This is a genomic window from Escherichia sp. WS3063, assembly GCF_046486595.1.
Taxonomy (GTDB): Bacteria; Pseudomonadota; Gammaproteobacteria; order Enterobacterales; family Enterobacteriaceae; genus Escherichia; species Escherichia coli.
The window spans coordinates 1-57,671 of record NZ_JBJQKY010000017.1; the positions used below are offsets into that span (position 1 = coordinate 1).

At 52.4% G+C, this 57,671-nt stretch carries 51 protein-coding genes and 6 tRNA genes (1 of these 57 running past the window's edge); 40 read left to right on the forward strand and 17 right to left on the reverse strand.

The window, feature by feature from the left end:
• The first annotated feature begins 33 nt into the window (after window positions 1-33).
• Together ACJHYW_RS16260 and ACJHYW_RS16265 are read left to right on the forward strand one after the other, a co-directional pair.
• A tRNA-Asp gene (locus tag ACJHYW_RS16260) sits at window positions 34-110 on the forward strand.
• A gap of 8 nt (window positions 111-118) precedes the next feature.
• Window positions 119-194: transfer RNA gene (locus ACJHYW_RS16265), tRNA-Trp, on the forward strand.
• A gap of 94 nt (window positions 195-288) precedes the next feature.
• Here the strand turns inward: ACJHYW_RS16265 and hdfR are convergent.
• On the reverse strand, window positions 289-1,128 hold the full coding sequence (gene hdfR / locus ACJHYW_RS16270; protein ID WP_000379237.1) for an HTH-type transcriptional regulator HdfR: 840 nt from the start codon (window positions 1,126-1,128) through the stop codon (window positions 289-291).
• A gap of 118 nt (window positions 1,129-1,246) precedes the next feature.
• Between hdfR and maoP the strand changes: the two genes are divergently transcribed.
• Window positions 1,247-1,585: a macrodomain Ori organization protein MaoP gene (gene maoP, locus ACJHYW_RS16275; protein WP_000841001.1), complete on the forward strand. Its 339-nt coding sequence runs from the start codon at window positions 1,247-1,249 to the stop codon at window positions 1,583-1,585.
• A 24-nt stretch (window positions 1,586-1,609) separates the two neighbouring features.
• On the opposite strand, the gene ACJHYW_RS16280 is transcribed toward maoP, so the two are convergent.
• Window positions 1,610-3,130, reverse strand: coding sequence for a YifB family Mg chelatase-like AAA ATPase (locus ACJHYW_RS16280; RefSeq protein WP_000058979.1), 1,521 nt, complete (start codon window positions 3,128-3,130; stop codon window positions 1,610-1,612).
• Between the two features lie 352 nt (window positions 3,131-3,482).
• On the opposite strand from ACJHYW_RS16280, the gene ilvL reads away from it, so the two are divergent.
• The 7 genes from ilvL to ilvA all read left to right on the forward strand — a co-directional run bounded on the left by ilvL (window position 3,483) and on the right by ilvA (window position 10,038).
• Window positions 3,483-3,581, forward strand: coding sequence for an ilv operon leader peptide (ilvL, locus tag ACJHYW_RS16285; RefSeq protein ID WP_001311244.1), 99 nt, complete (start codon window positions 3,483-3,485; stop codon window positions 3,579-3,581).
• A gap of 86 nt (window positions 3,582-3,667) precedes the next feature.
• Window positions 3,668-3,718: a peptide IlvX gene (ilvX, locus tag ACJHYW_RS16290; RefSeq protein ID WP_001387183.1), complete on the forward strand. Its 51-nt coding sequence runs from the start codon at window positions 3,668-3,670 to the stop codon at window positions 3,716-3,718.
• Window positions 3,719-3,720: 2 nt separating this feature from the next.
• Window positions 3,721-5,367: an acetolactate synthase 2 catalytic subunit gene (ilvG, locus tag ACJHYW_RS16295; RefSeq protein ID WP_001012577.1), complete on the forward strand. Its 1,647-nt coding sequence runs from the start codon at window positions 3,721-3,723 to the stop codon at window positions 5,365-5,367.
• The gene (ilvM, locus tag ACJHYW_RS16300; protein ID WP_000983255.1) at window positions 5,364-5,627 is read left to right on the forward strand and encodes an acetolactate synthase 2 small subunit; all 264 of its coding nucleotides are present in this window, start codon (window positions 5,364-5,366) and stop codon (window positions 5,625-5,627) included. Before ilvG ends, ilvM begins: the two co-directional genes overlap by 4 nt.
• Before the next feature lie 19 nt (window positions 5,628-5,646).
• Window positions 5,647-6,576: a branched-chain-amino-acid transaminase gene (ilvE, locus tag ACJHYW_RS16305; RefSeq protein WP_000208520.1), complete on the forward strand. Its 930-nt coding sequence runs from the start codon at window positions 5,647-5,649 to the stop codon at window positions 6,574-6,576.
• A gap of 64 nt (window positions 6,577-6,640) precedes the next feature.
• Window positions 6,641-8,491, forward strand: coding sequence for a dihydroxy-acid dehydratase (ilvD, locus tag ACJHYW_RS16310; RefSeq protein ID WP_001127406.1), 1,851 nt, complete (start codon window positions 6,641-6,643; stop codon window positions 8,489-8,491).
• Between the two features lie 2 nt (window positions 8,492-8,493).
• Window positions 8,494-10,038 carry a threonine ammonia-lyase, biosynthetic gene (gene ilvA, locus ACJHYW_RS16315; protein WP_001442067.1) on the forward strand — a complete coding sequence of 515 codons (1,545 nt, stop codon included), beginning with the start codon at window positions 8,494-8,496 and terminating at the stop codon, window positions 10,036-10,038.
• On the opposite strand, the gene ilvY is transcribed toward ilvA, so the two are convergent.
• Window positions 10,035-10,925, reverse strand: a complete 891-nt coding sequence (gene ilvY / locus ACJHYW_RS16320) for an HTH-type transcriptional activator IlvY (protein WP_000365784.1) — start codon at window positions 10,923-10,925, stop codon at window positions 10,035-10,037. The genes ilvA and ilvY overlap by 4 nt on opposite strands.
• 149 nt (window positions 10,926-11,074) lie before the next feature.
• Between ilvY and ilvC the strand changes: the two genes are divergently transcribed.
• Window positions 11,075-12,550 carry a ketol-acid reductoisomerase gene (gene ilvC, locus ACJHYW_RS16325; RefSeq protein ID WP_001361910.1) on the forward strand — a complete coding sequence of 492 codons (1,476 nt, stop codon included), beginning with the start codon at window positions 11,075-11,077 and terminating at the stop codon, window positions 12,548-12,550.
• A gap of 45 nt (window positions 12,551-12,595) precedes the next feature.
• Here ilvC and ppiC read toward each other — a convergent pair whose 3' ends face one another.
• Window positions 12,596-12,877 carry a peptidylprolyl isomerase PpiC gene (gene ppiC / locus ACJHYW_RS16330; protein ID WP_001140258.1) on the reverse strand — a complete coding sequence of 94 codons (282 nt, stop codon included), beginning with the start codon at window positions 12,875-12,877 and terminating at the stop codon, window positions 12,596-12,598.
• A gap of 152 nt (window positions 12,878-13,029) precedes the next feature.
• Window positions 13,030-13,479, reverse strand: a complete 450-nt coding sequence (locus ACJHYW_RS16335) for a type II toxin-antitoxin system PemK/MazF family toxin (RefSeq protein WP_000996698.1) — start codon at window positions 13,477-13,479, stop codon at window positions 13,030-13,032.
• A gap of 217 nt (window positions 13,480-13,696) precedes the next feature.
• Here ACJHYW_RS16335 and rep point away from each other — a divergent pair, with 217 nt between their 5' ends.
• Complete coding sequence (rep, locus tag ACJHYW_RS16340; protein WP_001238888.1) at window positions 13,697-15,718, forward strand: DNA helicase Rep; 2,022 nt, start codon at window positions 13,697-13,699, stop codon at window positions 15,716-15,718.
• Between the two features lie 46 nt (window positions 15,719-15,764).
• On the opposite strand, the gene gppA is transcribed toward rep, so the two are convergent.
• Together gppA and rhlB are read right to left on the reverse strand one after the other, a co-directional pair.
• The gene (gene gppA, locus ACJHYW_RS16345; RefSeq protein ID WP_001361911.1) at window positions 15,765-17,249 is read right to left on the reverse strand and encodes a guanosine-5'-triphosphate,3'-diphosphate diphosphatase; all 1,485 of its coding nucleotides are present in this window, start codon (window positions 17,247-17,249) and stop codon (window positions 15,765-15,767) included.
• A 135-nt stretch (window positions 17,250-17,384) separates the two neighbouring features.
• The gene (rhlB, locus tag ACJHYW_RS16350) at window positions 17,385-18,650 is read right to left on the reverse strand and encodes an ATP-dependent RNA helicase RhlB (RefSeq protein ID WP_000047509.1); all 1,266 of its coding nucleotides are present in this window, start codon (window positions 18,648-18,650) and stop codon (window positions 17,385-17,387) included.
• Between the two features lie 130 nt (window positions 18,651-18,780).
• Between rhlB and trxA the strand changes: the two genes are divergently transcribed.
• The 21 genes from trxA to ACJHYW_RS16455 all read left to right on the forward strand — a co-directional run bounded on the left by trxA (window position 18,781) and on the right by ACJHYW_RS16455 (window position 37,213).
• A complete protein-coding gene (gene trxA / locus ACJHYW_RS16355; RefSeq protein ID WP_001280776.1) occupies window positions 18,781-19,110 on the forward strand; it encodes a thioredoxin TrxA in 330 nt (109 codons plus the stop codon).
• 140 nt (window positions 19,111-19,250) lie between these two features.
• On the forward strand, window positions 19,251-19,352 hold the full coding sequence (rhoL, locus tag ACJHYW_RS16360) for a rho operon leader peptide RhoL (protein WP_001295255.1): 102 nt from the start codon (window positions 19,251-19,253) through the stop codon (window positions 19,350-19,352).
• A gap of 84 nt (window positions 19,353-19,436) precedes the next feature.
• The gene (gene rho, locus ACJHYW_RS16365) at window positions 19,437-20,696 is read left to right on the forward strand and encodes a transcription termination factor Rho (protein WP_001054527.1); all 1,260 of its coding nucleotides are present in this window, start codon (window positions 19,437-19,439) and stop codon (window positions 20,694-20,696) included.
• A 239-nt stretch (window positions 20,697-20,935) separates the two neighbouring features.
• Window positions 20,936-22,039 (forward strand): UDP-N-acetylglucosamine--undecaprenyl-phosphate N-acetylglucosaminephosphotransferase, encoded by a 1,104-nt coding sequence (gene wecA / locus ACJHYW_RS16370; RefSeq protein WP_001050971.1) that lies wholly within the window; start codon window positions 20,936-20,938, stop codon window positions 22,037-22,039.
• Between the two features lie 11 nt (window positions 22,040-22,050).
• Window positions 22,051-23,097 carry an ECA polysaccharide chain length modulation protein gene (gene wzzE, locus ACJHYW_RS16375; protein ID WP_001361913.1) on the forward strand — a complete coding sequence of 349 codons (1,047 nt, stop codon included), beginning with the start codon at window positions 22,051-22,053 and terminating at the stop codon, window positions 23,095-23,097.
• A gap of 55 nt (window positions 23,098-23,152) precedes the next feature.
• Window positions 23,153-24,283, forward strand: coding sequence for a non-hydrolyzing UDP-N-acetylglucosamine 2-epimerase (gene wecB, locus ACJHYW_RS16380; RefSeq protein ID WP_000866674.1), 1,131 nt, complete (start codon window positions 23,153-23,155; stop codon window positions 24,281-24,283).
• A complete protein-coding gene (gene wecC / locus ACJHYW_RS16385) occupies window positions 24,280-25,542 on the forward strand; it encodes a UDP-N-acetyl-D-mannosamine dehydrogenase (protein ID WP_000006629.1) in 1,263 nt (420 codons plus the stop codon). The genes wecB and wecC overlap by 4 nt, the downstream gene beginning before the upstream one ends.
• Window positions 25,542-26,609, forward strand: a complete 1,068-nt coding sequence (gene rffG / locus ACJHYW_RS16390; RefSeq protein WP_001226627.1) for a dTDP-glucose 4,6-dehydratase — start codon at window positions 25,542-25,544, stop codon at window positions 26,607-26,609. Before wecC ends, rffG begins: the two co-directional genes overlap by 1 nt.
• An 18-nt stretch (window positions 26,610-26,627) precedes the next feature.
• Window positions 26,628-27,509: a glucose-1-phosphate thymidylyltransferase RfbA gene (gene rfbA / locus ACJHYW_RS16395; RefSeq protein ID WP_000676056.1), complete on the forward strand. Its 882-nt coding sequence runs from the start codon at window positions 26,628-26,630 to the stop codon at window positions 27,507-27,509.
• Window positions 27,487-28,161, forward strand: a complete 675-nt coding sequence (gene rffC, locus ACJHYW_RS16400) for a dTDP-4-amino-4,6-dideoxy-D-galactose acyltransferase (protein WP_001145189.1) — start codon at window positions 27,487-27,489, stop codon at window positions 28,159-28,161. Before rfbA ends, rffC begins: the two co-directional genes overlap by 23 nt.
• Before the next feature lie 4 nt (window positions 28,162-28,165).
• Window positions 28,166-29,296 carry a dTDP-4-amino-4,6-dideoxygalactose transaminase gene (rffA, locus tag ACJHYW_RS16405; RefSeq protein ID WP_000612044.1) on the forward strand — a complete coding sequence of 377 codons (1,131 nt, stop codon included), beginning with the start codon at window positions 28,166-28,168 and terminating at the stop codon, window positions 29,294-29,296.
• A 1-nt stretch (window position 29,297) separates the two neighbouring features.
• Window positions 29,298-30,548: a lipid III flippase WzxE gene (wzxE, locus tag ACJHYW_RS16410; RefSeq protein WP_000050240.1), complete on the forward strand. Its 1,251-nt coding sequence runs from the start codon at window positions 29,298-29,300 to the stop codon at window positions 30,546-30,548.
• Complete coding sequence (rffT, locus tag ACJHYW_RS16415; RefSeq protein WP_000217271.1) at window positions 30,545-31,624, forward strand: TDP-N-acetylfucosamine:lipid II N-acetylfucosaminyltransferase; 1,080 nt, start codon at window positions 30,545-30,547, stop codon at window positions 31,622-31,624. The genes wzxE and rffT overlap by 4 nt, the downstream gene beginning before the upstream one ends.
• Window positions 31,621-32,973: an ECA oligosaccharide polymerase gene (gene wzyE / locus ACJHYW_RS16420; protein WP_000055119.1), complete on the forward strand. Its 1,353-nt coding sequence runs from the start codon at window positions 31,621-31,623 to the stop codon at window positions 32,971-32,973. The genes rffT and wzyE overlap by 4 nt, the downstream gene beginning before the upstream one ends.
• A 2-nt stretch (window positions 32,974-32,975) precedes the next feature.
• A complete protein-coding gene (gene wecG / locus ACJHYW_RS16425) occupies window positions 32,976-33,716 on the forward strand; it encodes a lipopolysaccharide N-acetylmannosaminouronosyltransferase (RefSeq protein ID WP_001064038.1) in 741 nt (246 codons plus the stop codon).
• 190 nt (window positions 33,717-33,906) lie between these two features.
• Complete coding sequence (gene thrP, locus ACJHYW_RS16430) at window positions 33,907-35,292, forward strand: bifunctional threonine/serine APC transporter ThrP (protein ID WP_000774729.1); 1,386 nt, start codon at window positions 33,907-33,909, stop codon at window positions 35,290-35,292.
• A gap of 102 nt (window positions 35,293-35,394) precedes the next feature.
• Window positions 35,395-35,471, forward strand: a tRNA-Arg gene (locus ACJHYW_RS16435).
• A 58-nt stretch (window positions 35,472-35,529) separates the two neighbouring features.
• Window positions 35,530-35,605, forward strand: a tRNA-His gene (locus tag ACJHYW_RS16440).
• Window positions 35,606-35,625: 20 nt separating this feature from the next.
• Window positions 35,626-35,712: transfer RNA gene (locus ACJHYW_RS16445), tRNA-Leu, on the forward strand.
• A gap of 42 nt (window positions 35,713-35,754) precedes the next feature.
• Window positions 35,755-35,831 (forward strand) — tRNA-Pro (locus ACJHYW_RS16450).
• A gap of 146 nt (window positions 35,832-35,977) precedes the next feature.
• Complete coding sequence (locus ACJHYW_RS16455; RefSeq protein WP_061093012.1) at window positions 35,978-37,213, forward strand: anaerobic sulfatase maturase; 1,236 nt, start codon at window positions 35,978-35,980, stop codon at window positions 37,211-37,213.
• A gap of 101 nt (window positions 37,214-37,314) precedes the next feature.
• On the opposite strand, the gene aslA is transcribed toward ACJHYW_RS16455, so the two are convergent.
• The 5 genes from aslA to hemC all read right to left on the reverse strand — a co-directional run bounded on the left by aslA (window position 37,315) and on the right by hemC (window position 43,750).
• Window positions 37,315-38,970, reverse strand: coding sequence for an arylsulfatase AslA (gene aslA / locus ACJHYW_RS16460; RefSeq protein ID WP_000395844.1), 1,656 nt, complete (start codon window positions 38,968-38,970; stop codon window positions 37,315-37,317).
• A gap of 663 nt (window positions 38,971-39,633) precedes the next feature.
• Window positions 39,634-40,830 (reverse strand): protoheme IX biogenesis protein HemY, encoded by a 1,197-nt coding sequence (gene hemY, locus ACJHYW_RS16465; protein ID WP_000921791.1) that lies wholly within the window; start codon window positions 40,828-40,830, stop codon window positions 39,634-39,636.
• 2 nt (window positions 40,831-40,832) lie between these two features.
• Window positions 40,833-42,050 carry a uroporphyrinogen-III C-methyltransferase gene (gene hemX / locus ACJHYW_RS16470; protein WP_001600756.1) on the reverse strand — a complete coding sequence of 406 codons (1,218 nt, stop codon included), beginning with the start codon at window positions 42,048-42,050 and terminating at the stop codon, window positions 40,833-40,835.
• 21 nt (window positions 42,051-42,071) lie between these two features.
• Window positions 42,072-42,812 carry a uroporphyrinogen-III synthase gene (gene hemD, locus ACJHYW_RS16475; protein ID WP_061093013.1) on the reverse strand — a complete coding sequence of 247 codons (741 nt, stop codon included), beginning with the start codon at window positions 42,810-42,812 and terminating at the stop codon, window positions 42,072-42,074.
• Window positions 42,809-43,750 (reverse strand): hydroxymethylbilane synthase, encoded by a 942-nt coding sequence (gene hemC, locus ACJHYW_RS16480; protein WP_012602475.1) that lies wholly within the window; start codon window positions 43,748-43,750, stop codon window positions 42,809-42,811. The genes hemD and hemC overlap by 4 nt, the downstream gene beginning before the upstream one ends.
• 386 nt (window positions 43,751-44,136) lie before the next feature.
• On the opposite strand from hemC, the gene cyaA reads away from it, so the two are divergent.
• Window positions 44,137-46,683 (forward strand): class I adenylate cyclase, encoded by a 2,547-nt coding sequence (cyaA, locus tag ACJHYW_RS16485; protein ID WP_000281697.1) that lies wholly within the window; start codon window positions 44,137-44,139, stop codon window positions 46,681-46,683.
• Between the two features lie 39 nt (window positions 46,684-46,722).
• Here the strand turns inward: cyaA and cyaY are convergent, their stop codons facing one another.
• The 3 genes from cyaY to ACJHYW_RS16500 form a co-directional block, all read right to left on the reverse strand.
• A complete protein-coding gene (gene cyaY, locus ACJHYW_RS16490; protein WP_000999950.1) occupies window positions 46,723-47,043 on the reverse strand; it encodes an iron donor protein CyaY in 321 nt (106 codons plus the stop codon).
• A 47-nt stretch (window positions 47,044-47,090) separates the two neighbouring features.
• The gene (locus ACJHYW_RS16495; RefSeq protein ID WP_280740081.1) at window positions 47,091-49,148 is read right to left on the reverse strand and encodes a hypothetical protein; all 2,058 of its coding nucleotides are present in this window, start codon (window positions 49,146-49,148) and stop codon (window positions 47,091-47,093) included.
• Between the two features lie 341 nt (window positions 49,149-49,489).
• Window positions 49,490-50,044 (reverse strand): DUF3304 domain-containing protein, encoded by a 555-nt coding sequence (locus ACJHYW_RS16500; protein WP_000522563.1) that lies wholly within the window; start codon window positions 50,042-50,044, stop codon window positions 49,490-49,492.
• Between the two features lie 342 nt (window positions 50,045-50,386).
• On the opposite strand from ACJHYW_RS16500, the gene lptM reads away from it, so the two are divergent.
• From lptM to uvrD, 6 genes are all read left to right on the forward strand, one after another.
• Window positions 50,387-50,590: an LPS translocon maturation chaperone LptM gene (gene lptM / locus ACJHYW_RS16505; RefSeq protein WP_000799889.1), complete on the forward strand. Its 204-nt coding sequence runs from the start codon at window positions 50,387-50,389 to the stop codon at window positions 50,588-50,590.
• A 36-nt stretch (window positions 50,591-50,626) separates the two neighbouring features.
• Entirely contained in the window at window positions 50,627-51,451 is an 825-nt protein-coding gene (gene dapF, locus ACJHYW_RS16510) for a diaminopimelate epimerase (RefSeq protein ID WP_001160654.1), read from the forward strand.
• A complete protein-coding gene (locus tag ACJHYW_RS16515; RefSeq protein WP_000812796.1) occupies window positions 51,448-52,155 on the forward strand; it encodes a DUF484 domain-containing protein in 708 nt (235 codons plus the stop codon). Before dapF ends, ACJHYW_RS16515 begins: the two co-directional genes overlap by 4 nt.
• The gene (gene xerC, locus ACJHYW_RS16520) at window positions 52,152-53,048 is read left to right on the forward strand and encodes a tyrosine recombinase XerC (RefSeq protein ID WP_000130691.1); all 897 of its coding nucleotides are present in this window, start codon (window positions 52,152-52,154) and stop codon (window positions 53,046-53,048) included. Before ACJHYW_RS16515 ends, xerC begins: the two co-directional genes overlap by 4 nt.
• Complete coding sequence (gene yigB, locus ACJHYW_RS16525; RefSeq protein WP_001213567.1) at window positions 53,048-53,764, forward strand: 5-amino-6-(5-phospho-D-ribitylamino)uracil phosphatase YigB; 717 nt, start codon at window positions 53,048-53,050, stop codon at window positions 53,762-53,764. The genes xerC and yigB overlap by 1 nt, the downstream gene beginning before the upstream one ends.
• 83 nt (window positions 53,765-53,847) lie before the next feature.
• Complete coding sequence (gene uvrD / locus ACJHYW_RS16530) at window positions 53,848-56,010, forward strand: DNA helicase II (protein WP_000383407.1); 2,163 nt, start codon at window positions 53,848-53,850, stop codon at window positions 56,008-56,010.
• Window positions 56,011-56,064: 54 nt separating this feature from the next.
• Here the strand turns inward: uvrD and ACJHYW_RS16535 are convergent, their stop codons facing one another.
• Together ACJHYW_RS16535 and ACJHYW_RS16540 are read right to left on the reverse strand one after the other, a co-directional pair.
• Window positions 56,065-56,967: an S-adenosyl-l-methionine hydroxide adenosyltransferase family protein gene (locus tag ACJHYW_RS16535; protein WP_000751627.1), complete on the reverse strand. Its 903-nt coding sequence runs from the start codon at window positions 56,965-56,967 to the stop codon at window positions 56,065-56,067.
• Between the two features lie 82 nt (window positions 56,968-57,049).
• On the reverse strand, window positions 57,050-57,671 hold the 3' portion of the coding sequence (locus tag ACJHYW_RS16540; protein ID WP_000951190.1) for a phosphodiester glycosidase family protein. 143 nt of this gene lie beyond the right edge of the window; only the last 622 of its 765 coding nucleotides appear in the window; its start codon lies off the right edge, out of view — the gene reads right to left on this strand; the stop codon is at window positions 57,050-57,052.

The window sequence follows — 57,671 nt, forward strand, 5'->3', positions numbered from 1 at the left end:
GTCATAAAACCGGTGGTTGTAAAAGAATTCGGTGGAGCGGTAGTTCAGTCGGTTAGAATACCTGCCTGTCACGCAGGGGGTCGCGGGTTCGAGTCCCGTCCGTTCCGCCACCCTAATTAGGGGCGTAGTTCAATTGGTAGAGCACCGGTCTCCAAAACCGGGTGTTGGGAGTTCGAGTCTCTCCGCCCCTGCCAGAAATCATCCTTAGCGAAAGCTAAGGATTTTTTTTATCTGAAATAACCTCTCCGAAGTAAATCCTTCTACCGGCATCCTTGCCAGCCATTCAGATTAATACACTTCATCCAGCACGTTAATTTTCAATAGATCGCGAATCAACGCATTTTTATCGCTATTTTGCAGCCATATGGCATAAAGCGGCCGTGAAAGTGTTGTGCTATCGACAACGGTATGCAGGCCGCCCTTTTTACACGCCCAACTGACGGGTAGCCAGGTGCAACCATTAAGCATCGCAATCTGTTGCTGTGCCAGTTCAGCAGAACTGGTTGTCAGAATGGGAACTTCGTCAGCACCGATCAAACCTGCCTCATGCTGTTGAAAATCTGGCCCCCACTCCAGTCGCAGATAGTTAAGATCTCCCTTTAGTTTAGAAGGGGCACTGGTATAAAGCGCTAAAGTGAAATACCCCAGCAACTGACTACTAAATTCGTCCATTTTGGGCGCTTCAGTGGTAATAAGAAGATCAAGCTGGCGTTCATGCAGCTGTTTTACCAGAGACTGTCGTTGGGCAATTCGCGCTTCGAACTGTAAGCCTGTATGGGCATCTTGATTTTGATACAAGCGTCCCAGCCACTGATTAAGCATACATTCCCACAATGAGGCGCTGGCACCGATAGAAAACTCGTTATGTCGTGAGGTATGCGCCACCTCCTTACGGGCGGCCTGCCAGGTGCTCATGAGCGTTTCTGCATAAGGCAGTAGTTTTTCACCGGCAGCGGTTAAACGGATATTGTTTCTGTGGCGGGTGAAAAGATTCACACCCAGTTGATTTTCCAGTTGTCTGATTCGAAAGCTCACGGCTGATTGGGTCAGATAGAGCGATTCAGCCGCTCGACCAAAGTGACGCGTTCGGCTAACTTCCAGGAAAGTTTTTAACAATTCCGTATCCACAGTGCTCTCCGCAAAATTATTTGTCGTTATGATTTAAATGTTTTGTTTTACACTCTGTCAAGCGTAACTAATACTCCGCGCCATAACTAGCTCGGTCAAAGAATTAGGAGCGTGCAGGATGGCGGAAAGCTTTACGACGACTAATCGATATTTCGACAATAAACATTATCCACGTGGATTCTCTCGTCATGGTGACTTCACCATCAAAGAGGCACAACTGCTTGAGCGTCATGGTTATGCCTTCAATGAGTTGGATCTTGGCAAACGCGAGCCGGTTACCGAGGAAGAGAAACTCTTCGTAGCAGTATGCCGTGGCGAACGTGAGCCAGTGACAGAAGCAGAACGCGTGTGGTCCAAGTATATGACGCGTATCAAGCGTCCAAAACGTTTTCACACCCTTTCCGGCGGTAAACCGCAGGTTGAAGGTGCTGAAGACTACACCGATTCTGACGATTAATAAAAAGGGCGAAATGCCCTTTTTTTATGTCAGTAGTTTTTGCAGATGGATGAGCAAACGGTCAATCGCACGATAGCTAACTGCCTCCTGCAAATGCTGACGTGTGATAATGTCAGACTGATCAATATCAGCAATGGTTCGTGCAACTTTCAATAACCGCTGCCAGGCACGAATCGATAACCCCAGATGGATCAGCGTTTCTTCCAGCCACTGCGCATCTTCGCTCTCAAGCTTGCAGAATTGGCGTATTTCCGGATTATCCAGCCAGGCGTTCAGTTTATTCTGCCGCTTAAATTGGCGCTCTCTGGCGGCCATTACACGTTGTTTAACGGTGGTGCTGTTTTCTCCCTGCACTACCGTTTTACTCAAAATGCCGGGGGGCGGTAATGGGATCTCTAGTGAGAGATCGAAGCGGTCGAGAAAGGGCCCCGAGAGCCGGTTGAGATAACGTAATGTCTGTTCTGGTGTGCAGCGGTTATGGTTTCCCTGATAATGTCCGGTAGGGCTGGGATTCATCGCCGCGACAAGCTGGAAACGGGCTGGATAGGTTATTTTTGCTCGTGTGCGTGAAAGATGGATCTGCCCGGATTCAATCGGCTCTCGCAAGGCATCCAGTGTACGCCGTTCAAATTCAGGTAGCTCATCAAGAAAAAGCACGCCGTTATGCGCCAGCGAAATTTCACCTGGCCCTGGAATTGCACCACCGCCCACCATCGCAGTTAACGACGCACTGTGATGAGGTGAGCGGAACGGGCGCTGCCGCCATTGTTTTTGTACTGATTCAGCATTTACCAGACTTAATATCGCAGCGCTCTCCAGTGCCTCTTCATTGCTTAAATCTGGCAAAAGGCCATTAATACGGCTGGCGAGCATTGTTTTACCTGTTCCCGGCGGTCCAATCAGTAAAAGGTTGTGCCCGCCAGCGGCGGTAATTTCCAGTCCTCGCTTTCCTTGCTCCTGACCGACAACATCACTGAGATCATGTTGTAGCGCCCGGGATACTGCATCAGTTGGTTTCGGGCGTTCGAGAGCGTGCTTACCCTCCAGAAACGCACAGACAGCCTGCAGATGATCGGCTATCAGGCATCCTTCACCGTTAATTAGCCCCACTTCATCCTCGTTATCTTTCGCGACGATAATTTTTCTGCCCGACTTAATGGCTTCAGTTGCACTGGAGATTGCGCCGGGAACGCCACGCAGAGCGCCTGTAAGCGCCAGTTCTCCGACTAATTCATATTCATCTAACTTATTGGCTGTAAGCTGTTCTGAGGCTGCCAGCAACGCAATGGCGATAGGTAAATCATATCGTCCCCCTTCTTTTGGCAGATCGGCTGGAGCAAGGTTGATGGTGATTTTTTTCGCCGGATATTCATATCCGCTATTGATAATGGCGCTGCGCACGCGATCGCGGGCTTCTTTTACCGTTGTTTCTGGTAAGCCCACCATCGTTAAGCCGGGTAGACCTTTACTGATATGTACCTCAACAGTGATTGGGGGCGCATTTACTCCCAGGGCTGCGCGGGTATGAACAATTGACAGTGACATAAGCCCTCCTTGAGTCACCATTATGTGCATAAGATATCGCTGCTGTAGCCCGCTAATTCGTGAATTTTAGTGGCTGATTCCTGTTTATTTGTGCAAGTGAAGTTGAGTTGTTCTGGCGGTGGAATGATGCTCGCAAAAATGCAGCGGGCAAAGGATGAACTACGAGGAAGGGAACAACATTCATACTGAAATTGAATTTTTTTCACTCACTATTTTCTTTTTAAAAAACAACAATTTCTCTTGAAATTATTAAAGACATCATAAAAATCGGCCAAAAAATATCTTGTGCTATTCGCAAAATCTATGGTAACTCTTTAGGCATTCCTTCGAACAAGATGCAAGAAAAGACAAAATGACAGCCCTTCTACGAGTGATTAGCCTGGTCGTGATTAGCGTGGTGGTGATTATTATCCCACCGTGCGGGGCTGCACTTGGACGAGGAAAGGCTTAGAGATCAAGCCTTAACGAACTAAGACCCCCGCACCGAAAGGTCCGGGGGTTTTTTTTGACCTTAAAAACATAACCGAGGAGCAGACAATGAATAACAGCACAAAATTCTGTTTCTCAAGATTCAGGACGGGGAACTAACTATGAATGGCGCACAGTGGGTGGTACATGCGTTGCGGGCACAGGGTGTGAATACCGTTTTCGGTTATCCGGGTGGCGCAATTATGCCGGTTTACGATGCATTGTATGACGGCGGCATGGAGCACTTGCTGTGCCGACATGAACAGGGTGCGGCAATGGCGGCTATCGGTTATGCCCGTGCTACTGGCAAAACTGGCGTATGTATCGCCACGTCTGGTCCGGGCGCAACCAACCTGATAACCGGGCTTGCGGACGCACTGTTAGATTCCATCCCCGTTGTTGCTATCACCGGTCAGGTATCCGCACCGTTTATCGGCACTGACGCATTTCAGGAGGTGGATATTCTGGGGTTGTCGTTAGCCTGCACCAAGCACAGTTTCCTGGTGCAATCACTGGAAGAGTTACCGCGTATCATGGCCGAAGCGTTTGACGTCGCCAGCTCTGGTCGTCCTGGTCCGGTTTTGGTCGATATTCCAAAAGATATCCAGTTAGCCAGCGGCGATCTGGAACCGTGGTTCACCACCGTTGAAAACGAAGTGACTTTCCCCCATGCCGAAGTCGAGCAAGCGCGCCAGATGCTGGCAAAAGCGCAAAAACCGATGCTGTACGTTGGCGGTGGCGTTGGCATGGCGCAGGCAGTTCCGGCTTTGCGTGAATTTCTCGCTACCACAAAAATGCCTGCCACCTGCACGCTGAAAGGGCTGGGCGCAGTTGAAGCAGATTATCCGTACTATCTGGGCATGCTGGGAATGCACGGCACCAAAGCGGCGAACTTCGCGGTTCAGGAGTGCGATCTACTGATAGCCGTGGGCGCACGTTTTGATGACCGGGTGACCGGCAAACTGAACACCTTCGCACCACACGCCAGCGTTATCCATATGGATATCGATCCGGCAGAAATGAACAAGCTGCGTCAGGCACATGCGGCATTACAGGGTGATTTAAATGCTCTGTTACCAGCATTACAGCAGCCGTTAAATATCGATGACTGGCAGCAACACTGCGCACAACTGCGTGATGAACATGCCTGGCGTTACGACCATCCTGGTGACGCTATCTACGCGCCGTTGTTATTAAAACAACTGTCGGATCGTAAACCTGCGGATTGCATCGTGACCACAGATGTGGGGCAGCACCAGATGTGGTCTGCCCAGCACATCGTCCACACTCGCCCGGAAAATTTCATCACCTCCAGCGGCTTAGGCACCATGGGTTTTGGTTTACCGGCGGCGGTTGGCGCACAAGTCGCGCGACCGAACGATACCGTCGTCTGTATCTCCGGTGACGGCTCTTTCATGATGAATGTGCAAGAGCTGGGCACCGTAAAACGCAAGCAGTTACCGTTGAAAATCGTCTTACTCGATAACCAACGGTTAGGGATGGTTCGACAATGGCAGCAACTGTTTTTCCAGGAACGATATAGCGAAACCACCCTTACCGATAATCCCGATTTCCTCATGTTAGCCAGCGCCTTCGGCATCCCTGGCCAACACATCACCCGTAAAGACCAGGTTGAAGCGGCACTCGACACCATGCTGAACAGTGATGGGCCATACCTGCTTCATGTCTCAATCGACGAACTTGAGAACGTCTGGCCGCTGGTGCCGCCAGGTGCCAGTAATTCAGAAATGTTGGAGAAATTATCATGATGCAACATCAGGTCAATGTATCGGCTCGCTTCAATCCGGAAACCTTAGAACGTGTTTTACGCGTGGTGCGTCATCGTGGTTTCCACGTCTGCTCAATGAATATGGCCGCCGCCAGCGATGCACAAAATATAAATATCGAATTGACCGTTGCCAGCCCACGGTCGGTCGACTTACTGTTTAGTCAGTTAAATAAACTGGTGGACGTCGCACACGTTGCCATCTGCCAGAGCACAACCACATCACAACAAATCCGCGCCTGAGCGCAAAAGGAATATAAAAATGACCACGAAGAAAGCTGATTACATTTGGTTCAATGGGGAGATGGTTCGCTGGGAAGACGCGAAGGTGCATGTGATGTCGCACGCGCTGCACTATGGCACCTCGGTTTTTGAAGGCATCCGTTGCTACGACTCGCACAAAGGACCGGTTGTATTCCGCCATCGTGAGCATATGCAGCGTCTGCATGACTCCGCCAAAATCTATCGCTTCCCGGTTTCACAGAGCATTGATGAGCTGATGGAAGCTTGTCGCGACGTGATCCGCAAAAACAATCTCACCAGCGCCTATATCCGTCCGCTGATTTTCGTCGGTGATGTTGGCATGGGCGTAAACCCGCCAGCGGGATACTCAACCGATGTGATTATCGCCGCTTTCCCGTGGGGGGCGTATCTGGGCGCAGAAGCACTGGAGCAGGGGATCGATGCGATGGTTTCCTCCTGGAACCGCGCAGCACCAAACACCATCCCGACGGCGGCAAAAGCCGGTGGTAACTACCTCTCTTCCCTGCTGGTGGGTAGCGAAGCGCGCCGCCACGGTTATCAGGAAGGTATCGCGTTGGATGTGAATGGTTACATCTCTGAAGGCGCAGGCGAAAACCTGTTTGAAGTGAAAGACGGCGTGCTGTTCACCCCACCGTTCACCTCATCCGCGCTGCCGGGTATTACCCGTGATGCCATCATCAAACTGGCAAAAGAGCTGGGAATTGAAGTGCGTGAGCAGGTGCTGTCGCGCGAATCCCTGTACCTGGCGGATGAAGTGTTTATGTCCGGTACGGCGGCAGAAATCACGCCAGTGCGCAGCGTAGACGGTATTCAGGTTGGCGAAGGCCGTTGTGGCCCGGTTACCAAACGCATTCAGCAAGCCTTCTTCGGCCTCTTCACTGGCGAAACCGAAGATAAATGGGGCTGGTTAGATCAAGTTAATCAATAAATACAAAAAATGGGACGGCACGCACCGTCCCATTTACGAGACAGACACTGGGAGTAAATAAAGTATGCCTAAGTACCGTTCCGCCACCACCACTCATGGTCGTAATATGGCGGGTGCTCGTGCGCTGTGGCGCGCCACCGGAATGACCGACGCCGATTTCGGTAAGCCGATTATCGCGGTTGTGAACTCGTTCACCCAATTTGTACCGGGTCACGTCCATCTGCGCGATCTCGGTAAACTGGTCGCCGAACAAATTGAAGCGGCTGGCGGCGTTGCCAAAGAGTTCAACACCATTGCGGTGGATGATGGGATTGCCATGGGCCACGGGGGGATGCTTTATTCGCTGCCATCTCGCGAACTGATCGCTGATTCCGTTGAGTATATGGTCAATGCTCACTGCGCCGACGCCATGGTCTGCATCTCTAACTGCGACAAAATCACCCCGGGGATGCTGATGGCTTCCCTGCGCCTGAATATTCCGGTGATCTTTGTTTCCGGCGGCCCGATGGAGGCCGGGAAAACCAAACTGTCCGATCAGATCATCAAGCTCGATCTGGTTGATGCGATGATCCAGGGGGCAGACCCGAAAGTTTCTGACTCCCAAAGCGATCAGGTTGAACGTTCCGCATGCCCAACCTGCGGTTCCTGCTCCGGGATGTTTACCGCTAACTCAATGAACTGCCTGACCGAAGCGCTGGGCCTGTCGCAGCCGGGCAACGGCTCGCTGCTGGCAACTCACGCCGACCGTAAGCAGCTGTTCCTCAATGCCGGTAAACGCATTGTTGAATTGACCAAACGTTACTACGAGCAAAATGACGAAAGTGCACTGCCGCGTAATATCGCCAGTAAGGCGGCGTTTGAAAACGCCATGACGCTGGATATCGCGATGGGTGGATCGACTAACACTGTACTTCACCTGCTGGCGGCGGCGCAGGAAGCGGAAATCGACTTCACCATGAGTGATATCGACAAACTTTCGCGTAAAGTCCCGCAGTTATGCAAAGTTGCGCCGAGCACCCAGAAATACCATATGGAAGATGTTCATCGTGCTGGTGGTGTTATCGGTATTCTCGGCGAACTGGATCGCGCGGGGTTACTGAACCGTGATGTGAAAAACGTGCTTGGCCTGACGTTGCCACAAACGCTGGAACAATACGACGTTATGCTGACCCAGGATGACTCGGTAAAAAATATGTTCCGCGCTGGCCCTGCGGGCATTCGTACTACACAGGCATTCTCGCAGGATTGCCGTTGGGATTCTCTCGATGACGATCGCGCCAATGGCTGTATCCGCTCGCTGGAACACGCCTACAGCAAAGAAGGTGGTCTGGCGGTGCTGTACGGTAATTTCGCAGAAAACGGCTGCATCGTTAAAACCGCGGGCGTCGATGACAGCATCCTCAAATTCACCGGCCCGGCGAAAGTGTACGAAAGCCAGGATGACGCGGTAGAAGCGATTCTCGGCGGCAAAGTTGTCGCTGGCGATGTAGTGGTGATCCGCTATGAAGGCCCGAAAGGCGGTCCGGGGATGCAGGAAATGCTCTACCCAACCAGCTTCCTGAAATCAATGGGTCTCGGTAAAGCCTGCGCGCTGATCACCGACGGACGCTTCTCCGGCGGCACCTCTGGCCTTTCTATCGGCCACGTCTCACCGGAAGCGGCAAGCGGCGGCAGCATTGGCCTGATTGAAGACGGCGACCTGATCGCCATCGACATTCCGAACCGTGGTATTCAGTTACAGGTAAGCGATGCCGAACTGGCGGCGCGTCGTGAAGCGCAGGAAGCTCGTGGCGACAAAGCCTGGACGCCGAAAAACCGTGAACGCCAGGTTTCCTTTGCGCTGCGTGCCTACGCCAGCCTGGCAACCAGCGCCGACAAAGGTGCGGTGCGCGATAAATCGAAACTGGGGGGTTAATGATGGCAGACTCACAACCCCTGTCCGGTGCCCCTGAAGGTGCCGAATATTTAAGAGCGGTGCTGCGCGCGCCGGTCTACGAAGCGGCGCAGGTCACGCCGCTACAGAAAATGGAAAAACTGTCGTCGCGTCTTGATAACGTGATTCTGGTGAAGCGCGAAGATCGCCAGCCAGTACACAGCTTTAAGCTGCGCGGCGCATACGCCATGATGGCGGGCCTGACGGAAGAACAAAAAGCGCACGGCGTGATCACCGCTTCTGCGGGTAACCACGCGCAGGGCGTCGCGTTTTCTTCCGCACGGTTAGGCGTGAAGGCGCTGATCGTCATGCCAACCGCCACCGCCGATATCAAAGTTGATGCGGTGCGCGGCTTTGGCGGCGAAGTGCTGCTTCATGGCGCGAACTTTGACGAAGCGAAAGCGAAAGCAATCGAACTGTCACAGCAGCAGGGCTTCACCTGGGTGCCGCCGTTCGACCATCCGATGGTGATCGCCGGGCAAGGCACGCTGGCGCTGGAACTGCTCCAGCAGGACGCCCATCTCGACCGCGTATTTGTACCGGTCGGCGGCGGCGGTCTGGCGGCGGGCGTCGCGGTACTGATCAAACAACTGATGCCGCAAATCAAAGTGATCGCCGTGGAAGCGGAAGATTCCGCCTGCCTGAAAGCGGCGCTGAATGCAGGTCATCCGGTTGATCTGCCACGCGTGGGGCTGTTTGCCGAAGGTGTTGCGGTGAAACGCATCGGCGACGAAACCTTCCGTTTATGCCAGGAGTATCTCGACGACATCATCACCGTCGATAGCGATGCCATCTGTGCGGCGATGAAAGATCTGTTCGAAGATGTGCGCGCGGTGGCGGAACCCTCTGGCGCGCTGGCACTGGCGGGAATGAAAAAATATATCGCCCAGCACAACATTCGCGGTGAGCGGCTGGCGCATATTCTTTCCGGTGCTAACGTGAACTTTCACGGTCTGCGCTACGTCTCGGAACGCTGCGAACTGGGCGAACAGCGTGAAGCGTTACTGGCGGTGACCATTCCGGAAGAAAAAGGCAGCTTCCTCAAATTCTGCCAACTGCTTGGCGGGCGTTCGGTCACCGAGTTCAACTACCGTTTTGCCGATGCCAAAAACGCCTGCATCTTTGTCGGCGTGCGCTTAAGCCGTGGCCTCGAAGAGCGCAAAGAAATTTTGCAGATGCTCAACGACGGTGGCTACAGCGTGGTTGATCTCTCCGACGACGAAATGGCGAAGCTGCATGTGCGCTATATGGTTGGCGGGCGTCCATCGCATCCGTTGCAGGAACGCCTCTACAGTTTCGAATTCCCGGAATCACCGGGCGCGCTGCTGCGCTTCCTCAACACGCTGGGTACGCACTGGAACATTTCTTTGTTCCATTATCGCAGCCACGGTACCGACTATGGGCGCGTACTGGCGGCGTTCGAGCTTGGCGATCATGAACCGGATTTTGAAACCCGGCTGAATGAACTGGGTTACGATTGCCACGACGAAACCAATAACCCGGCGTTCAGGTTCTTTTTGGCGGGTTAGTGGTTCGGCAAAATCTTCCAGAACGCCTCAATCAGCGGCTCATGAAGCCGCTTTTTTTGTACGCACACGCCCAGCTCAAACGGCGTTTTTTCATCACTGCGCTCTAAAATCATCACGCGGTTACGCACCGGTTCCGGGCTGTTATCCAGCACCACTTCCGGCAACAGCGCCACGCCACAGCCGAGCGCCACCATCGATACCATCGCTTCATGCCCGCCAACCGTGGCGTAAATCATTGGGTTGCTGATTTTGTTACGCCGAAACCACAGTTCAATGCGGCGGCGTACCGGTCCCTGATCGGCCATGATAAACGGCACTGTAGACCAGTCGGGCTTTTCGACAGAGACCTGATTACGCACCGGGCAGGGCAGCGCGGGAGCAATCAGCACCACCGCCAGATTCTCCAGCATCGAAAACGCCACTGCGCCCGGCAAGGTTTCCGGTTTCCCGGCAATCGCCAGATCCGCTTCGCCAGTGACCACCTTTTCCATCGCATCGGCTGCATCACCGGTAGTGAGTTTGATCTCCACTGACGGATGTTCCGCGCGGAAGCGGTCGAGAATCGGTGGAAGATGGCTGTAGGCAGCGGTCACCGAGCAGAAGATATGTAATTCACCAGAGAGCGACGGCCCTTGCTGGTCGATGGTGTGGCGCAATTGCTGATATTGCAACAGCGTTTGCTGGGCGAAAACGCGCAGTTCTTCGCCCGCTTCCGTCAGCGTTACCGTGCGGTTATCACGCACAAACAGCGGCTGACCGAGATCTTCTTCCAGGCGCTGTATTTGTCGCGAAAGCGTAGACGGGCTAACGTGCATTGCCCGCGCGCTGCGCCCAAAATGGCGGCTTTCCGCCAGATGCAGGAAGGTTTTCAGATCGCGTAAATCCAATGGCGCAGCCCTCAATGTTGACGTTGCAAAAATTGCAATGTGACGTTGTGAATATATCAATTTCCGCAATAAATTTCCTGTCATATAGTGAATTCAATCTCGCAAACGCGAACCGAACAATAAGAAGCACAACATCACGAGGAATCACCATGGCTAACTACTTCAATACACTGAATCTGCGCCAGCAGCTGGCACAGCTGGGCAAATGTCGCTTTATGGGGCGCGATGAATTCGCCGATGGCGCGAGCTACCTTCAGGGTAAAAAAGTAGTCATCGTCGGCTGTGGCGCACAGGGTCTGAACCAGGGCCTGAACATGCGTGATTCTGGTCTCGATATCTCCTACGCTCTGCGTAAAGAAGCGATTGCCGAAAAGCGCGCATCCTGGCGTAAAGCGACCGAAAACGGTTTTAAAGTGGGTACTTACGAAGAACTGATCCCGCAGGCGGATCTGGTGGTTAACCTGACGCCGGACAAGCAGCACTCTGATGTAGTGCGCACCGTACAGCCACTGATGAAAGACGGCGCGGCGCTGGGTTACTCGCACGGTTTCAACATCGTGGAAGTAGGCGAGCAGATCCGCAAAGACATCACCGTCGTAATGGTTGCGCCGAAATGCCCGGGCACCGAAGTGCGTGAAGAGTACAAACGTGGATTCGGCGTACCGACGCTGATTGCCGTTCACCCGGAAAACGATCCGAAAGGCGAAGGCATGGCGATTGCCAAAGCGTGGGCGGCAGCAACCGGCGGTCACCGTGCAGGCGTGCTGGAATCGTCCTTCGTTGCGGAAGTGAAATCTGACCTGATGGGCGAGCAAACCATCCTGTGCGGTATGTTGCAGGCTGGCTCTCTGCTGTGCTTCGACAGGCTGGTGGAAGAAGGCACCGACCCGGCATACGCAGAAAAACTGATTCAGTTCGGCTGGGAAACCATCACCGAAGCGCTGAAACAGGGCGGCATCACGCTGATGATGGACCGTCTCTCTAACCCGGCGAAACTGCGTGCTTACGCGCTGTCTGAACAGCTGAAAGAGATCATGGCGCCGCTGTTCCAGAAACACATGGATGACATCATCTCCGGCGAATTCTCTTCCGGCATGATGGCAGACTGGGCCAACGACGATAAGAAACTGCTGACCTGGCGTGAAGAGACCGGCAAAACCGCGTTCGAAACCGCGCCGCAGTATGAAGGCAAAATCGGCGAGCAGGAGTACTTCGATAAAGGCGTACTGATGATCGCGATGGTAAAAGCAGGCGTTGAGTTGGCGTTTGAAACCATGGTTGATTCCGGCATCATCGAAGAGTCTGCTTACTATGAATCACTGCACGAACTGCCGCTGATTGCCAACACTATCGCTCGTAAGCGTCTGTACGAAATGAACGTGGTTATCTCTGATACCGCCGAGTACGGTAACTATCTGTTCTCTTACGCTTGTGTGCCGCTGCTGAAACCGTTTATGGCAGAGCTGCAACCGGGCGACTTGGGTAAAGCTATTCCGGAAGGTGCGGTAGATAACGCGCAGTTGCGTGATGTGAACGAAGCGATTCGCAGCCATGCGATTGAGCAGGTAGGTAAGAAACTGCGCGGCTATATGACGGATATGAAACGTATTGCTGTTGCAGGTTAAGTGCGATTCAGAGTTCAAGGCCTTCTCCCGGAGAAGGCCTTGCTGTTAGTTACGGTAAAGCACCTTAATGATGTGATACCCGAACTGGGTATGCAGCGGACCGGTTGGCTCCAGTACCGGACAAGAGAAAACCACTTTATCGAACGCCGGAACCATCTGGCCCTGGCGGAATTCACCTAAATCACCACCGCGTTTACCTGACGGGCAAATGGAGTGTTTCTTCGCCAGCTTGCCGAAATCGGCACCGTTCTTAATCTGCTCGAGAAGTTCCAGAGCCAGTTTCTCTTCTTTTACAAGGATATGCAGTGCTGCTGCTGTTTTTGCCATGATCGTGCCTTGAATTAAAAATTGTCAGTCAGGGAGGGGGGGACATATATGGCAAAAGCCCGGAAAATCCGGGCTTCGCAGGTCCCTCAAGGGGAGAAAACTTAGGGCCTCTATGGGCTACAGAGTCATTATCGGGGATGGTGATTTTATTGTCAATTTATGAGCGATATGGCATTGATTGACTTGATGACTGCCCTCTGTATGTCTGCAACCAACTCATGTGGCAAACATTGATTAAGATACCCCCGATAAGTCCTTGCTCTGTTTAATCGATTTCGACTGACTTGTTGTACCAGGTCGGCTTTAGCCCAACGTATCTGCTGATCAAAGAATTGCAGGTCATTGATAACATTACTGGCTATTTCAACATGCATTCCACGATTTAACTTGTCATGGTCGCGAGTGGTTGATAATGGAACGACGATACATGCGTTGCCATTAATTTTTCCGTTGAGCACGACAACCAACCTATTTTTTATCATCTCAGGTGGAATGCGGCCATCGTAATACGTCGTGCTGAACTGTCCATTCTGGCTAACAGGATAGTTACCAAAGTTGCATTCCAGTATTTCACCAACCTTGGGGCTGAAATTAATCGCCACGAGTAAACCTCTCCTTAGTAAACTCTGAAAAAGTAATAACACAACGTTACGACCCGATATTTTCTAAGTCTAATGGATTCATGATGAACTCCGGTTTCGGCCTTCCCTCTCTGATTTAAACATCCGCAGCCATCCGGTTAGCGGTTTTCACTCGGTCACATTCAAATGCGATTCTGCTACAATCCTCCCCCCCGTTCGAAGATTGAGCAATACACCTATGCGTCTAAACCCCGGCCAACAACAAGCTGTCGAATTCGTTACCGGCCCCTGCCTGGTGCTGGCGGGCGCGGGTTCCGGTAAAACTCGTGTTATCACCAATAAAATCGCCCATCTGATCCGCGGTTGTGGTTATCAGGCACGACATATCGCGGCGGTGACCTTTACCAATAAGGCGGCGCGCGAGATGAAAGAGCGTGTCGGGCAGACGCTGGGGCGCAAAGAGGCGCGCGGGCTGATGATTTCCACCTTCCACACGCTGGGGCTGGATATCATCAAGCGTGAGTATGCGGCGTTGGGGATGAAAGCGAACTTTTCGCTGTTTGATGACACCGATCAGCTGGCGTTGCTTAAAGAGCTGACCGAGGGGCTGATTGAAGATGACAAAGTCCTCCTGCAACAGCTGATTTCGACCATCTCTAACTGGAAGAACGATCTCAAAACACCGTCCCAGGCGGCAGCCAGTGCGATTGGCGAGCGGGACCGTATTTTTGCCCATTGTTATGGGCTGTATGATGCACACCTGAAAGCCTGTAACGTTCTCGACTTCGATGATCTGATTTTATTGCCGACGTTACTGCTGCAACGCAATGAAGAAGTCCGCGAGCGCTGGCAGAACAAAATTCGCTACCTGCTGGTGGATGAGTATCAGGACACCAACACCAGCCAGTATGAACTGGTGAAACTGCTGGTGGGCAGCCGCGCGCGCTTTACCGTAGTTGGCGATGACGATCAGTCGATCTACTCCTGGCGCGGTGCACGTCCGCAAAACCTGGTGCTGTTGAGTCAGGATTTCCCGGCACTGAAGGTGATTAAGCTTGAGCAGAACTACCGCTCTTCCGGACGTATTCTGAAAGCGGCGAACATCCTGATCGCCAATAACCCGCACGTCTTTGAAAAGCGTCTGTTCTCCGAACTGGGTTACGGCACAGAGCTAAAAGTTTTAAGCGCGAATAACGAGGAACATGAAGCCGAGCGCGTCACCGGCGAGCTGATCGCCCATCACTTCGTCAATAAAACGCAGTACAAAGATTACGCCATTCTTTATCGCGGCAACCATCAGTCGCGGGTGTTTGAAAAATTCCTGATGCAAAACCGCATCCCGTACAAAATTTCTGGTGGTACGTCGTTTTTCTCTCGCCCTGAAATCAAGGACTTGCTGGCTTATCTGCGCGTACTGACTAACCCGGATGATGACAGCGCGTTTTTGCGGATCGTTAACACGCCGAAGCGAGAGATTGGCCCGGCGACGCTGAAAAAGCTGGGTGAGTGGGCGATGACGCGCAATAAAAGCATGTTTACCGCCAGCTTTGATATGGGCCTGAGTCAGACCCTGAGCGGACGTGGTTATGAAGCATTGACCCGCTTCACTCACTGGTTGGCGGAAATCCAGCGTCTGGCGGAGCGGGAGCCGATTGCCGCGGTGCGTGATCTGATCCACGGCATGGATTATGAATCCTGGCTGTACGAAACATCGCCCAGCCCGAAAGCCGCCGAAATGCGCATGAAGAACGTCAACCAACTGTTTAGCTGGATGACGGAGATGCTGGAAGGCAGCGAACTGGATGAGCCGATGACGCTCACCCAGGTGGTGACGCGCTTTACTCTGCGCGACATGATGGAGCGCGGCGAGAGCGAGGAAGAGCTGGATCAGGTGCAACTGATGACTTTGCACGCGTCAAAAGGACTGGAGTTTCCCTATGTCTACATGGTTGGTATGGAAGAAGGATTTTTGCCCCACCAGAGCAGTATCGATGAAGATAATATCGATGAGGAGCGGCGGCTGGCCTATGTCGGCATTACCCGCGCCCAGAAGGAATTGACCTTTACGCTGTGTAAAGAACGCCGTCAGTACGGCGAACTGATGCGCCCGGAGCCGAGTCGCTTCCTGCTGGAGCTGCCGCAGGATGATTTGATTTGGGAACAGGAGCGCAAAGTGGTCAGCGCCGAAGAACGGATGCAGAAAGGGCAAAGCCATCTGGCGAATCTGAAAGCGATGATGGCGGCAAAACGAGGGAAATAATCAAGGCCGGAAAAGATGTGTCAGCATCGCATCCGGCACTTACTCATTAATGCACTTCCAGCGGCCAGTGGACATAGCTCTGCCACTGGCTTTCCTGATCAATAATCTCTTTACCCAGCGGATGTTGGGTTAGCCAACCTTGCGGAAGCGTCAAGGTTAACAGTTCATGGTTAGCCTGTAATGTCATCTCTGGCACGAGATCGTCACGACGACGGCTGGCAAAAATGATAGCCAGGCGGAGTAAACGGCAGAGTTGTTCTGCGACGCGCGGTGGTACGGCATTTTGCTGATGCAGCGATGAGAGATCGACCGGATTAGTCTGGTTGAGCAGTAGCGTCGCCAGCAATTTTTTCTGTGCGGGGGTAAAACCGGGAAGATCCAGATTACGCACCAGATAAGCAGCGTGTTGCGGCGCTTGTTTAAAGTCAACGCTCAGGCCGATTTCATGAAGCTGACAGGCGCTGATGAGCAAATCGCGGCTTATTGCTTCAAGATGCCATTCACTTTCCACCTGATCGAAGAAGTTAGCTGCAACTTTGGCTACGCGCTGTGCCTGATCAATATCGATCATAAAGCGGCGCTGAATATTACGTAGCGTACGGCTGCGAATATCCTGCTCGACGGCCAGATGCAACATGCCGTAGACCAGGCCTTCACGCAGCGCACCGCCCGCCAGGGTCATACACTGAATATTCAGTTCGGTAAAAATGGCTATCAGGATCGCCAGACCACTCGGGAACACTAACGCACGTTCCAGCGTCAGCCCGTCAATCTCCAGTTCCTCCAGCCGACCGCAATGAATGGCGCGCTGTTTCAGTTGCTGCAACTTTTCCAGGGTAATGCGTTCATCCATCCCCTGTGCCATCATGATTTCCTGTAACGCCTGCACGGTGCCGGAAGCGCCAACGCACACTTTCCAGCCGTGATACCGTAATTCATCGGCAACCGGACGTAACACTTTGCGTGCCGCTTTTTCTGCAGCATCAAAATTTTCCTGCCCCAGATTACGATCGGCAAAATAGCGTTCCAGCCAGGTGACGCAGCCCATCGACAGGCTGAACAACGAGGTGGTTTGTGCACCCGTGCCGGTTACCAGTTCCGTACTGGCACCGCCTATATCCACCACCAGGCGCTGATCGGCACCGCCAGTTGTGTGAGCAACGCCCTGATAAATCAGACGTGCTTCCTCTTCACCGCTGATCACCTGTACCGGACAACCGAGGATTTCCTGTGCTTTGGCAATAAAATCACCCGCATTGACGGCAAGTCGTAATGTCGCCGTAGCGACAACGCGAATTTGCGAGGGAGGGATATCTTGCAGACGTTCAGCAAACAGGCGCAGACATTGCCAACCGCGCTCCATTGCTTCATTAGAGAGGGCATTTTCGCTATTCAGGCCAGCAGCCAGACGCACTTTGCGTTTAATTCGCGTCAGCGTCTGGATGCTTCCAGCCACCTCGCGCACAACCAGCATATGAAAACTATTCGAACCGAGATCAATGGCTGCATACAGCGACGAGGTGGAACCCATACTCTTCATCCTTCAATCTGTCTCTGCGTTGGCTGCATTCTTTCACCTGAATCACTTACTACAGTAAACTCATCGGGATTCATTCTCTTGCCATCTTGATACAGCTTGAATGATTTGGAGTATGACATTTTTTATTTAACCTGAACGACGACGATTACGCGGAGTGCCAGTACGACGCGGACCATTGCCTGTGCGCGGGCGCGTGAGGCGCAGCGGTTTTGGCAGATCGGTCATCAATGCGTCCGGATTGTATTTGCTTACCGGAATTGAGTGACCAATATAGGTCTCAATAGCAGGCAAATTCAATGCATACTCTTCACACGCCAGGCTGATGGAATGACCACTTGCGCCTGCACGACCTGTACGACCAATACGGTGAACGTAATCTTCACAGTCATCGGGTAAATCGTAGTTAAAGACGTGCGTCACAGCCGGGATATGCAGACCACGCGCGGCAACGTCGGTGGCAACCAGAATATCCAGATCCCCACGGGTAAATTCATCAAGAATACGCAGACGTTTTTTCTGCGCGACATCGCCTGTCAACAAACCGACACGATGACCATCTGCCGCCAGGTGGCCCCAGATCTCTTCACAACGGTGTTTGGTGTTGGCGAAAATAATCGCTCTGTCTGGCCACTCTTCTTCGATCAGCGTTTGCAGCAAACGCATTTTTTCTTCGTTAGAAGGGTAGAAAAGCTCTTCTTTAATACGGTGGCCCGTTTTCTGTTCCGGTTCCACTTCAATATATTCGGCATTGTTCATCTGCTCGAACGCCAGTTCACGTACCCGGTACGAAAGCGTGGCGGAGAACAGCATGTTGAGGCGCTGGTTTGCAGGTGGCATACGGCGGAACAGCCAGCGGATATCTTTAATAAAGCCCAGATCGTACATGCGATCGGCTTCGTCCAGCACCACCACCTGAATGGCTCCGAGGTTAATGTGGTTCTGCTTGGCGTAGTCAATTAAACGACCCGTGGTGCCAATCAGAATGTCAACGCCGCTTTCCAGCACTTTCAGCTGTTTGTCGTAGCCATCACCACCGTAAGCCAGACCCAGCTTCAGGCCGGTAGCTTGCGCAAGTGGCTCCGCGTCGGCGTGGATCTGCACGGCAAGTTCACGCGTCGGTGCCATAATTAAGGCACGCGGTTGATTCACCTTGCGATCGGCTATCGCAGGATGAGAGAGAAGATAATGAAACGTTGACGTAAGAAACGCCATCGTTTTCCCGGTACCGGTTTGCGCCTGCCCGGCTACGTCACGACCCGCCAGCGTCAGCGGAAGGGCCAGTGCCTGAATGGGCGTACAGTTATGAAACCCTTTTTTTTCAAGGGCTTCTACAACCTTCGGATGCAGGGCGAAGTCGGAAAACTTCTGTTCTGTTAAATGTGTTTTGCTCATAGTGTGGTAGAATATCAGCTTACTATTGCTTTACGAAAGCGTATCCGGTGAAATAAAGTCAACCTTTAGTTGGTTAATGTTACACCAACAACGAAACCAACACGCCAGGCTTATTCCTGTGGAGTTATATATGAGCGATAAAATTATTCACCTGACTGACGACAGTTTTGACACGGATGTACTCAAAGCGGACGGGGCGATCCTCGTCGATTTCTGGGCAGAGTGGTGCGGTCCGTGCAAAATGATCGCCCCGATTCTGGATGAAATCGCTGACGAATATCAGGGCAAACTGACCGTTGCAAAACTGAACATCGATCAAAACCCTGGCACTGCGCCGAAATATGGCATCCGTGGTATCCCGACTCTGCTGCTGTTCAAAAACGGTGAAGTGGCGGCAACCAAAGTGGGCGCACTGTCTAAAGGTCAGTTGAAAGAGTTCCTCGACGCTAACCTGGCGTAAGGGAATTTCATGTTCGGGTGCCCCGTCGCTAAAAACTGGACGCCCGGCGTGAGTCATGCTAACTTAGTGTTGACTTCGTATTAAACATACCTTATTAAGTTTGAATCTTGTAATTTCCAACGCTTCCCGTTTTATCTTAAATGCGAAGTGAACAGATTTCTGGCTCGTCACTCAATCCGTCTTGTCGTTTCAGTTCTGCGTACTCTCCTGTGACCAGGCAGCGAAAAGACATGAGTCGATGACCGTAAACAGGCATGGATGATCCTGCCATACCATTCACAACATTAAGTTCGAGATTTACCCCAAGTTTAAGAACTCACACCACTATGAATCTTACCGAATTAAAGAATACGCCGGTTTCTGAGCTGATCACTCTCGGCGAAAATATGGGGCTGGAAAACCTGGCTCGTATGCGTAAGCAGGACATTATTTTTGCCATCCTGAAGCAGCACGCAAAGAGTGGCGAAGATATCTTTGGTGATGGTGTACTGGAGATATTGCAGGATGGATTTGGTTTCCTCCGTTCCGCAGACAGCTCCTACCTCGCCGGTCCTGATGACATCTACGTTTCCCCTAGCCAAATCCGCCGTTTCAACCTCCGCACTGGTGATACCATCTCTGGTAAGATTCGCCCGCCGAAAGAAGGTGAACGCTATTTTGCGCTGCTGAAAGTTAACGAAGTTAACTTCGACAAACCTGAAAACGCCCGCAACAAAATCCTCTTTGAGAACTTAACCCCGCTGCACGCAAACTCTCGTCTGCGCATGGAACGTGGTAACGGTTCTACTGAAGATTTAACCGCTCGCGTACTGGACTTGGCATCACCTATCGGTCGTGGTCAGCGTGGTCTGATTGTGGCACCGCCGAAAGCCGGTAAAACCATGCTGCTGCAGAACATTGCCCAGAGCATTGCTTACAACCACCCGGATTGTGTGCTGATGGTTCTGCTGATTGACGAACGTCCGGAAGAAGTAACCGAGATGCAGCGACTGGTAAAAGGTGAAGTTGTTGCTTCCACCTTTGACGAACCCGCATCTCGCCACGTTCAGGTTGCGGAAATGGTGATCGAGAAGGCCAAACGCCTGGTTGAGCACAAGAAAGACGTTATCATCCTGCTCGACTCCATCACTCGTCTGGCGCGCGCTTACAACACCGTTGTTCCGGCGTCAGGTAAAGTGCTGACCGGTGGTGTGGACGCCAACGCCCTGCATCGTCCGAAACGCTTCTTCGGTGCGGCGCGTAACGTAGAAGAGGGCGGCAGCCTGACCATTATCGCGACGGCGCTTATCGATACCGGTTCTAAAATGGACGAAGTTATCTACGAAGAGTTTAAAGGTACAGGCAACATGGAACTGCACCTCTCTCGTAAGATCGCTGAAAAACGCGTCTTCCCGGCTATCGACTACAACCGTTCCGGTACCCGTAAAGAAGAGCTGCTCACGACTCAGGAAGAACTGCAGAAAATGTGGATCCTGCGCAAAATCATTCATCCGATGGGCGAAATCGATGCAATGGAATTCCTCATTAATAAACTGGCAATGACCAAGACCAATGACGATTTCTTCGAAATGATGAAACGCTCATAAATTTGTTTTATGCCAAAAACGCCACGTGTTTACGTGGCGTTTTGCTTTTATATCTGTAATCTTAATGCCGCGCTGGCGATGCTAGGAAAATTCCTGGAATTTGCTGGTGTGTTATGCAATTTGCATATCAAATGGTTAATTTTTGCACAGGACTGGTGGGTTCGGAACGGACTTTCCCTTCTGAATAAAGGTCTTCGTGGTTATACTTCTGCTAATAATTTTCTCTGAGAGCATGCATTGTGAATTTACTGACAGTGAGTACTGATCTCATCAGTATTTTTTTATTCACGACACTGTTTCTGTTTTTTGCCCGAAAGGTAGCAAAAAAAGTCGGTTTAGTGGATAAACCTAACTTCCGCAAACGTCACCAGGGGTTGATACCACTCGTTGGGGGTATTTCGGTTTACGCAGGGATTTGCTTCACGTTTGGAATTGTCGATTACTATATTCCGCATGCATCTCTCTATCTCGCTTGTGCCGGTGTGCTTGTTTTCATTGGCGCGCTGGATGACCGTTTTGATATCAGCGTAAAAATCCGTGCCACCATACAGGCTGCTGTTGGCATTGTTATGATGGTGTTTGGCAACCTTTATCTCAGTAGCCTGGGTTATATCTTTGGCTCCTGGGAGATGGTGCTCGGACCGTTTGGTTACTTCCTGACGCTATTTGCCGTCTGGGCGGCAATTAATGCTTTCAACATGGTTGATGGCATTGATGGCTTGCTGGGCGGGTTGTCCTGCGTCTCGTTTGCAGCAATCGGTATGATTTTGTGGTTCGACGGGCAAACCAGTCTCGCAATCTGGTGCTTTGCGATGATCGCCGCCATCCTGCCATACATCATGCTTAACCTTGGTATCCTGGGTCGCCGCTACAAAGTCTTTATGGGGGATGCGGGCAGTACGCTGATTGGTTTTACCGTTATCTGGATCCTGCTCGAAACGACCCAGGGCAAAACTCATCCCATCAGCCCGGTTACTGCATTATGGATTATCGCCATTCCGCTAATGGATATGGTGGCAATTATGTACCGTCGCCTGCGTAAAGGCATGAGCCCATTCTCTCCTGACCGTCAGCATATTCACCATTTGATCATGCGTGCCGGGTTTACTTCCCGCCAGGCGTTTGTGCTGATTACCCTTGCCGCAGCTCTGCTCGCCTCCATTGGGGTGCTGGCAGAATATTCTCATTTTGTCCCGGAGTGGGTCATGCTGGTGCTCTTTTTGCTAGCATTCTTCCTCTATGGATATTGCATTAAGCGTGCCTGGAAAGTTGCTCGCTTTATTAAGCGCGTAAAACGCAGACTGCGTAGAAATCGTGGTGGCAGCCCCAATTTAACCAAATAAATGAGGATGTGATGACACAACCAATGCCTGGGAAACCGGCCGAAGACGCTGAAAATGAACTGGATATTCGTGGGTTGTTTCGTACCTTGTGGGCTGGGAAGCTGTGGATTATTGGCATGGGGCTGGCGTTTGCGTTAATCGCGCTGGCGTATACTTTTTTTGCTCGACAGGAGTGGAGCGCAACGGCGATTACCGATCGTCCAACGGTGAATATGCTGGGCGGATATTACTCACAGCAGCAATTTTTGCGTAACCTGGATGTCCGTTCAAACATGGCTTCTGCCGACCAACCATCGGTCATGGACGAGGCCTATAAAGAGTTTGTTATGCAACTGGCCTCGTGGGATACCCGCCGCGATTTCTGGTTGCAGACAGACTATTACAAACAGCGGATGGTCGGGAACAGCAAAGCCGATGCGGCGTTGCTGGATGAAATGATCAACAACATCGTGTTTATTCCCGGTGACTTCACCCGCGCGGTCAATGACAGCGTGAAGCTGATTGCCGAAACCGCGCCTGACGCTAATAACCTGTTACGTCAGTATGTTGCTTTTGCCAGCCAGCGTGCAGCCAGCCATCTGAATGATGAGCTGAAAGGTGCATGGGCGGCGCGCACCATCCAGATGAAAGCTCAGGTGAAGCGTCAGGAAGAGGTGGCGAAAGCCATCTACGACCGCCGGATGAACAGTATTGAACAGGCGCTGAAAATTGCTGAGCAGCATAATATTTCGCGCAGTGCGACAGATGTGCCTGCCGAGGAGTTACCTGATTCAGAAATGTTCCTGCTTGGGCGTCCAATGCTCCAGGCTCGACTGGAAAATTTACAGGCCGTCGGTCCGGCCTTTGATCTCGACTATGATCAGAATCGGGCCATGTTAAACACCCTGAATGTTGGTCCAACCCTGGATCCGCGTTTTCAGACCTATCGCTATTTGCGTACGCCGGAAGAACCGGTAAAACGCGATAGCCCACGTCGTGCCTTCCTGATGATTATGTGGGGCATTGTCGGGGGGCTGATCGGGGCTGGTGTCGCATTAACCCGCCGTTGCTCGAAATAGCAACACTGCTGCGGTGAGCGCAAAGGCGCTCGCCGCTTATTCGAAGAGAATCGATGTGAAAGTACTGACTGTATTTGGTACGCGCCCGGAAGCCATCAAGATGGCTCCGTTGGTGCATGCGTTGGCAAAAGATCCTTTTTTTGAGGCTAAAGTTTGCGTCACTGCGCAGCATCGGGAGATGCTCGATCAGGTGCTGAAACTCTTTTCCATTGTACCTGACTACGATCTCAACATAATGCAGCCAGGACAGGGCCTGACAGAGATAACCTGTCGGATTCTGGAAGGGCTAAAACCTATTCTTGCCGAGTTCAAACCAGACGTCGTGCTGGTTCACGGCGATACTACTACAACGCTGGCAACCAGCCTGGCGGCGTTTTATCAGCGTATTCCTGTTGGTCACGTTGAGGCTGGTCTGCGCACGGGCGATCTCTATTCGCCGTGGCCGGAAGAGGCTAACCGTACATTGACCGGGCATCTGGCGATGTATCACTTCTCTCCAACCGAAACTTCCCGGCAAAACTTGCTGCGTGAAAACGTTGCGGATAGCCGAATCTTCATTACCGGTAATACAGTCATTGATGCACTGTTATGGGTGCGTGATCAGGTGATGAGCAGCGATACGCTGCGTTCAGAACTGGCGGCAAATTACCCGTTTATCGACCCCGATAAAAAGATGATTCTGGTGACCGGTCACAGGCGTGAGAGCTTCGGTCGTGGCTTTGAAGAAATCTGCCAGGCGCTGGCAGACATCGCCACCACGCACCAGGACATCCAGATTGTCTATCCGGTGCATCTCAACCCGAACGTCAGAGAGCCGGTCAATCGCATTCTGGGGCATGTGAAAAATGTCATTCTGATCGATCCCCAGGAGTATTTACCGTTTGTCTGGCTGATGAACCACGCCTGGCTGATTTTGACCGACTCAGGCGGCATTCAGGAAGAAGCGCCTTCGCTGGGGAAACCGGTGCTGGTAATGCGCGATACCACTGAGCGTCCGGAAGCGGTGACGGCGGGTACGGTGCGTCTGGTCGGCACGGATAAGCAGCGAATTGTCGAGGAAGTGACGCGTCTTTTAAAAGACGAAAACGAATATCAAGCTATGAGCCGCGCCCATAACCCGTATGGTGATGGTCAGGCATGCTCTCGCATTCTGGAAGCGTTAAAAAATAATCGGATATCACTATGAGTTTTGCGACCATTTCTGTTATCGGACTGGGTTACATCGGGCTGCCTACAGCAGCTGCGTTTGCCTCTCGGCAAAAACAGGTGATTGGTGTCGATATCAACCAACATGCGGTTGATACCATCAATCGTGGCGAAATCCATATCGTCGAACCTGATTTGGCGAGCGTAGTAAAAACTGCCGTAGAAGGCGGTTTTTTACGAGCGAGCACGACGCCAGTTGAAGCGGATGCCTGGCTGATTGCTGTACCCACGCCGTTTAAAGGCGATCATGAGCCAGATATGACCTACGTTGAATCGGCTGCTCGCTCCATTGCGTCAGTGCTGAAAAAAGGCGCGCTGGTGATCCTTGAATCCACCTCGCCGGTGGGGTCAACCGAGAAGATGGCAGAATGGTTAGCAGAGATGCGTCCAGATCTCACTTTCCCACAGCAGGTGGGCGAGTTGGCGGACGTCAACATTGCTTACTGTCCGGAACGCGTGTTACCGGGCCAGGTTATGGTCGAGCTGATTAAAAACGATCGCGTGATTGGTGGTATGACGCCGGTTTGTTCGGCCCGCGCCAGCGAACTGTACAAAATTTTCCTCGAAGGTGAGTGTGTCGTCACTAACTCGCGGACGGCGGAAATGTGTAAGCTCACCGAAAACAGCTTCCGCGATGTGAATATCGCTTTTGCTAACGAACTGTCGCTGATTTGTGCCGATCAGGGAATTAACGTCTGGGAACTGATTCGCCTGGCGAATCGTCACCCTCGCGTTAATATTCTTCAGCCTGGTCCTGGCGTGGGCGGTCACTGCATTGCAGTTGATCCGTGGTTTATCGTGGCACAGAACCCGCAGCAGGCGCGGCTTATCCGTACCGCGCGCGAAGTGAACGATCACAAACCGTTCTGGGTTATCGATCAGGTGAAAGCGGCGGTTGCCGACTGCCTTGCTGCTACCGATAAACGCGCCAGTGAACTGAAAATCGCCTGCTTTGGTCTGGCGTTTAAACCGAATATTGATGACCTGCGCGAAAGCCCGGCGATGGAAATCGCTGAACTGATCGCCCAGTGGCACAGCGGCGAAACGCTGGTTGTTGAGCCTAACATCCACCAGTTGCCGAAAAAACTGACCGGGCTTTGTACACTGGCGCAGCTTGACGAGGCGCTGGCAACGGCAGACGTGCTGGTGATGCTGGTCGATCATAGTCAGTTCAAAGTTATCAATGGCGACAATGTCCATCAGCAGTATGTCGTCGATGCCAAAGGAGTCTGGCGCTGATGAGAAAGATTCTGATAACAGGTGGTGCCGGGTTTATTGGCTCGGCGCTGGTGCGTTATATCATCAACGAAACGAGCGACGCGGTGGTGGTGGTCGATAAGCTGACCTACGCCGGAAACCTGATGTCGCTGGCACCGGTCGCGCAAAGCGAGCGCTTTGCCTTTGAGAAAGTTGATATCTGCGATCGGGCAGAACTGGCGCGCGTATTCACTGAGTATCAGCCAGACAGTGTCATGCATCTGGCAGCCGAAAGCCATGTTGACCGTTCTATTGACGGCCCGGCAGCGTTTATTGAAACCAACATTGTCGGGACTTATACATTGCTTGAAGCGGCGCGGGCTTACTGGAATGCGCTAACGGAAGATAAAAAATCAGCGTTCCGTTTTCATCATATCTCCACCGACGAAGTATATGGTGACCTGCACTCGACGGATGATTTCTTCACCGAAACCACGCCGTATGCGCCGAGTAGCCCTTATTCCGCGTCAAAAGCCAGCAGCGACCATCTGGTGCGCGCCTGGCTGCGGACCTATGGTCTGCCGACGCTTATCACCAACTGCTCGAATAACTACGGTCCTTACCACTTTCCGGAAAAACTGATCCCGCTGATGATCCTCAACGCGCTGGCGGGTAAACCGCTGCCGGTATATGGCAACGGGCAGCAAATCCGTGACTGGCTGTATGTGGAAGATCACGCCCGCGCGCTGTATTGCGTGGCGACCACCGGGAAAGTCGGTGAAACCTATAATATTGGTGGTCACAACGAGCGTAAGAATCTCGATGTTGTGGAAACCATTTGCGAGCTGCTGGAAGAACTGGCTCCGAACAAGCCGCACGGCGTGGCGCACTATCGTGACCTGATCACCTTTGTCGCTGACCGTCCGGGGCATGATCTGCGTTATGCCATTGATGCTTCGAAAATTGCCCATGAACTTGGCTGGCTGCCGCAGGAAACCTTTGAAAGTGGAATGCGTAAAACGGTGCAGTGGTATCTGGCTAATGAAATCTGGTGGAAGCAGGTGCAGGACGGCAGCTATCAGGGCGAGCGTTTAGGTCTGAAAGGCTAATTTTCAGCGGAGGCAGACATGAAAGGTATTATCCTGGCGGGCGGTTCCGGCACCCGATTGCATCCGATTACGCGCGGCGTATCGAAGCAACTGTTGCCGATTTACGATAAGCCAATGATTTACTATCCGCTGTCGGTGCTGATGCTGGCCGGTATCCGCGAAATTCTCATCATTACTACGCCGGAAGATAAAGGTTATTTCCAGCGCCTGCTGGGCGATGGTAGTGAGTTCGGTATCCAGCTGGAATACGCCGAACAGCCCAGCCCGGACGGTCTGGCGCAGGCCTTTATCATCGGTGAAACCTTCCTCAACGGTGAACCTTCTTGTCTGGTGCTGGGCGATAACATCTTCTTCGGACAGGGCTTCAGTCCGAAGCTGCGTCATGTTGCGGCGCGCACGGAAGGGGCGACGGTATTTGGCTATCAGGTAATGGACCCGGAACGCTTTGGCGTCGTGGAGTTTGACGACAATTTCCGCGCTATCTCGCTGGAAGAAAAGCCAAAACAGCCGAAGTCAAACTGGGCGGTGACCGGACTTTATTTCTACGACAGTAAAGTCGTGGAGTACGCAAAGCAGGTGAAGCCGTCGGAGCGGGGTGAACTGGAGATTACCTCCATCAACCAGATGTACCTCGAGGCGGGCAACCTGACCGTTGAACTGCTCGGGCGCGGATTTGCCTGGCTGGACACTGGCACTCACGACAGCCTGATTGAAGCCAGTACCTTTGTACAGACGGTAGAAAAACGCCAGGGCTTTAAGATTGCCTGCCTGGAAGAGATTGCCTGGCGTAACGGCTGGCTCGATGACGAGGGTGTGAAGCGTGCTGCCAGTTCATTAGCGAAAACTGGCTACGGCCAATATCTGCTGGAGTTACTTCGTGCCCGTCCGCGCCAGTATTGAGCCACTAACCTGGGAAAACGCCTTCTTTGGTGTTAACAGCGCCATCGTGCGCATTACGTCTGAAGCACCGCTCCTGACGCCAGACGCGTTAGCGCCGTGGTCACGGGTGCAGGCCAAAATTGCGGCATCAAATACGGGTGAACTGGATGCCCTGCAACAGCTGGGATTCTCCCTGGTAGAAGGTGAAGTTGATTTGGCGCTACCCGTGAACAATGTCAGTGATAGTGGTGCAGTAGTGGCACAAGAGACAGATATTCCCGCATTACGTCAGTTAGCCAGCGCCGCATTTGCGCAAAGCCGTTTTCGTGCGCCGTGGTATGCGCCTGACGCCAGCGGTCGCTTTTATGCACAGTGGATTGAAAATGCCGTGCGCGGCACCTTTGATCATCAATGTCTGATTTTACGTGCGGCGTCCGGCGATATTCGCGGTTATGTCTCTTTACGGGAACTCAATGCGACAGATGCGCGAATTGGCCTGCTGGCTGGACGCGGTGCAGGTGCTGAGCTAATGCAAACGGCGCTAAACTGGGCGTATGCTCGCGGTAAAACAACTTTGCGGGTGGCGACCCAGATGGGCAACACCGCCGCGCTTAAACGATACATACAAAGTGGTGCGAATGTAGAAAGCACCGCGTACTGGTTATACAGGTGATCACATGATTCCATTTAACGCACCGCCGGTGGTGGGAACCGAACTCGACTATATGCAGTCGGCAATGGGTAGCGGCAAACTGTGCGGCGATGGTGGTTTTACCCGTCGCTGCCAGCAGTGGCTGGAGCAACGTTTTGGCAGCGCCAAAGTGTTACTGACGCCGTCCTGCACCGCTTCGCTGGAGATGGCGGCGCTGCTGCTCGATATCCAGCCTGGCGATGAAGTGATCATGCCGAGCTACACCTTTGTCTCTACCGCCAATGCCTTTGTGCTGCGTGGCGCGAAAATCGTCTTTGTGGATGTTCGCCCGGACACCATGAACATCGACGAAACGCTGATTGAAGCGGCGATCACCGACAAAACGCGCGTTATCGTGCCGGTCCATTACGCGGGTGTGGCCTGCGAAATGGACACCATTATGGCGTTGGCGAAAAAGCATAATCTGTTTGTGGTAGAAGATGCCGCTCAGGGCGTGATGTCCACTTACAAAGGGCGTGCGCTGGGAACCATTGGTCATATTGGCTGCTTTAGTTTCCATGAAACCAAAAACTACACGGCGGGCGGTGAAGGCGGCGCGACGCTGATTAATGATAAAGCGTTGATCGAACGAGCCGAGATCATCCGTGAAAAAGGCACTAACCGCAGCCAGTTCTTCCGTGGTCAGGTCGATAAATATACCTGGCGCGATATCGGCTCCAGCTATTTGATGTCCGATCTGCAAGCTGCGTACCTGTGGGCGCAACTGGAGGCAGCGGATCGTATCAACCAGCAACGTCTGGCGCTGTGGCAAAACTACTACGATGCGTTAGCGCCTCTGGCGAAAGCCGGGCGTATCGAGCTGCCGTCGATTCCCGATGGCTGCGTGCAGAACGCGCATATGTTCTACATTAAACTGCGGGATATTGATGACCGGAGCGCGTTGATTAACTTTCTGAAAGAAGCGGAAATCATGGCGGTGTTCCATTACATTCCGCTGCACGGTTGCCCTGCGGGGGAGCGCTTTGGTGAGTTCCACGGTGAAGATCGCTACACCACCAAAGAGAGCGAGCGCCTGCTGCGCCTGCCGTTGTTCTACAACCTGTCGCCCGTCAATCAGCGTACGGTAATTGCGACCTTGTTGAACTACTTCTCCTGATATGTCGTTGGCAAAAGCGTCCTTGTGGACGGCGGCCAGTACACTGGTCAAGATTGGTGCCGGGTTACTGGTCGGTAAGTTGCTGGCAGTGTCATTTGGTCCGGCGGGGCTTGGGCTGGCGGCAAATTTCCGCCAGTTGATTACCGTGCTCGGCGTGCTTGCCGGGGCAGGCATCTTTAACGGCGTAACCAAATACGTTGCCCAGTACCATGATAATCCCCAACAATTGCGCCGCGTGGTCGGCACTTCATCAGCGATGGTACTTGGCTTCTCTATGCTAATGGCGCTGGTTTTTGTGCTGGCAGCTGCGCCAATCAGCCAGGGATTGTTCGGTAATACCGACTATCAGGGGCTGGTGCGTTTAGTGGCGTTGGTGCAAATGGGGATCGCCTGGGGCAACCTGTTACTGGCGTTGATGAAAGGCTTTCGCGATGCCGCAGGTAATGCGTTATCCCTGATTGTCGGCAGCCTGATTGGCGTTCTTGCGTACTACGTCAGTTACCGTTTGGGCGGTTATGAAGGGGCGTTGCTGGGGCTGGCGTTGATTCCCGCGCTGGTGGTGATTCCTGCCGTCATCATGCTAATTAAGCGTGGTGCAATCCCGTTAAGCTATCTGAAACCCAGCTGGGATAACGGCCTGGCAGGGCAGTTGAGCAAATTTACGCTCATGGCGTTGATTACGTCGGTAACCTTGCCTGTTGCTTACATCATGATGCGTAAACTGCTGGCGGCGCAGTATAGCTGGGATGAAGTGGGGATCTGGCAAGGGGTGAGCAGTATTTCCGATGCCTACCTGCAATTTATTACGGCATCGTTCAGCGTATATTTGCTGCCCACGTTGTCGCGGCTAACGGAAAAGCGCGATATCACCCGGGAAGTGGTTAAATCGCTGAAATTCGTCTTACCGGCAGTGGCGGCGGCGAGTTTTTCCGTCTGGTTGCTGCGTGATTTTGCTATCTGGCTGCTGTTGTCGAATAAATTTACCGCTATGCGCGATCTCTTTGCCTGGCAGTTGGTAGGTGATGTGTTAAAAGTGGGCGCTTATGTCTTTGGTTATCTGGTGATCGCCAAAGCGTCACTGCGGTTTTATATTCTGGCGGAAGTCAGCCAGTTCACTTTATTGATGGTATTTTCCCACTGGCTAATCCCTGCGCATGGTGCACTGGGCGCGGCGCAGGCCTATATGGCAACCTATATCGTCTATTTTTCTCTTTGTTGTGGCGTGTTTTTACTCTGGCGTAGGCGGGCATGACTGTACTGATTCACGTACTGGGATCGGATATCCCTCACCATAACCGAACCGTTTTGCGGTTTTTCAATGACGCGCTGGCCGCGACGAGCGAGCACGCGCGCGAGTTTATGGTTGTTGGCAAGGACGACGGTTTAAGTGATAGCTGTCCGACGCTTTCTGTGCAATTTTTCCCTGGGAAAAAATCGCTGGCGGAAGCGGTCATCGCGAAAGCAAAAGCTAACCGTCAGCAGCGTTTTTTTTTCCACGGTCAGTTCAATCCCACACTGTGGCTGGCTCTGCTGAGTGGTGGTATTAAGCCCAGCCAGTTTTACTGGCATATCTGGGGGGCAGACCTGTACGAGCTTTCCAGTGGCTTGAGATATAAGCTTTTTTACCCACTACGTCGCCTGGCGCAAAAGCGAGTCGGCTGTGTATTTGCCACCCGCGGTGATTTGAGCTTTTTTGCCAAAACGCACCCAAAGGTGCGGGGCGAACTGCTGTACTTCCCGACGCGGATGGATCCTTCTCTCAATACGATGGCGAACGATCGGCAACGTGAAGGAAAAATGACCATTCTGGTGGGCAACTCCGGCGACCGCAGCAATGAGCATATTGCTGCCTTGCGCGCCGTTCATCAGCAATTTGGCGATACGGTAAAAGTGGTGGTGCCGATGGGATATCCGCCTAATAACGAAGCGTACATCGAGGAAGTTCGTCAGGCGGGGCTGGAGTTATTCAGCGAAGAAAATCTGCAAGTTCTGAGCGAAAAACTGGAATTTGACGCCTATCTGACGCTACTTCGTCAGTGCGATCTTGGTTACTTTATTTTTGCCCGCCAGCAGGGCATTGGTACGCTGTGCTTACTGATTCAGGCGGGCATTCCTTGTGTGCTTAACCGGGAAAATCCGTTCTGGCAGGATATGACGGAACAACATTTGCCGGTGCTGTTTACTACCGACGATCTCAACGAGGATATTGTGCGTGAAGCGCAGCGCCAGCTGGCGTCGGTGGATAAAAACACCATTGCCTTCTTTAGCCCTAACTATCTACAAGGCTGGCAGCGGGCGTTGGCGATTGCCACCGGGGAGGTCGCATGAGTCTGCTGCAATTCAGTGGCCTTTTTGTTGTCTGGCTGCTCTGCACGCTGTTTATTGCCACGCTGACCTGGTTTGAGTTTCGCCGTGTGCGCTTTAACTTCAATGTCTTCTTTTCATTGCTGTTTTTGCTCACCTTTTTCTTCGGCTTTCCGCTGACCAGCGTGCTGGTATTTCGCTTTGATGTTGGTGTCGCGCCGCCAGAAATCTTGTTGCAGGCGTTGCTTTCTGCAGGCTGCTTCTACGCGGTTTACTATGTCACCTACAAAACCCGTCTACGCAAACGCGTTGCTGATGCACCGCGCCGTCCGCTGTTTACCATGAACCGCGTGGAGACCAATCTCACGTGGGTGATCCTGATGGGCATCGCGCTGGTGAGCGTCGGCATCTTCTTCATGCACAACGGCTTTTTGCTGTTCCGGCTTAATTCTTACAGTCAGATCTTTTCCAGCGAAGTCTCCGGCGTGGCATTAAAACGCTTCTTTTACTTTTTCATCCCGGCGATGCTGGTGGTCTACTTTCTGCGCCAGGACAGCAAAGCGTGGCTGTTTTTCCTCGTCAGCACGGTCGCTTTTGGCTTGCTGACTTATATGATTGTCGGCGGCACTCGCGCCAATATCATCATCGCATTCGCTATCTTCCTGTTTATTGGCATTATTCGCGGCTGGATTTCGTTGTGGATGCTGGCGGCGGCGGGCGTGCTGGGGATTGTGGGCATGTTCTGGCTGGCGCTAAAACGCTATGGAATGAATGTGAGCGGTGATGAAGCGTTCTATACGTTTCTCTATCTCACCCGCGATACCTTTTCGCCGTGGGAGAATCTGGCATTGCTGCTGCAGAACTACGACAACATCGACTTCCAGGGCCTGGCTCCCATTGTCCGCGATTTCTATGTCTTTATCCCTTCCTGGCTGTGGCCGGGTCGCCCGAGTATGGTACTGAACTCCGCCAACTACTTTACCTGGGAAGTGCTGAATAACCACTCCGGACTGGCGATCTCGCCTACGCTTATAGGCTCACTGGTGGTGATGGGCGGCGCGTTGTTCATCCCGCTCGGGGCGATTGTTGTTGGACTGATCATCAAATGGTTCGACTGGCTGTATGAGCTGGGCAACCGCGAGACTAATCGCTATAAGGCTGCGATATTGCACAGTTTCTGCTTCGGGGCGATCTTCAATATGATCGTGCTGGCGCGTGAAGGGCTGGATTCGTTTGTCTCACGCGTGGTCTTTTTTATCGTGGTCTTCGGCGCATGTCTGATGATCGCAAAACTGTTGTACTGGCTTTTTGAAAGCGCCGGACTCATTCATAAACGAACAAAATCATCGCTCCGGACGCAGGTTGAAGGATAACAATGAATAACAACACCACGGCACCGACCTATACGCTGCGTGGCTTACAGTTGATCGGTTGGCGTGATATGCAGCACGCCCTCGATTATCTGTTCGCTGACGGGCAGCTTAAGCAGGGAACGCTGGTTGCCATTAATGCTGAAAAAATGCTGACCATTGAAGATAATGCTGAGGTCAGGGAGTTAATTAACGCTGCCGAATTTAAATATGCGGATGGCATCAGCGTTGTACGTTCAGTACGTAAAAAGTACCCGCAGGCGCAGGTTTCCCGCGTTGCCGGGGCCGATCTCTGGGAAGAGCTGATGGCGCGCGCAGGCAAAGAAGGGACGCCGGTATTTCTTGTGGGCGGTAAACCTGAAGTGCTGGCGCAAACTGAAGCTAAACTGCGCAACCAGTGGAATGTGAATATCGTTGGCAGTCAGGATGGTTATTTTAAACCCGAGCAGCGTCAGGCGCTGTTTGAACGCATTCATGCCAGCGGAGCGCAAATCGTCACCGTTGCGATGGGATCGCCAAAGCAGGAGATCTTCATGCGCGACTGCCGTCTGGTGCATCCGGATGCGCTGTATATGGGCGTTGGCGGGACTTACGATGTTTTCACCGGTCACGTAAAACGCGCACCGAAAATCTGGCAAACGCTGGGGCTGGAGTGGCTCTACCGCCTGCTTTCGCAGCCGAGCCGCATTAAGCGTCAGCTTCGTTTGCTGCGTTATTTACGCTGGCACTACACCGGCAACCTCTGATTTTCCTCTCTTTGTAAAGCGACGGAGTGGTCACTTCGTCGCTTTCCTGCTTTTTTATTACACAAAGCATTCAAATTTTTAATGCTTTATTTGCCATTTCTCCTGAATTACGAAAACATTCGCAACACTCGATGTACCCATAACGATAACCGGTAACACCGGAAAGCATGCAAACACAACACGAGGATTTATGGCAGATAACAAACCAGAGCTACAGCGTGGGCTGGAGGCTCGACATATCGAACTCATCGCCCTGGGGGGCACCATTGGCGTCGGCCTGTTTATGGGGGCCGCCAGTACCCTGAAATGGGCCGGGCCATCCGTATTGTTGGCCTATATCATCGCCGGGCTATTCGTCTTTTTCATCATGCGTTCAATGGGCGAAATGTTGTTCCTCGAACCTGTTACCGGTTCGTTCGCCGTTTATGCGCATCGTTATATGAGCCCGTTTTTTGGCTATCTCACCGCCTGGTCTTACTGGTTTATGTGGATGGCGGTGGGGATCTCAGAAATCACCGCCATTGGCGTTTATGTCCAGTTCTGGTTCCCGGAGATGGCGCAATGGATACCGGCATTGATCGCGGTGGCGCTGGTAGCATTGGCGAATCTGGCGGCGGTGCGGTTGTACGGCGAAATCGAGTTCTGGTTTGCGATGATCAAAGTCACCACGATTATCGTGATGATTGTCATTGGCCTGGGCGTGATTTTCTTTGGCTTTGGCAATGGCGGGCAGTCGATTGGTTTTAGCAATCTCACAGAGCATGGCGGTTTCTTTGCGGGGGGCTGGAAAGGGTTCCTGACCGCGCTGTGTATTGTGGTGGCGTCCTACCAGGGCGTGGAGCTGATTGGCATTACTGCCGGTGAAGCGAAGAATCCGCAGGTGACGCTGCGCAGTGCCGTAGGCAAGGTGCTGTGGCGAATCCTGATTTTCTACGTAGGCGCGATTTTCGTTATCGTCACCATCTTCCCGTGGAATGAAATAGGCAGCAACGGCAGCCCGTTCGTACTGACTTTCGCCAAAATCGGCATTACCGCAGCGGCGGGTATTATCAACTTTGTGGTGCTGACGGCTGCGCTCTCTGGCTGTAACAGCGGCATGTACAGTTGCGGACGTATGCTCTACGCACTGGCGAAAAACCGTCAGTTACCGGCGGCAATGGCGAAAGTTTCCCGTCACGGCGTACCGGTTGCGGGTGTGGCAGTATCTATTGCTATCCTGTTAATTGGCTCATGCCTGAACTACATCATTCCCAATCCGCAGCGTGTGTTTGTCTACGTCTACAGTGCCAGCGTGCTTCCGGGGATGGTGCCATGGTTTGTGATATTGATAAGCCAGCTGCGTTTTCGTCGTGCGCATAAAGCGGCGATTGCCAGCCATCCGTTCCGCTCAATCCTGTTCCCGTGGGCCAACTACGTAACAATGGCATTCCTGATTTGCGTTTTGATCGGCATGTACTTTAATGAAGATACGCGTATGTCGCTGTTTGTCGGCATCATCTTTATGCTGGCGGTGACGGCGATTTATAAAATTTTTGGGCTTAATCGCCACGGTAAAGCGCATAAACTGGAGGAATAAGCAGCAAAACGCACAAACCGTAACCAAACGCGCAATTTATTTAAAAAGGGACTAGACAGAGGGGTGGGAAGTCCGTATTATCCACCCCCGCAACGGCGCTAAGCGCCCGTAGCTCAGCTGGATAGAGCGCTGCCCTCCGGAGGCAGAGGTCTCAGGTTCGAATCCTGTCGGGCGCGCCATTTAGTCCCGGCGCTTGAGCTGCGGTGGTAGTAATACCGCGTAACAAGATTTGTAGTGGTGGCTATAGCTCAGTTGGTAGAGCCCTGGATTGTGATTCCAGTTGTCGTGGGTTCGAATCCCATTAGCCACCCCATTATTAGAAGTTGTGACAATGCGAAGGTGGCGGAATTGGTAGACGCGCTAGCTTCAGGTGTTAGTGTCCTTACGGACGTGGGGGTTCAAGTCCCCCCCCTCGCACCACGACTTTAAAGAATTGAACTAAAAATTCAAAAAGCAGTATTTCGGCGAGTAGCGCAGCTTGGTAGCGCAACTGGTTTGGGACCAGTGGGTCGGAGGTTCGAATCCTCTCTCGCCGACCAATTTTGAACCCCGCTTCGGCGGGGTTTTTTGTTTTCTGTGCATTTCGTCACTTTCCCTTCGCAATAAACGCCCGTAATAACGCATTGCGCCACGGTATGATTTCGCCCTTAACTTATTGAAGGATGACTTCAGGCAAGGAGCGACCATGCTGCAACAGGTTCCAACGCGTGCTTTTCATGTGATGGCGAAACCGAGCGGTTCCGATTGTAATCTGAACTGTGACTACTGTTTTTATCTCGAAAAACAATCCCTTTACCGCGAAAAGCCAGTCACGCATATGGACGATGACACGCTGGAAGCGTATGTCCGTCACTATATCGCTGCCAGCGAAACCCAAAACGAAGTGGCTTTTACCTGGCAGGGCGGCGAACCAACGTTACTCGGGCTGGATTTTTACCGCCGTGCCGTGGCGCTACAGGCGAAATATGGTGCTGACAGGAAGATAAGTAACAGCTTCCAGACTAATGGCGTGCTGCTTGATGACGAATGGTGTGCATTTCTGGCAGAAAATCATTTTCTTGTTGGGTTATCGCTGGATGGTCCGGCTGAGATCCACAATCAATATCGCGTGACCAAAGGCGGCAGACCAACGCATAAGCTGGTGATGCGTGCCCTGACGCTCCTGCAAAAACATCATGTCGACTATAACGTGCTGGTCTGCGTAAATCGCACCAGTGCGTTACAACCTTTGCAAGTCTATGATTTTCTGTGTGATGCAGGCGTTGAGTTTATCCAGTTTATTCCTGTGGTCGAACGCCTGGCTGATGAAACGGCTGTTCATGCTGGACTTAAGCTACATGCCCCCGGCGATATTCAGGGCGAACTGACGGAATGGTCGGTACGCCCCGATGAGTTCGGTGAATTTTTGGTGGCGATATTCGACCACTGGATCAAACGCGACGTCGGCAAGATTTTCGTGATGAATATCGAATGGGCGTTTGCCAATTTTGTCGGTGCGCCAGGAGCGGTTTGCCATCATCAGCCAACCTGTGGGCGCTCGGTGATTGTTGAACACAACGGCGACGTTTACGCCTGCGATCACTATGTTTATCCGCAATATCGACTGGGGAATATGCTTCAGCAGACAATTGCAGAAATGGTAGATTCCCCGCAACAGCAGGTGTTTGGTGAAGATAAATTTAAGCAGTTACCGGCGCAGTGTCGCAGTTGCAACGTGTTAAACGCGTGCTGGGGAGGCTGTCCGAAACACCGCTTTATGCTCGATGCCAGCGGCAAACCCGGGCTGAATTATTTGTGTGCCGGGTATCAGCGTTATTTCCGCCATCTACCGCCATATCTTAAAGCAATGGCTGATTTGCTGGCGCACGGTCGTCCGGCCAGCGACATTATGCAGGCGCATTTGATGGTGGTGAATAAGTAAAAAAGCGGCCATTTTGTGGCCGCCTGCGGTTGATTGCCGGATAAGGCGTTCACGCCGCATCCGGCAAGGTCAGTGTGGCCCGATGTAGCGATAGCGCCGGCTTAATCAGATTTAATCTGCGCGCGTGGTGGATATTTTTTCAGGATCTCCATATACGCGTGCATTTCGGTCTGTAGCGGTACACCCATTGGGATATGGCGCACGCCGATGGAGTCGCTTTCCTGCGGATCGGTGTACAGGTTAAACACCGACGATCCCGCCGTTTGCATTACTGTGCCGGTGAATCCACCCTGATACCCGCTCTGGGTATACGCGTACGGTTGCTGGATCAGAACGTGATACTTGAACTCATCCATACGCACAGCAGAAAGTTTACCGTTGAGGAAGTAGTGCTCGGCCTTACGGTTAGACTGACCATTTGTTCCCAGGAAGAAAGATGTCTGGTCCACACCATCGATAAAGGTGGTTTTCGGTACTAAATTCGCTACTTTCGCCCCAGGATGCCCCGCCAGATCCAGCGCCGTAGGGAAGAGATCCGCCAGATCGACAATGCCGTCAGATTTACGCGGTTGGATCATGCCTTTCCAGTAAACGAAGGTTGGCACACGAACGCCGCCTTCCCATGTAGAACCTTTCGCACCGCGGAACGGCGTGCGACCGTGCGGCGGAACTTCGGCTTCCGGACCGTTATCAGAGGTGAACACAATCAGCGTGTTATCAAGCTGACCGTTTTTCTCCAGTGCTTTATACAGATTGGCGAAGATATCGTTCATCTCCACCATGCAGTCGCCGTAAGAGGTGCGCGCCGGAGAGCTACCCGCATATTTCGCATTTGGGTAGTTATCGAAGTGACAGCCGCGAGTGCCGTAGTAGAGGAAGAAAGGCTTATCGCTCTTCGCCATCTTGTCGAGGAACTTAACGCCATATTCCATCCAGCGTTGATCCAGGTCTTCCATATATTTCGGCGTAATGTCGGCAATGGCTTCCTGTTCACCGCCGCGCACGGCATGAACGTCATCTTTGCTGAATGGCAGTTTTTGGATGTATTCAGAACGATCCGGGCTCAGGGCGACTTCCGGGTTGACGTGAACATCACGCCATTCGGTATACATATCGGATACCGAGTTAAAGCCGCGGAAATCATCAAAGCCAACGTTCTGCGGCTGCGACTCTTTGTTTTCCCCCATATGCCATTTCCCGATGGCCTGAGTGACGTAGCCCTGATCGTGCAGCAACTGCGGCAAAGTGGTTAACCCTTGCAGACCGCCCGGTTGCCCGTACATTGGCGGCATCAGAATGCCGTGGTGGATGGAGTATTGTCCGGTAAGAATCGTGGCGCGGGTTGGGGAAGAACTCGGTTGAGAATACGCCGAAGTTAAAATCAGCCCCTGGCTGGCAACGGCGTCGATATCTGGTGTAGGGTTACCCACCGCCACGCCGCCACCGTTAAAGCCAACATCCATCCAGCCCACATCATCCAGCAAGAAAACAACCACGTTCGGTTTCTTACCGGTTTTTTTCTCAAGTTCTGCCAGCTTCTGCTGGGTTTCTTTGTCTTGTGCAGGATGCTGCATCACCGGCATCATGTTGTCGGCAATAGTGGTCGCCGGTTTAACCAGATACTGGTTTGGGTGATCGTATCCGGCAAAGCCTTTGCGTGCGGTGGCGGTTGACGGGGTATCTGCTGCGTTGGCCATGAGTGGAAGAGCGGCGGCGACAGCTACAACAAGAAGTTTGGGTGAAAACGAAAATTCCATGCAAAATGCTCCGGTTTCATGTCGTCAAAATGTTGACGTAATTAAGCATTGATAATTGAGATCCCTCTCCCTGACAGGATGATTGCATAAATAATAGTGATAAAAATAAATTATTTATTTATCCAGAAAATGAATTGGAAAATCAGGAGAGCGTTTTCAATCCTACCTCTGGCGCAGGTGATATGTAAGGCGGTGATGTTATATCGCGTTGATTATTGATGCTGTTTTTAGTTTTAACGGCAATTAATATATATGTTATTAATTGAATGAATTTTATTATTCATTATATATATGTGTAGAATCGTGCGCAGGAGAAATATTCACTCAGGAAGCAAAGAGGATTACAGAATTATCTCATAACAAGTGTTAAGGGATGTTATTTCCCGGTTCTCTGTGGCATAATAAACGAGTAGATGCTCATTCCATCTCTTATGTTCGCCTTAGTGCCTCATAAACTCCGGAATGACGCAGAGCCGTTTACGGTGCTTATCGTCCACTGACAGATGTCGCTTATGCCTCATCAGACACCATGGACACAACGTTGAGTGAAGCACCCACTTGTTGTCATACAGACCTGTTTTAACGCCTGCTCCGTAATAAGAGCAGGCGTTTTTTTATGTATCAGAAAGGTCCCGGAGGTGCTTGCCTCCGGGTGAGAAAGAACTACTGTGGCGGGTTGTTCTGCAACGTTAACATCAAACCGTCGCGGCGCATCGCTGCAGCTTCTTCTGGTTTGTGCAGTCTGTCCAGCGCGTCGGCAAGCCATGCGTAATCGTAGGCGTCCGGACGTTGTTTCAGCGCCGCGCGGAAGGCGAGCGATGCTTCCTGCCATTCGCCGTGCTTCATCAGCGACTGACCCAGTGTGCTCCACAACAACGGGCGATCGCCCACGTTTTTGATCTGTTGGCGCAGCACTTTTTCCAGCTGTTCCGGGTTATTGGTTTTCAGACGCGGGATCGGCAGCAGCAGGCGATCGTCATACTGGCGTTTCAGGCCGTCGATGATAATTTGCTGGGCGGTGTCATGGTCATCACACTCAATAAGGTGTTCCGCCATTGCCACCTGTAACGCCACCTGATGACGCGTTTTCCGGCTTTGGTTTTTCCACCAGTTACGCAAACCTTCGCTACCGTTATCGGCACGCGCCTGATCCATCAGGCCAATCCATGCCTGTTGTTCCAGCATTGCACGATGTTCTTCATCGCCAACGTGGGCTTTCGCCATTGATGGGATGATATCCAGCAGCGAACTCCATGCACCAGTGCGGATATACGCCTGTTCCGCCAGACGTAATACTTCCGGATGGCGTGGCGTAACTTCCAGCAGCTTATCAACGCCGTGACGTGCTGCATGGTTTTCATTACGGGCCAGTTGCAGACGTACACGGGTGATTTCTACCGGAATTGTGTCGTTGCCGGCCAGCTCCGCTGCGCGTTCCAGATGTTGGTTGGCGCGTGCTTCATCACCGCGTTGTTGCGCGGCTTCGGCAGCCAGCAGATAGTTCACCACCGGTTGTTCAGCGTGATCGGCATTTTTCGCCATCAGCTTTTCAACTTGCTGATAATCGCCTTCCGCTAGTTTCAGCAGCGCCTGTTCGGTCTGCTTACGGGCACGGCGACGCTTACGTCCGACAAACCACCCACGGGTGTGTGCGCCTGTGCGGAAGATCCGCCGCAGTAGCCACTCAATGGCAAACAGCACTACCATCGCCAGAATCAAAATAATCGCCAGGCCAGTGACGCTGGTTTCGATATTGTAGTTGTCGGTCTGAATCAATACGTACCCCTGATGACCGGCAATCATCGGGCCAACCACGATCCCCGCAATCAGCAAAACAAAGAGCAATAACACTTTTAGCATGGTTATTCTCCTTGCGGCGCGGCTGCCGGAGTATCAGCTTGCGGTGCAGGTGCAGGTGCAGGTGCAGGTGCAGGTGCAGGTGCAGGTGCAGGTTTAGCTTCCGTTGTCCCTGCTGCCGGTTGTGCCAGCAGGTTACGCACGCGGGTCTGCATCAATTTTTCCAGCATCGCCTGGCTTTGCAGGGTTTCCGGGAGATCCATCGAGATATTTTGCTGGCTTAACTGGTCCACCTCGTCGAGGAACGCTTTGGTGGTGGCATCATCAGTATCGTAGTAAGCACGTACCCAGGTGGAGACGTTCTCCAGCGCCTGGCGATAAGTCTCTTCCTGGTGACGCGGTACAGCTTGTGCTGCGACCAGCAGGCGAGAGCGAATATTTTCGCGCAGATAGATATCCTGATTTGGCGCTAACAGCGGTACGGCGGTGTCATCACGACGGCGAATCGTAATGAAGTTGTCCATAAAGTTCTGCCAGCTTTTTTGCAGATTGATACGCCATTCGCTGATGGAACTGGAAAGCTCTTCACCGTCGGAATCCATCGGCGAACCATCGCTGTCATTATCAGCCAGGCGCAGGTTATCTACCTGATTTGAAAGCTGATTAAGCTTAAGGATAATGCCGTCATAATCCACCTGCGATACCGCAGAAAGGCTGGCGATATCATCGGTAATTGCCCGGCGAACGGTAATCAGACTCGGGTCATTCATATCCGCCAGGCTGGCGTCTGCACTTTTCAGCAACGCTGCAGCGGTCGTGACGTCCTGATCGCTCCACAGCTTCCGTCCGGCGAGTTTCACCAGAAAATCGGCCTGGGCCAGCAGCCAGGTTTTAGCATCGCTGCCGGAAATGGTGGCGACCTTTTGTTGGACTTCATCCAGCTGTTTTGCCAGCGTTTCTTGCTGACGATTCGCCTGCTCAAGCTGTACAGCTTGTTGCTTGATAATGCCTTCCAGCTCGGCTTTTTGGCTCTCCTGGGCTTTTTGCAGTGCAGTAAGTTGGTTAGCCAGGGCATCGCTGGTGGCAGTCTGATTGACGGCCTGTTGTTTACCCCAGCCATACAAACCGACGCCCGCCGCCAGAGCAATAGCGATAGCCACCGCGCTGAGAATCAATGCGGTATTGTTCTTACTCTTTTTTTCTGTTGCGACAGGTTGTGACGTGGTGTCCACGGCCTCCCTGGTCTCTTCAACCACGGCGGAGGTTTTTTCTTGTTCCGTCATTATGGCTTCCTGTTATGAGAGTTATTGTAATGCCCGTAAAAGCGCATCGTTGTCAGCGTTATCGGCGACCTTAATGTCTTGCCAGCCCAGTTCCCGGGCGAGTTTCGCCAAACGCTCACTGACGACCAATAGTCGACAGTGTAGTAACCAGTGCTCACGATACCATTGTGGGATCAGCGACCAGAGTTGCTGCAACATTTCACCGCTGGTAACAACGACCGTCGTCACCTCGCGGGATTGCCAGCGCATCGCTTCTTCTGCACCATCGTAATGGATTACGCATCGTTGATAACATTCACAAAAAGTGACCTCAGCACCGCGCGCCGTCAGGGTATCCCCAATTAGCTCACGACCGCCATTGCCACGTAATATCAGCGCACGTTTGCCCGCAATATTTTGTAATTCAGGTAATTGTAGCAAGACTTCGCTGATTTCCCGATCCTGCGGGTAGAGAATCTTCTGTCCGCTTACGGTATGTAGTGCCAGTGCGGTGGTGCGTCCAATGGCGAAATAATCAGGTAGTCGGGGCCATTTACGATCTTGCTGATGCAGCTGTGATTGGGCAAAAGCAACCGCGTGTTGCGAGAGGGCAAACAACAGATCGCTCTCCCCCAGCGCCGCCAGTTGATCAGCAAGTTGTGGTAATTGTCGACCCGGAGAAAACTCAATCAGTGGAAAATGCCAGGCCACCTGCCCCAGTGTGCGCAGACGGCTCACTAACTCTTCTCCAGCGGGAGACGGGCGGGTGACAAGGATACTCATGCCGGGGCGTCTCCGTTATAGACTTCAGCGAGGATCTCGCGCGCGCCGTTATTCAGTAGCTCTTCTGCCAGCGAAATCCCCATTTGTTCGGCATCTTGCGGCGCACCGCGGCGTTCACCGCGAATAATCTGCGAACCGTCCGGCGCGCCGACCAGCGCACGCAGCCAGATTTCGCCATCAATAAGCTCGGCGTAGCTACCAATTGGCACCTGACATCCGCCTTCGAGACGGGTATTCATGGCGCGTTCTGCGGTAACGCGCAGTGCAGTTTCGTGGTGATTCAGCGCGGCAAGCAGCTCGCGAGTGCGTGTATCATCAAGGCGGCATTCAATACCGACCGCACCTTGTCCAACCGCAGGAAGAGAAATCTCGGGTGGTAACGCGGCGCGAATACGTGACTCCAGACCTAAACGTTTTAGTCCGGCTACGGCAAGAATGATGGCATCGTATTCGCCGTTATCCAGTTTACTCAGGCGAGTGCCGACGTTGCCGCGCAGGGAGCGGATAATCAGATCCGGACGGCGTTCAGCCAGTTGGCACTGGCGACGTAAACTGGACGTCCCGACGATACTGCCTGCCGGTAACGCATCCAGATTGTCATAGTTATTGGACACAAAGGCATCGCGAGGATCTTCACGCTCACAAATAGTGACCAGTCCCAGACCTTGCGGGAATTCAACCGGCACATCTTTCATTGAATGTACGGCGATATCGGCGCGATTTTCGAGGAGCGCGACTTCCAGCTCTTTAACAAATAAGCCTTTTCCGCCTACTTTCGCCAGCGGCGTATCAAGAATCACATCGCCGCGCGTCACCATCGGTACCAGTTCAACGACCAGGCCCGGATGGCTCGCCATCAACTTGTCTTTGACATAGTGTGCCTGCCAGAGTGCAAGTGGGCTTTGGCGTGTGGCAATTCTTAAAACATTGTCTAACATGCTTGTTACCGTCATTATCATCCGTGGTCCATCCTAACATCCTTGCCAGAGCGATGTCAGTGTTGTGGTGAAACGTAGACGCCTGCGCAAACCGTAAAATGAGGTCTGGCAGTGGATCCTGACAGGCGTTTCACGCCGTCGTAATAAGGAATTTACAGAGAATAAACGGTGCTACACTTGTATGTAGCGCATCTTTCTTTACGGTCAATCAGCAAGGTGTTAAATTGATCACGTTTTAGACCATTTTTTCGTCGTGAAACTAAAAAAACCAGGCGCGAAAAGTGGTAACGGTTACCTTTGACATACGAAATATCCCGAATGCCGCGTGTTACCGTTGATGTTGGCGGAATCACAGTCATGACGGGTAGCAAATCAGGCGATACGTCTTGTACCTCTATATTGAGACTCTGAAACAGAGACTGGATGCCATAAATCAATTGCGTGTGGATCGCGCGCTTGCTGCTATGGGGCCTGCATTCCAACAGGTCTACAGTCTACTGCCGACATTGTTGCACTATCACCATCCGCTAATGCCGGGTTACCTTGATGGTAACGTTCCCAAAGGCATTTGCCTTTACACGCCTGATGAAACTCAACGCCACTACCTGAACGAGCTTGAACTGTATCGTGGAATGTCAGTACAGGATCCGCCGAAAGGTGAGCTTCCAATTACTGGTGTATACACCATGGGCAGCACCTCGTCCGTAGGGCAAAGCTGTTCCTCTGACCTGGATATCTGGGTCTGTCATCAATCCTGGCTCGATAGCGAAGAGCGCCAGTTGCTACAACGTAAATGTAGTCTGCTGGAAAGCTGGGCCGCCTCGCTGGGTGTGGAAGTCAGCTTCTTCCTGATTGATGAAAACCGTTTCCGTCATAATGAAAGCGGCAGCCTGGGGGGCGAAGATTGTGGCTCCACCCAGCATATACTGCTGCTTGACGAATTTTATCGTACCGCCGTGCGTCTCGCCGGTAAGCGTATTCTGTGGAATATGGTGCCGTGCGACGAAGAAGAGCATTACGACGACTATGTGATGACGCTTTACGCGCAGGGCGTGCTTACTCCTAATGAATGGCTGGATCTTGGTGGCTTAAGCTCGCTTTCTGCCGAAGAGTACTTTGGTGCCAGCCTTTGGCAGCTCTATAAGAGTATCGATTCCCCATACAAAGCGGTGCTGAAAACACTGCTGCTGGAAGCCTATTCCTGGGAATACCCGAACCCACGTCTGCTGGCGAAAGATATCAAACAGCGTTTGCACGATGGCGAGATTGTATCGTTTGGCCTCGATCCATACTGCATGATGCTGGAGCGTGTTACTGAATACCTGACGGCGATTGAAGATTTTACCCGTCTGGATTTAGTACGTCGCTGCTTCTATTTAAAAGTGTGCGAAAAGCTCAGCCGTGAACGCGCCTGCGTAGGCTGGCGTCGTGAAGTGCTAACCCAGTTAGTGAAAGAGTGGGAATGGGACGATGGTCGTCTTGCAATGCTCGATAACCGCGCTAACTGGAAGATTGATCAGGTGCGTGAGGCGCACAACGAGCTGCTCGATGCAATGATGCAGAGCTACCGTAATTTGATCCGCTTTGCGCGTCGCAATAACCTTAGCGTCTCCGCCAGTCCGCAGGATATCGGCGTACTGACACGTAAGCTGTACGCCGCGTTTGAAGCATTGCCAGGTAAAGTGACGCTGGTAAACCCGCAGATTTCGCCCGATCTCTCGGAACCGAATCTGACCTTTATTTATGTGCCGCCGGGCCGGGCTAACCGTTCCGGTTGGTATCTGTATAACCGCGCGCCAAATATTGAGTCGATCATCAGCCATCAGCCGCTGGAATATAACCGTTACCTGAATAAACTGGTAGCGTGGGCATGGTTTAACGGCCTGCTGACCTCGCGTACCCGTTTGTATATTAAAGGTAACGGCATTGTCGATTTGCCTAAGTTGCAGGAGATGGTCGCCGATGTGTCACACCATTTCCCGCTGCGCCTGCCTGCACCGACGCCAAAAGCGCTCTACAGCCCGTGTGAGATTCGCCATCTGGCGATTATCGTTAACCTGGAATATGACCCGACAGCTGCGTTCCGCAATCAGGTGGTGCATTTTGATTTCCGTAAGCTGGACGTCTTCAGCTTTGGCGAGAATCAAAATTGCCTGGTAGGTAGCGTGGACCTGCTGTACCGCAACTCGTGGAACGAAGTGCGTACGTTGCACTTCAACGGCGAGCAGTCGATGATCGAAGCCCTGAAAACCATTCTCGGCAAAATGCATCAGGACGCCGCACCGCCAGATAGCGTGGAAGTCTTCTGTTATAGCCAGCATCTGCGCGGGTTAATCCGTACTCGCGTGCAGCAACTGGTTTCTGAGTGTATTGAACTGCGTCTTTCCAGCACCCGCCAGGAAACCGGGCGCTTCAAGGCGCTGCGCGTCTCCGGTCAAACCTGGGGCTTGTTCTTCGAACGGCTGAATGTATCGGTACAGAAACTGGAAAACGCCATCGAGTTTTATGGCGCTATTTCGCATAACAAACTGCACGGCCTGTCAGTGCAGGTTGAAACCAATCACGTCAAATTACCGGCGGTGGTGGATGGCTTTGCCAGCGAAGGGATCATCCAGTTCTTCTTCGAAGAAACGCAAGACGAGAATGGCTTTAATATCTACATTCTCGACGAAAGCAACCGGGTTGAGGTGTATCACCACTGCGAAGGCAGCAAAGAGGAGCTGGTGCGTGACGTCAGTCGCTTCTACTCGTCATCGCACGACCGTTTTACCTACGGCTCAAGCTTCATCAACTTCAACCTGCCGCAGTTCTATCAGATTGTGAAGGTTGATGGTCGTGAACAGGTGATTCCGTTCCGCACCAAATCGATTGGCAACATGCCGCCTGCCAATCAGGATCACGACACGCCGCTATTACAGCAGTATTTTTCGTGATGAGCGTGCCGGAAAGCGAGGCTTATCCGGCATGCAATCTTAGCGGAAACTGACTGTTTCACCCGCCTGCTGCGTTGCCGCCTGTTCCAGCAAATCCCAGAAGGTTTCGCCGCTGCGATCGCAAATCCACTCATCGCCTTTCATATCAAAATGGTAGCCGCCCTGTTTGGTTGCCAGCCATACCTGGTGCAGCGGTTCCTGGCGGTTGATAATGATTTTGCTGCCGTTTTCAAAGGTAATGGTCAGCACGCCGCCGTTGATTTCGCAGTCGATATCGCTATCGCCATCCCAGTCGTCCAGACGCTCTTCAATGGTCAGCCACAGTTGATCAGCCAGGCGATGAAATTCACTGTCGTTCATTGTTGTATCCTGTTTTTAAGTGATGGCGGCAGTATAGCGGCATGGGGTCAGGGCTTCAAAGTTTGCTCAATGTCTGGTGTTTTGTGGCACTCTTCCTCCGTCGTCAAGATGATGATGTCATCATTGGATGAAAACATGTTCTGATCCAGATTACGTGTCCTGGACGGACAGGGCGATGCGGTTCGATAAAGTTGGCTACCGATCCAGGTATAAACATAGCGATTGTCATAAGCGAAACGTTCGGTGGTTTTCAATGGTCCATCAATAGCAAAAATTTGAATATCATCGCGTAAACGGGAAGAGCGCATAAAGTAACCATGGCCTTTCCCGGCGTTAATTCGTTGTTTCAGGAAAGGTGCAGAAGAGTCGAGCGTTATTATTTCCAGGGTGTCTTCACCAAAAGGAGACAATTTCGCAATGTACAGATGATTTTTGTACTGCGCGACACGATCGGTGATGGGATGAAATGCTTTCGGGTCAATATCGGGGAGTTTCTCCCATTGACTCCATTGCTGGTCTGTAGAGCGAAGCTTACGCCAGCTAACATCGGTTTCGCCGACGAGAAAAGAGCCTTCGCCATCAGAATATTGAGCAATGTTAACGGATGAGTTATAGGGGATTCCCGTTGGAATAAACGCACCATCCTCAAGAAGTCTGCCGTCAAGCTCACCACTACGGTAGTTTGCCCAATAGCCATATCCTGAATCTTTGGTTTTCCATTTCACCCGCACGGCTTTGGTATTGGGAGTTGGGTAGCGCCAAAGCTGTGAGCCATCGAATGCGTAAACATAACGATCGTCGTGTGCATACCATTTCTTGTAATGGGGGCTATCGCTAAGGTGAGCCTCATGCTCGTCAGGAACACTATAATCCATCAGGATAAGCGGCCCGGAAGAATCGAATACCTGGAGGCCATCTTCTTCTTCACCATCAGCTGGTAATTTGGTCAATAAATAGCCGTGAGTTCTTCCCGCGTTAAAGCGTTTATCTATCACCAAACCAGGATTATCCAGTGTGACGATATTTAGCCTATTTTCGCCAAATCCCGTTTTTTTGATGGTGTACAGCTTGTCCTGATACTGAGCAACGGTATTACTAAGAGGATGAAATTGTTCTGGATCGAGGCCGGGTAGGACTTCTTGCTGGCATTCTGGCCCTTTGCGCCATGAAACAGAGTGTTCCTGCAAATTGAACGCCGCGCAGCTATTTGCCCTATCTTTGTCCAGATTTCCCTGATTCAGCACCTTCCGGTGCAGGCCGCTTTTATCTCGCCAGGTTAATAACGAACCGGGCATCCAGCGTACGACAGTAAATGTCTCTGGGTCGGCTTTAAGCTGTTCGCCATTGATTATGATTTTGGTCCGTGTACGGGCTAACGTATCCCAGGGGCCAAATGGTACGGCAACGCAGGGGTTAAACGTGGTGGAAAACTTTCCTCGCTGATCCCAGGACTTCTGCGCCAGCACACGGAAACTCTCGGGGTCAGCGAGGCGATGTCCATCGACATATAAGAAATTAGCGTCACGTAATATCAGCCCCAGAAAGTCAGGTTTCCAGGGGGAACGGAATTTCACCTGATGCAGCGTTTTGATATCTAGACTATTTTCTCCGCCATTGTCATCGGTGCGCGTGCCTTCAAAATAGAGACTGTGTTTATCTGCGGCAAAATCACCCCATGCCTTGAACGAGGCGACATCGACGGGAGGTTTGTCTGGCGGGTTTTGCACAACTTCACCCGCGTAGAGGATATAGCGACCATCGCTATGCCAGGAGTAATGAGGATACCAGGCCTGTGCGCCTTCATAGAGGTAGTCGGTTGTCAGATCAGTCAGAGGAGGTACTTTATCCCATTTGTCTAGTGTTGTCGGGTCTATTAATAAATTGGGTAAACGGCGCAAACTTTTGTAATTCACGTCAGGAAGAGAAAGATTTGTTTCTTTATAAGGGCGCAGGTATACCACGCCTTTTCCCTGTTTCTGGTAAATATTATGTTCGGGCGCGGAAAGCCGACATCCCCATGCCGACGATAAAAACAACGAACAAGACAACAAACAAACCACATTGCGAAAGTGCATAAAGCCATCCTGGCGCGAGGTGTTGATCACGAAACTGCCAGCAGAACATAAATCCTCACAAGTAAGCGTAACTCTCGCAGCAAATCGTCACTTTTCAGAATCCATAAAGGTCATCGCTATTTTCTGATAGTTGCTGGAATAAACGTGATATTTTCATTCACGATATAAACACAATCCCGGAACTGCCCCATAGTACGGCTAATAGCATAAAAATATTCCGGATTGACCCCTGGAAGGGAGGCAATGTGGGATTCCGCCCCCCGTTGCCTTCTTTATTGTCTTTCACGAGTTGTACCCAGGTTTCACCACGGGTATCTAACATTCGCCACATTATTACGCTTTCTGCCGAACGTGATTTTTATAGAAATCTATCAATTCATTTTCCCTGTACCATAAAGTTTATCCTTCACATCCTGCCGAACGCGGGTCTTGTACCCCCCGTTGTGAAGATCTTCATACGGAGAAAAAGAATCTTTACTCCACCCCAGCAACACTTTATCGCCAGGCATAAAATGCACGTGCAGGTAATTTTCTCCCCATTCTCTTTTTGGGAGAGGCAAAGTCTTGTTACGTTTCTCCAGACGCATCCCTTTAAGATATTGCTCGTGAGTCATATCTAATGTCCAGATAACCTCTGCCGTATCCCCACTGACATCACCGCAACAGGTGATTGAACCACCACCATTCGCAAAAGCATTCGCGCCCGCCACGCCGTTAACACTGAATCCCAGTATCGGACGGTCAATTTCACTGTGGATTTCCAGAATCACTCCACCTCTTGGACCTCCCCATACTGCCTGCCCTATATTCCACAACACGACCAGTACTGGCACGGCGATCAACATCCGCCACACCCAGCGCCCCCAGCGGGCATAACCACGCGTAAGCTTTTGGTCAAATTTTTCCAGTCGGGTAAATAGCCCCATCAGATTTTATTCCCTCTTATCACCTGGTTGGCAAAGTTGTATGTCACTGGCGACTAAGGTCAGACAACGAAATTTCGTGGTACGCCACTCTCTTAAAAGTCCCATGCAGGCGATAAGAACAAGCCAACAAACAAACCACATTGCGATAGTGCATAAAGCCATCCTGGCGCGAGGTGCCGATCACGAAACTACCAGCAAAACATAAATCGCCACGTGTAAGCGTTATACTCGCAGCATTTCCTCACTTTTCAGACTTCATAAAGAGTCGCTAAACGCTTGCTTTTACGCCTTCTCCTGCGATGATAGAAAGCAGAAAGCGATGAACTTTACAGGCAATCCATAATGAAAAACGTGTTTAAGGCACTCACTGTATTACTTACTCTCTTCAGCCTGACGGGCTGCGGTCTGAAAGGTCCGCTCTATTTCCCGCCTGCAGATAAAAACGCACCGCCGCCGACCAAACCGGTAGAGACGCAAACGCAATCCACAGTGCCGGATAAAAACGACCGCGCCACTGGCGATGGTCCATCCCAGGTGAATTACTAAAAGTCAGTTTCTGTACCCGCGTGATTGGAGTAAATGATGCAGTTCTCGAAAATGCATGGCCTTGGCAACGATTTTATGGTCGTCGACGCGGTAACGCAGAATGTCTTTTTTTCACCGGAGCTGATTCGTCGCCTGGCGGATCGGCACCTGGGGGTAGGGTTTGACCAGCTGCTGGTGGTTGAGCCGCCGTATGATCCTGAACTGGATTTTCACTATCGCATTTTCAATGCTGATGGCAGTGAAGTGGCGCAGTGCGGCAACGGTGCGCGCTGCTTTGCCCGTTTTGTGCGCCTGAAAGGGCTGACTAATAAGCGCGATATCCGCGTCAGCACCGCCAACGGGCGGATGGTTCTGACCGTCACCGATGATGATCTGGTTCGCGTAAACATGGGCGAGCCCAACTTCGAACCTTCCGCTGTGCCGTTTCGCGCTAACAAAGCGGAAAAGACCTATATTATGCGCGCCGCCGAGCAGACAATCTTATGTGGCGTGGTGTCGATGGGAAATCCGCACTGCGTGATTCAGGTCGATGATGTCGATACCGCGGCGGTAGAAACGCTTGGTCCTGTTCTGGAAAGCCATGAGCGTTTTCCGGAGCGCGCCAATATCGGTTTTATGCAAGTGGTTAAGCGCGAGCATATTCGTTTACGCGTTTATGAGCGTGGGGCAGGAGAAACCCAGGCCTGCGGCAGCGGCGCGTGTGCGGCGGTGGCGGTAGGGATTCAGCAAGGTTTGCTGGCCGAAGAAGTACGCGTGGAACTCCCCGGCGGTCGTCTTGATATCGCCTGGAAAGGTCCGGGTCACCCGTTATATATGACTGGCCCGGCGGTACATGTCTACGACGGATTTATTCATCTATGAAGCAACCAGGGGAAGAACTGCAGGAAACACTCACGGAGCTTGATGACCGGGCGGTTGTCGATTATCTGATTAAAAATCCTGAGTTTTTTATCCGCAATGCGCGCGCAGTTGAAGCGATACGTGTGCCGCATCCGGTACGCGGCACCGTTTCGTTGGTCGAGTGGCACATGGCCCGCGCACGTAATCACATTCATGTTCTGGAAGAGAACATGGCGTTGTTGATGGAGCAGGCTATCGCCAACGAAGGCCTGTTTTATCGCTTACTCTACCTGCAGCGTAGTCTCACCGCCGCCAGCAGTCTCGACGATATGCTGATGCGCTTTCACCGCTGGGCGCGCGATCTCGGTCTGGCGGGCGCGAGTCTGCGCCTGTTTCCAGATCGCTGGCGCTTAGGTGCGCCGTCGAACCACACTCATCTGGCATTAAGCCGTCAGTCTTTCGAACCGCTGCGTATTCAGCGTTTGGGGCAGGAACAGCACTATCTGGGGCCGCTTAACGGACCGGAGCTTCTGGTGGTGCTACCGGAAGCGAAAGCGGTGGGATCGGTGGCGATGTCGATGCTGGGAAGCGATGCTGATTTGGGTGTTGTGTTGTTTACCAGTCGCGATGCCAGTCACTATCAACAAGGGCAGGGAACGCAGTTACTTCATGAAATTGCGCTGATGTTGCCGGAGCTTCTGGAGCGTTGGATTGAACGCGTATGACCGATTTACACACCGATGTAGAACGCTACCTACGTTATCTGAGCGTGGAGCGTCAGCTTAGCCCGATAACCCTGCTTAACTATCAGCGTCAGCTTGAGGCGATCATCAATTTTGCCAGTGAAAACGGCCTGCAAAGCTGGCAGCAATGTGATGTGACGATGGTGCGCAATTTCGCTGTACGCAGTCGCCGTAAAGGGCTGGGAGCTGCAAGTCTGGCGTTACGGCTTTCTGCGCTACGTAGCTTTTTTGACTGGCTGGTCAGCCAGAACGAACTCAAAGCCAACCCGGCGAAAGGTGTTTCGGCACCGAAAGCGCCGCGTCATCTGCCGAAAAACATCGACGTCGATGATATGAATCGGCTGCTGGATATTGATATCAACGATCCCCTCGCCGTGCGCGATCGGGCAATGCTGGAAGTGATGTACGGCGCGGGTCTGCGTCTTTCCGAACTGGTGGGGCTCGATATCAAACACCTCGACCTGGAGTCTGGTGAAGTGTGGGTGATGGGAAAAGGCAGCAAAGAGCGCCGCCTGCCGATTGGTCGCAACGCTGTGGCGTGGATTGAGCACTGGCTTGATTTGCGCGACCTGTTTGGTAGCGAAGACGACGCGCTTTTTCTGTCGAAACTGGGCAAGCGTATCTCCGCGCGTAATGTGCAGAAACGCTTTGCCGAATGGGGCATCAAACAAGGGCTGAATAATCACGTTCACCCGCATAAATTACGTCACTCGTTCGCTACGCATATGCTGGAGTCGAGCGGCGATCTTCGTGGTGTGCAGGAGCTGCTGGGTCATGCCAACCTCTCCACCACGCAAATCTATACTCATCTTGATTTTCAACACCTTGCCTCGGTGTACGATGCGGCGCATCCACGCGCCAAACGGGGGAAATAATGCGTTTTTACCGGCCTTTGGGGCGCATCTCGGCGCTCACCTTTGACCTGGATGATACCCTTTACGATAACCGTCCGGTGATTTTGCGCACCGAGCAGGAGGCGCTTACCTTTGTGCAAAATTATCATCCGGCGCTGCGCAGCTTCCAGAATGAAGATCTGCAACGCCTGCGCCAGGCGGTACGGGAAGCGGAACCCGAGATTTATCACGACGTGACGCGCTGGCGTTTTCGTTCGATTGAACAAGCCATGCTCGACGCCGGGCTGAGTGCCGAAGAAGCCAGTGCAGGCGCACACGCGGCAATGATCAACTTTGCCAAATGGCGCAGCCGAATCGATGTCCCGCAGCAAACCCACGACACCTTAAAACAGCTGGCGAAGAAATGGCCGCTGGTGGCGATCACCAACGGTAACGCCCAGCCGGAGCTGTTTGGTTTAGGGGATTATTTTGAGTTTGTGTTGCGCGCTGGCCCGCACGGGCGCTCAAAACCGTTCAGCGATATGTACTTCCTGGCGGCGGAAAAACTCAACGTGCCGATCGGTGAGATCTTACATGTCGGGGACGATCTCACCACTGACGTGGGTGGGGCAATTCGCAGCGGAATGCAGGCCTGTTGGATCAGACCGGAAAATGGCGATCTGATGCAAACCTGGGACAGCCGTTTACTCCCGCATCTGGAAATTTCCCGGTTGGCATCTCTGACCTCGCTGATATAATCAGCAAATCTGTATATATACCCAGCTTTTTGGCGGAGGGCGTTGCGCTTCTCCGCCCAACCTATTTTTACGCGGCGGTGCCAATGGACGTTTCTTACCTGCTCGACAGCCTTAATGACAAACAGCGCGAAGCGGTGGCCGCGCCACGCAGCAACCTTCTGGTGCTGGCGGGCGCGGGCAGTGGTAAGACGCGCGTACTGGTGCATCGTATCGCCTGGCTGATGAGCGTGGAAAACTGCTCGCCATACTCGATTATGGCGGTAACGTTTACCAACAAAGCGGCGGCGGAGATGCGTCATCGTATCGGGCAGCTGATGGGCACCAGCCAGGGCGGCATGTGGGTCGGCACCTTCCACGGGCTGGCGCACCGTCTGCTGCGTGCGCACCATATGGACGCCAATCTGCCGCAGGATTTTCAGATCCTCGACAGCGAGGACCAGCTACGCCTGCTCAAACGCCTAATCAAGGCGATGAACCTCGACGAGAAGCAGTGGCCGCCGCGCCAGGCAATGTGGTACATCAACAGCCAGAAAGATGAAGGCCTGCGTCCACATCATATTCAAAGCTACGGTAATCCGGTGGAGCAGACCTGGCAGAAGGTGTATCAGGCGTATCAGGAAGCGTGTGACCGCGCGGGCCTGGTGGACTTCGCCGAGCTGCTGCTACGTGCTCACGAGTTGTGGCTTAACAAGCCGCATATCCTTCAGCACTATCGCGAACGGTTTACCAATATCCTGGTGGACGAGTTCCAGGATACCAACAACATTCAGTATGCGTGGATCCGCCTGCTGGCGGGCGATACCGGCAAAGTGATGATCGTTGGCGATGACGATCAGTCAATCTACGGCTGGCGCGGAGCGCAGGTGGAGAATATTCAGCGTTTCCTCAATGATTTCCCCGGTGCTGAAACTATCCGTCTGGAGCAGAACTACCGCTCTACCAGCAATATTCTGAGCGCCGCGAACGCCCTGATTGAAAACAACAACGGGCGTTTGGGTAAAAAACTGTGGACCGATGGCGCGGATGGTGAGCCTATTTCCCTCTATTGCGCTTTTAACGAACTCGATGAAGCGCGTTTTGTGGTTAACCGTATCAAAACCTGGCAGGACAACGGCGGGGCGCTTGCCGAGTGCGCCATTCTCTACCGCAGCAACGCCCAGTCGCGTGTGCTGGAAGAAGCACTGTTACAGGCAAGTATGCCGTACCGTATTTACGGCGGGATGCGCTTCTTCGAACGCCAGGAAATCAAAGATGCGCTCTCGTATCTGCGCCTGATTGCCAACCGCAACGACGACGCGGCCTTTGAGCGCGTGGTGAATACACCAACGCGGGGTATTGGTGACCGGACGCTGGACGTGGTACGTCAGACATCGCGTGATCGCCAGTTAACACTCTGGCAGGCATGTCGTGAACTGTTGCAGGAAAAAGCCCTCGCCGGACGTGCTGCCAGTGCCTTACAGCGGTTTATGGAACTGATCGACGCCTTAGCGCAGGAAACTGCCGATATGCCGCTGCATGTACAGACTGACCGGGTAATTAAAGACTCCGGCTTGCGCACCATGTACGAGCAGGAGAAGGGCGAAAAAGGTCAGACGCGTATCGAAAACCTGGAGGAACTGGTGACGGCAACGCGCCAGTTCAGCTACAACGAAGAAGACGAAGATTTAATGCCGCTGCAGGCATTCCTCTCCCATGCGGCGCTGGAAGCGGGCGAGGGGCAGGCGGATACCTGGCAGGACGCGGTGCAGTTGATGACGCTACACTCGGCGAAAGGCCTGGAGTTCCCGCAGGTGTTTATCGTTGGTATGGAAGAGGGCATGTTCCCAAGCCAGATGTCGCTGGATGAAGGCGGACGTCTGGAAGAAGAACGCCGTCTGGCCTACGTTGGCGTAACCCGCGCGATGCAGAAACTGACGCTGACCTACGCGGAAACTCGCCGTCTGTATGGCAAAGAGGTTTACCATCGCCCGTCGCGCTTTATCGGTGAGTTGCCGGAAGAGTGTGTGGAAGAGGTGCGCCTGCGCGCTACGGTAAGCCGCCCGGTCAGCCATCAACGGATGGGTACGCCGATGGTCGAGAACGACAGCGGCTACAAGCTCGGCCAGCGCGTACGCCACGCTAAGTTTGGTGAAGGCACCATCGTCAATATGGAAGGCAGCGGCGAGCATAGCCGTTTGCAGGTGGCATTCCAGGGCCAGGGTATTAAATGGCTGGTGGCGGCTTATGCCCGACTGGAGACGGTGTAATTTACAACTCCGTTGCAGGATGCGGTGCGCCACACCGCATTCGGCATCAGCACCTTACTTAGCGCACTTCTTCACATCAATATTCCAGTCAGCACCAGACGCAACCTGATGTTTCTGCGCAAAATTATCCATATTCAGCGCCACGGAAACATTCAATAAGCTGTTCAGATACACCATCGGCTGGCCTTCCGGCACATCGCCGAAGCTTGCGACATATGGCATTTTCCCTGCGTATTTTTGCTGGGAACCTTCGGAAATGGTCACACACAACGTGTCGTTGAGTTTGATTCCTGCCTGATTCAGCAACTCGTCGCTGATATTGCTCCAGACGTTGCCGTACTGAATATCGAGAATCGGGATATTGCCCTTCACTTCACCTTTTGTTGCTTTTGCTTTCTGATAAGAAAGTTCGACAACTTTTGCAGGAAGCTCTGGCCCCACCTGTTCGAACGTAATCGCCCCGGAAGCCAGACGCGCACCGGTGTAGGCATACACGTCACGACCGTGGAAGGTATATGACTTTTCAGAACCTTTCAGGCGGTTAGCTTTTTCGTCGATTTCTCGGACGCTATCAATACCCAGAGTTTGTGCCACCAAAGTGAGCGTACCGTTATCTGGTGAAACGAAGTATTGACCGTTTTTGGTTTTCAGCACTACCGATTTACGGTCAGTGCCTACGCCCGGATCGACCACGCTAACAAACACCGAACCTTGCGGCCAGTAACTGGCAGTCTGATACAGGCGATAAGCGCCTTCCCAGATGTTATACGGTGGAATTTCGTGTGTTAAATCAAAGATTTTAAGATTATGGTCAACGCCGAATGCGACCCCTTTCATCGCCGAGACGGCACCATCTTTCAGGCTAAAATCAGTTTGTAAAATCAAAGCGTTATCCGCATAGGCGGATGATGATCCCAGACACGTTAATAAAAATAACGTTGCGAGCGTTTTTTTCATTTTTGTTTCCCTTCATTTATCTGATGATTTTCCAGCTGTGTAGCCAGTCCCAGTTTGTCTGGCCTCCTCGAGTGTACAATGCTTAACCTTTCCGCTCGACGGAAATCATGGTGACAAAAGGATAGCGTTGCCACGGGATTGCCCCGCCTTTCATATACATATGTGAAATTGTGCCATCAAGATAAAGCAACTGCTCAACGTTCAGTTTCGCTTTGGCATAACAGGCAAAATCATAAAAATTTGTCGCCTGCTGGCTCAACAAAAACACGGCGTTCCCTTGTTTATTAATCCCAACACCGTTACGAATTTTACGTGAGGCGACGTTGGGATGAATACGCGGATTAATTACGCCGTTTTCCATCAACATTGGCCCTGACTGCACTGCAAACTGAATCTCTTTACTGGTTTTAAAGGCATCCAGACGAACGATGCCGACTTTATCTCCCGCGACATAAAACACGCCGCCAGGACGAATAAAGAAATTCCCTTCACCTGAAGCGAGATTTAACGCCACCTTCTGCTGACCGTTTTCGATGTACAAACCGAGCGGCGCATAGCTTTCATCATAGATGCCGCCGTTCATCGCCATCTGCACCTGACCCTGACTATTCATATCCGCCAGCAGAGCATGTAACGTTCCCCACGCTTCGCCATTGGCTTTTTGCCAGTACATTTTCACCCGCTCTGTTTGAGGATTAACGGTA

Coding starts and splice junctions, on each gene's coding strand:
- ACJHYW_RS16455 (WP_061093012.1), top strand. CDS start 35,978: ATGCTGCAACAGGTTCCAACGCGTGCTTTTCATGTGATGGCGAAACCG.
- wecG (WP_001064038.1), top strand. CDS start 32,976: ATGAATAACAACACCACGGCACCGACCTATACGCTGCGTGGCTTACAG.
- rho (WP_001054527.1), top strand. CDS start 19,437: ATGAATCTTACCGAATTAAAGAATACGCCGGTTTCTGAGCTGATCACT.
- rffA (WP_000612044.1), top strand. CDS start 28,166: ATGATTCCATTTAACGCACCGCCGGTGGTGGGAACCGAACTCGACTAT.
- ACJHYW_RS16515 (WP_000812796.1), top strand. CDS start 51,448: ATGAAGCAACCAGGGGAAGAACTGCAGGAAACACTCACGGAGCTTGAT.
- xerC (WP_000130691.1), top strand. CDS start 52,152: ATGACCGATTTACACACCGATGTAGAACGCTACCTACGTTATCTGAGC.
- rffG (WP_001226627.1), top strand. CDS start 25,542: ATGAGAAAGATTCTGATAACAGGTGGTGCCGGGTTTATTGGCTCGGCG.
- rhlB (WP_000047509.1), bottom strand. CDS start 18,650: ATGAGCAAAACACATTTAACAGAACAGAAGTTTTCCGACTTCGCCCTG.
- ACJHYW_RS16280 (WP_000058979.1), bottom strand. CDS start 3,130: ATGTCACTGTCAATTGTTCATACCCGCGCAGCCCTGGGAGTAAATGCG.
- yigB (WP_001213567.1), top strand. CDS start 53,048: ATGCGTTTTTACCGGCCTTTGGGGCGCATCTCGGCGCTCACCTTTGAC.
- uvrD (WP_000383407.1), top strand. CDS start 53,848: ATGGACGTTTCTTACCTGCTCGACAGCCTTAATGACAAACAGCGCGAA.
- lptM (WP_000799889.1), top strand. CDS start 50,387: ATGAAAAACGTGTTTAAGGCACTCACTGTATTACTTACTCTCTTCAGC.
- trxA (WP_001280776.1), top strand. CDS start 18,781: ATGAGCGATAAAATTATTCACCTGACTGACGACAGTTTTGACACGGAT.
- wzzE (WP_001361913.1), top strand. CDS start 22,051: ATGACACAACCAATGCCTGGGAAACCGGCCGAAGACGCTGAAAATGAA.
- hemD (WP_061093013.1), bottom strand. CDS start 42,812: ATGAGTATCCTTGTCACCCGCCCGTCTCCCGCTGGAGAAGAGTTAGTG.
- hemC (WP_012602475.1), bottom strand. CDS start 43,750: ATGTTAGACAATGTTTTAAGAATTGCCACACGCCAAAGCCCACTTGCA.
- hemY (WP_000921791.1), bottom strand. CDS start 40,830: ATGCTAAAAGTGTTATTGCTCTTTGTTTTGCTGATTGCGGGGATCGTG.
- maoP (WP_000841001.1), top strand. CDS start 1,247: ATGGCGGAAAGCTTTACGACGACTAATCGATATTTCGACAATAAACAT.
- ilvC (WP_001361910.1), top strand. CDS start 11,075: ATGGCTAACTACTTCAATACACTGAATCTGCGCCAGCAGCTGGCACAG.
- ilvA (WP_001442067.1), top strand. CDS start 8,494: ATGGCAGACTCACAACCCCTGTCCGGTGCCCCTGAAGGTGCCGAATAT.
- rffT (WP_000217271.1), top strand. CDS start 30,545: ATGACTGTACTGATTCACGTACTGGGATCGGATATCCCTCACCATAAC.
- rep (WP_001238888.1), top strand. CDS start 13,697: ATGCGTCTAAACCCCGGCCAACAACAAGCTGTCGAATTCGTTACCGGC.
- ilvM (WP_000983255.1), top strand. CDS start 5,364: ATGATGCAACATCAGGTCAATGTATCGGCTCGCTTCAATCCGGAAACC.
- ilvD (WP_001127406.1), top strand. CDS start 6,641: ATGCCTAAGTACCGTTCCGCCACCACCACTCATGGTCGTAATATGGCG.
- rhoL (WP_001295255.1), top strand. CDS start 19,251: ATGCGAAGTGAACAGATTTCTGGCTCGTCACTCAATCCGTCTTGTCGT.
- wzxE (WP_000050240.1), top strand. CDS start 29,298: ATGTCGTTGGCAAAAGCGTCCTTGTGGACGGCGGCCAGTACACTGGTC.
- wzyE (WP_000055119.1), top strand. CDS start 31,621: ATGAGTCTGCTGCAATTCAGTGGCCTTTTTGTTGTCTGGCTGCTCTGC.
- ilvG (WP_001012577.1), top strand. CDS start 3,721: ATGAATGGCGCACAGTGGGTGGTACATGCGTTGCGGGCACAGGGTGTG.
- ACJHYW_RS16500 (WP_000522563.1), bottom strand. CDS start 50,044: ATGGGGCTATTTACCCGACTGGAAAAATTTGACCAAAAGCTTACGCGT.
- hemX (WP_001600756.1), bottom strand. CDS start 42,050: ATGACGGAACAAGAAAAAACCTCCGCCGTGGTTGAAGAGACCAGGGAG.
- cyaY (WP_000999950.1), bottom strand. CDS start 47,043: ATGAACGACAGTGAATTTCATCGCCTGGCTGATCAACTGTGGCTGACC.
- dapF (WP_001160654.1), top strand. CDS start 50,627: ATGCAGTTCTCGAAAATGCATGGCCTTGGCAACGATTTTATGGTCGTC.
- gppA (WP_001361911.1), bottom strand. CDS start 17,249: ATGGGTTCCACCTCGTCGCTGTATGCAGCCATTGATCTCGGTTCGAAT.
- wecC (WP_000006629.1), top strand. CDS start 24,280: ATGAGTTTTGCGACCATTTCTGTTATCGGACTGGGTTACATCGGGCTG.
- ppiC (WP_001140258.1), bottom strand. CDS start 12,877: ATGGCAAAAACAGCAGCAGCACTGCATATCCTTGTAAAAGAAGAGAAA.
- ACJHYW_RS16535 (WP_000751627.1), bottom strand. CDS start 56,967: ATGAAAAAAACGCTCGCAACGTTATTTTTATTAACGTGTCTGGGATCA.
- ilvE (WP_000208520.1), top strand. CDS start 5,647: ATGACCACGAAGAAAGCTGATTACATTTGGTTCAATGGGGAGATGGTT.
- rfbA (WP_000676056.1), top strand. CDS start 26,628: ATGAAAGGTATTATCCTGGCGGGCGGTTCCGGCACCCGATTGCATCCG.
- thrP (WP_000774729.1), top strand. CDS start 33,907: ATGGCAGATAACAAACCAGAGCTACAGCGTGGGCTGGAGGCTCGACAT.
- aslA (WP_000395844.1), bottom strand. CDS start 38,970: ATGGAATTTTCGTTTTCACCCAAACTTCTTGTTGTAGCTGTCGCCGCC.
- ilvL (WP_001311244.1), top strand. CDS start 3,483: ATGACAGCCCTTCTACGAGTGATTAGCCTGGTCGTGATTAGCGTGGTG.